Consider the following 57,671-nt stretch of genomic DNA (forward strand, 5'->3'; position numbering starts at 1 on the left):
ATGTTCGCCTTCAACGCCGCCGGATTCATCGCCACCAGAACATTCGGCGCGTCACCCGGCGTGAGGATGTCGTGATCGGCAAAGTGCAGTTGAAAAGAAGAAACGCCCGGCAGGGTTCCTGCGGGCGCGCGGATCTCGGCCGGAAAGTTCGGCAGCGTCGAGAGGTCGTTGCCGAACGAGGCCGTCTCCGCGGTGAAACGGTCACCGGTGAGCTGCATCCCGTCGCCCGAGTCGCCGGCGAAGCGGATGACGACCCGGTCCAGGCGCCGGACTTCCTTGTCGTACACCCCTGTCGTGGCGGGGGCGGTGGTGTGCACGGACATACGTGTGTCGGCTCCTGTCGGTGCTGGTCCGGCGGGTGCGGGCACGTCGGCGGACACGGGATGCGGTGCAGGTCGTACGTCTGCGTCGAGGCTAGGCAGTGCCGGTGGAGGGGCGCTCGGGCCGGGGCTGTCCGATGGGGCAGCGTGTGGCGGACCGGTGGGGTCACTGGGGCTGGTTGCCGTGTTTGCGGGAGGGCTGGGAGACGTGTTTGGTGCGCAGGACGGCGAGGGCGTCGATCAGCCGGATGCGGGTGTCTGCGGGGTCGATGACGTCGTCGACGAGGCCGCGTTCGGCGGCGTAGTAGGGGTGCATGAGCTGGTCCCGGTATTCCTTGATGTGCTGGGTGCGGGCGGCCTCGGGGTCGTCGGCGGCCGCGATGTCGCGGCGGAAGATGACGCCGGCCGCGGCCTCCGCTCCCATGACGGCGATCTCGTTGCCGGGCCAGGCCAGGGAGAGGTCGGAGCCGATGGAGCGGGAGTCCATGACGATGTAGGCGCCGCCGTAGGCCTTGCGCAGGACGAGCTGGATGCGGGGGACGGTGGCGTTGCAGTAGGCGTAGAGGAGTTTCGCGCCGTGTCGGATGATGCCGTGGTGTTCCTGGCCGACGCCGGGCAAAAAGCCGGGGACGTCGACGAGGGTGACGAGGGGGATGTTGAAGGAGTCGCACATCTGAACGAAGCGGGCCGCCTTCTCGCTGCCCTCGATGTCGAGGGCGCCGGCGAGGTGGGCGGGCTGGTTGGCGACGATGCCGACCACGTGGCCGTCCAGGCGGGCCAGCGCGCACAGCACGTTGGGGGCCCACCGTTCGTGGACCTCGAAGTAGTCGCCGTCGTCGACGACTTCGGCGATGACGTGGCGCATGTCGTAGGCGCGGGTGGTGTCGGCGGGCACCAGGTCGCGCAGGGCGGGGGTGCGCCGGCCCGGGTCGTCGGTGCAGGGTTCGGGCGGCGGGAGTTCGCGGTTGTTGGCGGGCAGCATGGAGAGCAGGTAGCGGACGTCGGTGAGGCAGTCGTCCTCGTCGTCGTAGGTGAAGGAGGCGACGCCGGAGAGGGTGGCGTGGGCGTCGGCGCCGCCCAGTTCCTCGTGGCTGACCTGTTCGCCGGTGACACTCTTGACGACGTCGGGGCCGGTGATGAACATCTGGGCGGTGCCGCGCACCATGAACACGAAGTCGGTCAGGGCCGGGGAGTAGGCGGCGCCGCCCGCGCAGGGGCCCATCATGACGCTGATCTGCGGGATGACGCCGGAGTTGCGGACGTTGCGCTGGAAGATGCCGCCGTATCCGGCCAGCGCGGTCACGCCTTCCTGGATGCGGGCTCCGGCGCCGTCGCACAGGCCCACGATCGGGGCGCCCGCGGTGGCGGCCATGTCCATGATCTTGTGGATCTTCTCGGCGTGGGCCTCGCCGAGGGAGCCGGCGAAGATGCGGAAGTCGTGGGCGTAGGCGAAGACGGTGCGTCCGAACACGCGGCCCCAGCCGGTGACCACGCCGTCGGTGTGGGGGCGCCGGTCCTCCAGGCCGAAGCCGCTCGCGCGGTGCCGGCGCAGTCCTTCGACCTCGGTGAAGCGGCCGTCGTCGAAGAGGAGCGCGAGGCGTTCGCGGGCGGTGAGTTTGCCTTTGGCGTGCTGGGCGTCGGTGGCCTTGGTGCCGGGTCCCTCGCGCATGGTCTGCCGCAGGGCCTCGAGTTCGGCGACCGTGCCGCGCCGCTGCCCCGGTGTGTCGTCCAGGGCGGTCATGGGCTCCGCGGGCATGGGTGTCCCCCTCCGGCCGTCGTGGTGAACCGCCGACCAGCGTGCGCCCCGGCGCTCGAGGGCGGTTGGAGTGCCGGGCGATGCGATGCGGTGCCGGGCTGCCCCGACCGTGCGAGGGCCTGCCCGTGTCTGTCTCCGTCGTGCAGGTGAGAGCTCTCGCCAGGATGAACGGTCTGCCTTGGACCGTCTCCACCGTGGTGGTGGGCCTGTGCCGTTTCTCCACCGGGCTGCGAGCGGTCGTCGAGGACGGGTCGGCATGCTCGGCTCTCGTGAGCTCCGATGCGGCCTGGCGTGAGACGTGAGGAGCTCGGACCGCCCGCCGGCGCCCCAACCCCCCGGGAGCGTCGGCGGGCCGGTCCACCGCGGGCCGGACGCGCACGGCCGCCCTGCCGCCGCGGGCGTGGCTGCCGAGGAGGGGCGGGTACGCGGGTGCGGATGATGCGCAGCGCCGAGCGTGTGCAGCGTCTGCCCGGTCCGCCGTGCCTCATCTGCGTACCCGATCCGCTGTTCCCGTATGACGTGCCTGATATGACGTGCTCGATCTGCCGTGCCGGGCCGGGCAGTTGACGGTTCGTTCCCGGCCGGGGACGACCGGCCGGCTCCAGACGAAGGAGACACCGACAGTGGACACCACCTGGTTCCGACGCTTCACCGCCCCGGGCAACGGGCCGCGGCTCGTGTGCTTTCCGCACGCCGGGGGTTCGGCGACGGCGTACCTGCCGCTGGCGCGGACGCTGCCCGCGGACCTCGACGTGGTGTCCGTGCAGTATCCGGGGCGCCAGGACCGCTACCGCGAGGCGCCGTTCACCTCGATCGCCGCGCTCGTCGAGGCGGTGGCCGGGCACCTGGCCGAGGAGCTGGCGAAGGATCCCTCACGGCCGTACGCCCTGTTCGGTCACAGCATGGGCTCGCTCGTCGCGTTCGAGACGGCCCGGCTGCTCGCCGCGCGTGAACTGCCCGCGCCGCAGCGGCTGTTCCTGTCCGGGCGGGGCGCGCCGGGCCCGCGCACCAGTGAGCACTACCAGTTCTTCGACGACGCCGACGTGCTGGCCGAGGTGCGCCGGCTGGGCGGTACCGATCAGGCCATGCTCGACAATGCCGAGGTCATGGAGATGGTGCTGCCGGGGCTGCGGGCCGACTACCGGGCCCTTGGCACCTACACGTGGCGGGAGGGTGAGCCGCTCGCGGCGCCGGTGACGGTCCTGGTCGGGGACAGCGACCCGATGGTGAGTGTCGAGGAGGCCGTGACGTGGCGGGAGCACACCGGGGGCGACTTCGCGCTGAAGGTGTTCTCCGGCGGTCACTTCTATCTCGCCGAGCACCTCGGTGGGATCGCCGCGACCGTGACGGAGGGGCTGCTCGCCGGGACGGGCGCCCGCTGACCCGCCCCGGGACGGACACGCGGACGGACACGCGGACGGACACGTCCGCGTGTCCGTGCCCGCGCTCGTGTCCGGGTCGTGCCGGGCGGTGGCTCGATGTGGCTGGTTGACCCTGACCCGGGGTCAGGGTGAACGCTGATCCCATGACCACTTCCCCCACGGCTTCCTGGTCCGGCATGGTCCCCGTCGACGACACGGCGCTGGCCGTCACCGACTCGCGCGGCCCCGGCCGGGCCGTCGTCTATCTCAACGGCGCCTACGCCGGCAGCCGGCCCTGGCGGCCCGTCATCGCCGAACTCGGAGCCGGCTGGCGGCACATCACCTTCGACGGGCGGGCGCGCGGCCGCTCCCGCAGGTCGGCGGACTACTCCTTCGAGGCGGCCCTGCGCGACGTCGATGCCGTCCTCGGCGCGAGCGGGGTGGACCGGCCGCTGTTGGTCGGCTGGTCCTACGGCGCCTCGCTGGCCGTGCACTGGGCCGAGCGCAACCCCGGCCGCGCCCTGGGTGTCGTGTGCGTGGACGGCGCCGTCCCCTACGGTCTGACGGGCGAGGCGGGCCGGGCGCGGATCCGGGGCCTGTTCCGCCGGATGCGGCTGCTGCTGCCGCTGGTGCGGCCCTTCGGGCTGGCCGCGCGGATGAGTGCCGACCGGCACGCCGACGTCAACATCGAGGCCAACGAGATCACCGCCGCCATCGGACCGGTCCTGGACCGGCTGTCCTGCCCGGTGCGTTTCGTCCTCGCCACCGGCGCGAGCCTGGGTGGGGAGGAGAAGGAGATGGAGGAGATGCGGGCCTCGCTGGACCCGGTCCTCGCCCGCAACCGGGACATCCGGGTGAGCGCGAAGGTCGCGAGCAACCACTCCCGCATTCTGCGCAAGGACTTCCGGGCGGTGGCCGCGGCGGTCCGCGAGACGGCGGCCGCCCTCGATGGCGGGGCGCGCTGAACTCATGGTGTACGGGCTCACGATCGGCCAGGCGGCCGCGTTCGCCGGCGTCACGGTCAAGACGGTGCGCCACTACCACCGGCTCGGTCTGGTCGAGGAACCCGGCCGGGACCGTTCGGGGTATCGGCGGTACGGGTCCGCGCAGATGCTGCGGCTGGTCCAGGTCCGTACGCTGGCCGGCGCGGGTGTGCCGCTCGCCGAGATCACCGAGCTCCTCGACGGGGACCCGCAGCGGTTCGCGACGGCGCTGGAGGATGTCGAGCGCCGCCTCACCGAGCGGATCGAGGAGCTGATCGCACGGCGTGCGGTGCTGCACCGGCTTGCCTGCGGTGACCGGCTGCTGCTGCCCGAGCGGGCCTGCGCGGTGCTGGACCGGCTCGCCGAGCTGGGTGTCGGTGCCGCGTACGTGGCGATCCAGCAGGAGGCCCTGGTGCTGGCGCGGGCTCTGGTGCCGGAGGTGTTCGAAAGTTTTCTGCAGCATCTGGAGCACCAGCTCGCCGATCCGCAGTACGTCGCACTGGTCAGGCGCTGCCAGGACGCCGAGGCGTGGGACCCGGACGATCCGCGGCTCGATGAGCTGGCGTCCGCGCTGGCCGCCAAGGTGCTGGCCCACCGTGAACAGCTGTCGATGCCGGCGGCGTTCCGGGCCAGACCGGACGCCGCCACCCGCTACGGGCTCATCAACCATCACCGGGAGGATCAGGCGCCGGCGGCGGTGCGGCTGACCGAGCTGCTGGAGGCGAACCTGCGGGCGGCCGGTGTCGATGTCCCGCAGCAGTGACCGCCCGGGCGGTCAGTGCCGTCCGGGAAGGGGGCCGGGCGGATCCACTCCGGTCGGCCCCATTTCTTCGGCCCCATTTCTTCGGCCCCGTTGGCCGGGGGCGGCGGCCAGGGCCCGTTCCGTCGGGCGGCGGGCCTCGGTGGGCGGTGCGGGTCAGGGATAGGTGTGGAAGCCGCGGCCGGACTTCTTTCCCAGCAGGCCGCTCTCGACCATGCGCAGCAGCAGGGGCGGCGGGGCGTGGAGGGGTTCCTTGTACTCCTCGTACATGGCCTGGGCGATGGAGACGGTGGTGTCCAGGCCGATCAGGTCGGCCAGGCGCAGCGGTCCCATGGGGTGGGAGCAGCCCTGGGTCATGGCCTGGTCGATGGTGTCGGCGTCGGCGAGGCCGGATTCGAGCAGGCGGACGGCGTTGAGCAGGTAGGGGAAGAGGAGGGCGTTGACGAGGAAGCCGGCGCGGTCCGGGGAGGTGATGGGTTTCTTGCCGAGGGTGTCGCGGACGAAGGTCTGGGCGCGGGCGCTGACCGCGGGGGCGGTGAGGACGGAGTCGATGAGTTCGACGAGCGGCAGGACGGGGACGGGGTTGAAGAAGTGCATGCCCAGGACCTGGGCGGGGCGGCGGGTGGCGGCGGCGAGCCGGGCGATGGGGATGGAGGAGGTGTTGGTCGCCAGGATCGCGTCGGGGTCCTCGACGATCTTGTCGAGGGTGGCGAACAGGTCCTGTTTGAGGGCCTCGTCCTCCTTGACGGCCTCGATCACCAGTCGGCGGTCGGCGAGTTGGCCCAGGTCGCGGGTGAACGACACCCGGGCCAGGGCCGCGTCGCGTTCAGGGGTGGTGAGTTTGCCTTTGGTGACGCCGCGGTCGAGGGAGGCGGTGAGGCGTCCGGGTGCGGTGGTCAGGGAGGATTCGGAGAACACCACGACCGTGACGTCCAGGCCTGCTTTGGCGCACAGTTCGGCGATGCCGGTGCCCATGATGCCGCTGCCGACGACACCGACCCGGTCGATACCGGTGCCGGTACCGCCGCTACTGCCGGTTCTGGTGTCGGTGTGGTGCGTGGTGGTGGTCATACGTGGTTCCCCCAGGTCAGAAGTGATGCTCCGATCGACATGCCGCCGCCGAACCCGGCCAGGAGCACCAGGTGTCCGGGGGTGAGGGCTCCGCTGCGGTTCGCCTCGTCGAGGGCGACGGGCACGGAGGCGCTGCCGACGTTGCCGTAGCGGATCAGGGTGCGGTGGGTCTGTGCGCCGCTCAGGCCGGTGCGTTCGACGACGTCGGTGAGCATGACGCCGTTGGCCTGGTGCGGGACGAAGTGGTCGACGGCGGTGATGTCGACGCCGGCCCTGTCGGCGAGGGCGGTCAGGGCGGGCGGGACGTGTTCGGCGACGAAGTCGCGTACGCCGCGGCCGTCCATCTTGAAGTAGTGGCCGCCCTCGGCGAGGGTCTGCGCGGAGGCGGGGTTGCGGCTGCCGCCGGCTTCGACGCGGATGAGGTGGTGGGCGTCGCCGCGGCTGGACAGGTCGCTCGCGATGATGCCGTACGGCTCGGGGACCGCGCCGACGATGGCGGCTCCGGCGCCGTCGGCGAAGAGGATCGCGGTCCTGCGGTCGGTGAAGTCCAGGATGCGGGAGTAGACGTCCGCGCCGATCACCAGGACGCGGGCTGTGGGGTGTTGGGCGATCAGGCTGTGGGCGAGGGTGAGGGCGTAGACGAAGCCGCTGCACACGACGTTGACGTCGAAGCAGGCCGCGTTCCAGGCGCCCAGGGCGTGCTGGACGAGGTAGGAGGTGGGCGGCTGGGGGAAGTCGCCGGTGGAGGTCGACACGATGATGTAGTCGATCTGACCGGCGTTCAGGGCTGCCTGGTCCAGGGCGCGTTCGGCCGCGACGGTGGCGAGGTCGGAGGTCGCCTCGTGCGGGGCGGCGTAGCGGCGGGAGCGGATCTGGGTCTTGGCCTCGATCCACTGGGCGCTGACGCCGACGCGTTCGGCGATCTCGTCGTTGTTGACCTCGTGCTTGGGCAGGTAGGAGCCGGTGGAGAGGATGCCGATGCCCACGTCAGGTCCCCTCGAAGGGTGTGGGGGTGGCGCGCAGGGGGTTGAGGCGGGCGGCGCCGATCTTCTCGCGCAGTGCGGGGTCGGTGACGCCGAGTCCTTCCTTCGGGGCCAGGCACAGGACGCCGACCTTTCCGGTGTGGCGGTTGAGCTGGACCAGGCGGGCGGCCTCGCCCACCTCGGCGAGCGGGTACACCGTGGACAGGACCGGGGAGAGGTGGCCCAGGCGGAACAGGCGGTTGCATTCGGCCTGTTCCTGGAGGTTGGCGGCGTGGCTGCCGATGACCCGTTTGAGGTTCATCCACAAATACCGGTTGTCGAAGTGGTGGTCGTATCCGGTGCTGGATCCGCAGGTGACGACGGTGCCGCCCTTGCGGACGACGAACACCGAGATGCCGAAGGTGGCGCGGCCGACGTAGTCGAAGACGACGTGCGGGTCCTCGCCGGCCTGGCGGCGGATCTCCCGGCCCAGGCGTTTGCCCAGTTCGATGGTCCGCTCGGGGGTGAGGGCGTCGTCGTCGCCCATGCCGATGTCGGTGCGGTTGATGACGATGTCGCAGCCCAGGCGGCGCAGTACGGCGGCCTTTGCTTCGGAGCTGACGACGCCGACGGCGATGCCGCCCGCGTTCTTGACCATCTGCACGGCGAACGCGCCGAGTCCGCCGGTGGCGCCCCAGATGAGGACGATGTCGCCCTGTTTGATGCGGGCGCCGTTGTCGCCGACGAGCATCCGGTAGGAGGTTGCCGCGGTCAGCAGGACGCCCGCGGACTCCTCCCAGGTCAAGTGGGCCGGTTTGGGCAGGAGTTGGCTTGCGCGGACGACCGCGTAGTGGGCCAGGCCGCCGAAGTTGGTCTCGTATCCCCAGATCCGCTGGTGGGTGCCGAGCATGGCGTCGGCGTGGGTGGCGGGTTCCTGTTCGTCGACCTGGACGCAGGAGGTGACGACGTGGTCGCCGCTCTTCCAGTGCCGTACGCCGGCGCCGGTCTTGACGACGATGCCGGCGGCGTCGGAGCCGACGACCTGGTGGGGCAGGTCGTGGCGGGCGGCGTGGGCGCCCTCGCGGGCGTGCCGCTTGAGGAAGGCGAAGGTGGGGACGGGTTCGAAGGTCGCCGACCAGACGGTGTTGTAGTTGATGGAGCTGGCCATGACGGCGACGACGACCTCGTCCGGGGCGATGTCGGGCATCGGGACGTGGCCGACGTGCAGGGATTTGCGGACGTCCTTGTCCTCGACGCCGTCGAACATGGCGGTGTCGGCGGCCAGGAGGTGGGCGGCCTGGTAGGTGGCGGGCAGTTCGTGTCGTTGGAGCTCGTCCGGGCCGGCCCCGTCCAGCAGGGCCTGGGTCAACGCGTCCATGATTGCCTTTCTGCTCTGCCGTGGTCGCGGGGACGGGTGTGCCGTACGGCAGACGGGTGGGCGCGCCGGGTCCGCGGCGCGGCGGGGGGCGTGCTCACAGGACGGCGCCGTTGCTGGTCCTCCTGCGAAGGCTCGGCCTGCTGGAGCGGGCGAGGTCCTGCCACATGTCGGACAGGCCGGTGACGGTGCGGGCCGCGAACAGGCGGCGGATGGAGACTTCCTGGTTCAGTTCGGCGCGGATCAGGCCGACCAGGCGGATGGCGCGCAGCGAGTTGCCGCCGAGGTCGAAGAAGTCCTCGTCGATGCCGACCCGGTCCAGTTCGAGGACGTCGGCGAACGCGGCGGCCAGGATCTTCTCGGTGTCGTTGCGCGGGGCCTTGTAGGTGTCGTCGTCGGTGGCGGGTTCGGGCAGGGCGGTGCGGTCGATGCGTCCGCCGGGGGTCAGCGGCAGTTGGTCAAGGACCGTGAAGAGGGAGGGCACCAGGGGTTCGGGCAGCCGGGCGGCGGTGAAGCGGCGCAGTTCGTCGGCGCAGACGCTCCGGGAGTCGGCCGGGACCACGTAGGCGAGCAGTTTGGGCTGGCCGGTGGTGTCGGGGCGGACGGTGACGGCCGACTGGGCGAGGGCGGGGTGTTCGGCCAGTGCCTCCTCGATCTCGGCGAGTTCGATGCCGGTGCCGCGCAGTTCGGCCCGCGTGGCGGGGCCGCCGATGTGGGTGATGCGGCCGTCTTCGTCGCGGCGTACGCGGTCCCCGGTGCGGTACATGAGGCTGCCGGGCGGGCCGAGGGGGCAGGGCACGAAGTGGGCGGCGGTGGTGGCGGGGCGGGCGAGGTAGCCGCGGGTCACGCCGGGGCCGGCCACGTACAGCTCTCCGGTGACGCCGGCGGGGACCGGTGCGAGGCCCGGGCCCAGTATGTGCAGGGTGGTGTCGTGGGTCGGGTGGCCGATGGTGCCCGCCGGGGGCAGCGGCTGGTCCGCGCTCACCAGGTGGCGGGCTGCGAAGACGGTGCTCTCGGCGCTGCCGTGGCCGGTGATGATGTTCAGGTGGGGGCAGGCCTCGCGGATGCGGCGCAGGGCGGCGGCGGGTATGCGGTCGCCGCCGGTGATCACGTCGCGCAGGGGGGCGAGGCGCTCGGGGTGCTGGGCGGCGATGGCGGTGAGGCGGGCGGCGGGCAGCCACAGGGTGGTGATGGTGTCGGCGCCCCCGATCCGGGCCAGGGTGTCGTCCTCCCGTTCCCCGGGGGGTGCCACGACCACCCGGGCGCCGTTGAGGAGCGGCGTCCACAGTTCGAGGGCGAGGGCCTCGACGGTGTGCGGGCCGTGCCACAGCACGGTGTGCTCGCCGGTCTGGCGCCAGAGGGGGTCGGCTGCGAAGCGGGCCAGGTTGCGGTGGGTGAGGGCGACGGGTGCGCCGGCCCCGCCGTCGAGTGGGGTGTCCGCGACGGCGAACAGGCCCTGCGGGCGGGCGGGGACCGGGTGGTGCGCCGCCGCGCCGTCGTCGGCGGTGGCCGGGGCGGGGTCGTCGAGGACGATCACGGACAGGTCCGCGACGGCGGGGAGGATGGCGGCGGTCGCCGGGTCGGTGAGCAGGACGCGCGCGAAGGAGCGGGCGGCCTGCGTGGTGAGGTCGCCGGCCGGGAGGGCGGGGTCCAGGGGCAGCCAGGCGGCGCCGGTCTTCGCCACCGCCAGCAGGGCGACGGCCAGGTCCGTCGAGCGGGGCAGGGCGACCGCCACGACCGTCTCGGCCGCCACGGTGCGGGCGATCAGGGTGCGGGCCAGCAGGCCGGAGCGCGCGTCCAGTTCGCGGTAGGTGAGCGTCGTGTCCGCGGCGCTGAGGGCGGCGGCGTCGGGGGTGCGCCCGGCCTGGCGGGCGAAGAGGTCGGTGACCGTCTCCTGCCCCGCCGGCGAACGCACTTCCCGGTCCTGCTCCTGTACCGCGGTGAGGAACTGGTCCTGTCCGGTGGCGCCGCTCACGTCGAGGGATCCGACGCTCTGGTCGCCTGCGGCGACCAGGGCGCGGACGTGGGCGATGAGTTCCTCGCCGATGAAGCGCAGTTCCGGGCGGGTGTAGAGGCTCTCGGGGGCGTCCAGGCGGATGTACAGGTCGCTGTCGGCGCTGCCGTCGGTGTAGACGCCGATGGACAGTTCGTCGAAGGTGCCGGTCGTCGCGCCGAAGTAGCGGGCCGGGCTGTCGCCGAAGTGGAGCTGCTGCACGAACTCGACGACGTTCAGGACGGCGCCGAAGCTGCCGCGGTCGCTCAGGGTGGTGCCGGCGGCGCGCTGGATGTCGGAGTAGTGGCAGGCGGCGTGGTCGAAGATCTCGTACGTCTCGTCGACGAGCGCGTCGGCGATCTCGGTGAAGGTCGCACCCAGCGGCACCTTGGCGCGGACCGGGACCACGTTGACCGCGAGGCCGGGGGTGCGGCTGGCGGCGCCGACGCGGTTGCCGACGGCCAGGGAGAGGAGGAAGTCGGATCGGTCGCAGCGGTGGCGGACGAACACCGCGGCGGCGGCGGTCAGCATCGTGGACATCCAGACGCCCATGGACTGAGCGGTCTCGGTCCAGGTGGCCGCTTCGGCGCGCGGGACGGTGAGGGTGCGGCTGGCCATGCCGATGGCGCCGGCCACCTGCGACCAGCGGTCGGCGCCGCTGACCGGTTCGGCGAGCGCGGCGCGCGTGGTGTCGGACAGGACGGGGCGCGGGAGGCGGGCGGGCGGCGGCGTGTCCTTGAGGTAGTCGCGCCAGAACGCGGTGTCCTCGGTGAACTGCGGGGAGGCGAGATAGCGGTCGGACTCGGCGGTGAAGGAGGCGGTGTCCCACTCGTGTTCGAGCGGCGGGACGCTCCGCCCCCGGGCGAGGGCCGTATAGGCCTCGGCGAGGCGGCGGGAGAGGAGGCCGCCCGCGCCGAAGCCGTCCGATATGAGGTGGTGGTAGGCGATCACCAGGAGGGAGCGGTCGGCGGCGAGTTTCACCACGCCGAGCCGGAACAGCAGGTCGCGTTCCAGGTCGAAGGGCTCGCGCACCAGGTCGGCGAGCGCCTCGCGGGCCGCCTGTTCGGGGTCCGGCTCGGTGCTGAGGTCGAGGAGGAAGGGCCGCCAGTCGCCCAGGTCGCGGGGCACCAGGCGCAGCCCGTCCCCCGCCGTGTCGGTGAAGGTGACGCGCAGCACCTCCGCCTCGCCCATCACGTGCAGGAACGCGGACTCCATGACCGCCGCGTCCAGGTCGCCGTCCACGTCCCACATGGTCAGCGCGTGGTTCGGCGTGTCGGAAGCCATTTCCTGTGCCCGCCACAGCCCCTGGTGCGCAGACGACGCGCCGAACGAAGGCATACAGATCAACCCCTCAGCAAACAGGCCCGAATCGGAGGATTTCGCAGATCACCCCCACTGTCGGGGAAGTGACACAGCCGTTCAATGCACCTGGGTGTCCGGCGGGCGGGGCCGCGGTGGTGCTTGCGGTGTCCCGCCGGCGGGACACCTCCCGCCGGGCACCCAGGTGCCCGGCGGGAGCGGTGGTTCGGTGCGGTCAGCGTGCGGTCAGCAGGGACAGGACGTGGCCGGTGACGCGGCGGGGCGAGGGGTGGCGCAGTACCAGGTTCGCCCGCAGTTTGAGTCCGGTGGAGGCGGTCAGGCGTTTGCTGAGCTCCGCCGAGAGCAGGGAGTCGAAGCCGAGTTCCTTGAACTCCTGGTCGGGGCCCACCGACTGGCTCGAGGCGTGTCCGAGGACGACGGCGACCTTCTCCAGGACGTGGTCCAGCAGGACGGCGCCCGCCTCTTCCTCGGGGAGGGCGGCGAGCCGTTGCGGCAGGGGTACGGGCGGCTCCTCGCCGGGCGGCTGGGGGGCGGTGTCCTGGGCGGCGGCCGTGGTGCGGGTGGAGTCGAGCCAGTACCGCTGGTGCTGGAAGGCGTAGGTGGGCAGGTCCACCCGGTGGCGGGTCTCGAAGAGGGTGGTGAGGTCCACCGGGCCGCCCTGGACGTGGAGTTGGGCCAGGGAGGTGAGGACGGAGGCGACCTCGTCGCGGTTGCGGCGCATCGAGGACAGGACGAGTGCGTCGGGAAGGTCCTCTAGGGTCTCCTGCACCGGGACGGTCAGGACGGGGTGCGGGCTCATCTCGACGAACACACGGAACCCGTCCTCGGCCAACTTTCCTACAGATGTGGAGAATTGGACCTTTTCGCGCAGGTTGTCGTACCAGTAGCCGGCGTTCAGCCGTGCCGTGTCGATGACCTCGCCGTACAGGGTGGAGTAGAAGGGCAGTGTGGACGTCCTCGGGTCCAGGCCGTCGAGCGGGTCCCGCACCTGGTCGCGGACCCGGGTCACGTGGTGGGAGTGGGAGGCGTAGTCGACCGAGATCCTGCGGGCCTGGGTGCCTTCGGCCTTCATCTTCTCGATGAACTCGTCCAGGGCGTCCGGCTCGCCGGACACCACCACGGAGCGGGGCCCGTTGACGACGGCGACACTGACCTGGCCGCTCCAGGGCGCGATCCGTTCCTGGACGGTCTGCTCCGATTCGGCGACCGAGGCCATCGCGCCGTGTCCGATGAGGTCCACCAGCGCCTTGCTGCGCAGCGCCACGATCTTCGCGGCGTCGCGCAGGGACAGGGCGCCGCACACGTGGGCGGCGGCTATCTCGCCCTGGCTGTGGCCGATCACCGCGGCCGGCTCCACGCCCCAGGACCGCCACAGGGCGGCGAGCGACACCATGACGGAGAACAGGGCCGGCTGCAGGACGTCCACCCGGTCCAGTCCCGGTGCGCCGTCGGCGGCGCGCAGCACGTCCAGCAGGGACCAGTCGGTCCACTCGGCGAGGGCTTGCGCGCACGCGTCGAGACTGTGGGCGAAGGCGGGGAAGGTGTCGTAGAGCCGGCGTCCCATGCCCACCCACTGCGAGCCCTGTCCGGGGAAGACGAAGACGGTGCCGCCGGGGGTGCCCGCGCGGCCGCGGACCACGCCGGGGCTGTCCTGGCCCCGGCTCAGGGAGGTGAGTCCGTCGAGGAGTTCGGCGCGGGTGCGGCCCAGGACGACCGCGCGGTGCTCGAAGCGTGAGCGGCTGGACAGCAGAGACCAGCCGACGGCGGCGAGGTCCACGCCGGTGTCGGCGGCGGTGGCGTCGCGCAGTCTGGCCGCCTGCTGTTCGAGGGCCGCCGCGCTCTTGGCGGACACCACCCAGGGCACCAGGCCGCCCACGACTCCCCCGGGCGGGCCGGCCTGTGCGATCTGTTCGCGCGGCGGGGCCGGTTCGCTCCGCTGGTCCTCGGGGGCTTCCTCCAGGATCACGTGCACGTTGGTGCCGCTCACGCCGAACGAGGACACCCCGGCGCGCCGTGGCCCCTGCGCCCGGTCCCATTCCCGTCCCCGGGTGAGCAGTTCGACGCCGCCGGCGGCCCAGTCCACGTGCGGGGAGGGGGCGTCCACGTTCAGGGTCCGGGGCAGGTGGCGGTGGCGGATGGCCAGGACGGCCTTGATGATCGAGGCGACGCCCGCGGCGGCCTGGGCGTGGCCCATGTTCGACTTCAGCGATCCCAGCCACAGGGGCCGGCCCGGCTCGCGGTCCTGGCCGTAGGCGGCCAGCAGGGCGCCCGCCTCGATGGGGTCGCCGAGGACGGTTCCGGTGCCGTGCGCCTCGACCAGGTCGACCTCGCAGGCGCTGACCCGGGCGTTCGCCAGCGCCTTGCGGATGACGTTCTCCTGGGCGCGGCCGTTGGGGGCGGTCAGGCCGTTGCTGGCGCCGTCCTGGTTGACGGCGGAGCCGGCGACGACGGCGAGGACGGGGTGGCCGTTGCGGCGGGCGTCGGACAGTTTCTCCAGCAGGAGCACGCCCACGCCCTCGGCCCAGCCGGTGCCGTCCGCGCCGGCGGCGAAGGACTTGCAGCGGCCGTCGGGGGCCAGGCCCTTCTGGCGGGAGAACTCCACGAACAGTTCGGTCGTCGACATCACCAGGGCGCCGCCCGCCAGCGCCAGGGAGCACTCCCCCGCCCGCAGGGACTGTGCCGCCAGGTGCAGGGCGACCAGGGAGGAGGAGCAGGCGGTGTCCACCGACAGGGCCGGTCCGGTCAGGCCCATCTCGTAGGCGACGCGGCCGGAGGCGACGCTGAGGGTGCTGCCGTGCAGGACGTAGCCCTCCAGGCCGTTCTTCTGCCCTTCCAGGAAGCGGGAGCCGTACTCGGAGGAGCTGACGCCGGTGAACACGCCGACGTCGGTGCCGCGCACGGTGGCGGGGACGATGCCGGCCCGCTCGAAGACCTCCCACGACGTCTCCAGCAGCAGGCGCTGCTGCGGGTCGGTGGCGAGCGCCTCGCGGGGGCTGATGCCGAAGAAGTCCGCGTCGAATCCGGCCACGTCGGAAAGGAAGCCGCCGTGGCGCACGTAGGAGGTGCCGACGGTGTCGGGGTCGGGGTCGTAGACGTCGCGCCAGCCGCGGTCGGTGGGGAACGCGCCGACGACGTCGCGGCCCTCGCGGATCACCTCCCACAGGTCCTCGGGGCTCGACACGTCTCCGGGGTAGCGGCAGGCCATGGCGACCACGGCGATCGGCTCGCCGCGGCCGGCCTTGAGGGCGTCGTTCTCCTGCCGGAGGCGGTCGCGTTCCTCCAGCAGGGTGCGCAGGGCCCGCTGGACCCGGTCGGCGCCGTCCGCTGTGCGCTCTGCGGGGTTGGTGGTCATGTCCGTCATCTCTCGTCCAGGGCCAGGTCGACCAGTGCTTCCAGGTCCAGGTCCGACAGTTCGTCCGTGCCGGGGTCGGGGTCGGCCGGGTGGGGGCCGGTGGCGCTGAGCGGGTCGGCGCAGGCCAGGACCTGGTCCAGGAGGCCTGCTTCGCGCAGGCGGTCGGGTGTGAGGGTGTGCAGGATCTGCCGGATCGTGGCGTCCGCGTCGGCCTGCGGGTCGGGTTCGGGGCGGAGCAGGCCGACGAGGTGGTGGCCCAGTTCGCGGGGGGTGGGGTAGCTGAAGACGAGGGTGGAGGGCAGGCGCAGTCCGGTGGTGGCGGCCAGCCGGTTGCACAGTTCGACGGCGGTCAGGGAGTCGAAGCCGAGCTGGGTGAAGGCCTGGTCGGCGTCGACGGCGGCGCCGGAGGGGTGGGCGAGGACGATGGCGACCTGGTCGCGGACCCAGTCGGTGGCGGCGGCCTGTGCCTGTTCCTCGGGCAGGGCGGTCAGCCGGCCGGTGAGACCGGCCTCGGGCGTGCCGGCCGGGTCGCGGCGGGGGCCGCTGCTCGTGGCCAACTCCCTTAGCAGGAGTGGCAGTTCGTCGGCGGACCGGCGGCGCAGGGCCGCGAGGTCGACGCGGGCGGGGACGAGGACCGCCTTGCCGTTCGCGCGGGCGGCGTCGAAGAGGGCCAGTGCCTCGGTGGTGGGCATCGGGGCGATGCCCATGCGGCGCAGCCGGGAGAGGTCGGCGCGGTGAAGGTCCTCGGTCATGGCGCTGCTCTGTTCCCACCAGCCCCAGCACAGTGAGGTGGTGGGCAGGCCGGCGGCGTGGCGCTGTGCGGCCAGGGCGTCCAGGAAGGCGTTGGCGGCGGCGTAGTTGGCCTGGCCGGCGGTGCCCAGGGTGCCGGCGAGGGCGGAGAAGTGGATGAACGCCGACAGGGGGCGGTCCTGGGTCAGTTCGTGCAGGTTCAGTGCGCCGGCGGCCTTGGCGTCCAGTACGTGGTCCAGGTGCTGGGGGGTCAGGGACTCGACGGTGGCGTCGGCCAGCGCGCCGGCCGCGTGGACGACCGCGGTCAGCGGATGGCGGCCGGGCAGGTCGGTGAGCAGGCCGGCCACGGCGGTGCGGTCGGTGATGTCCAGGGCGACGACATGGACGTCGGCGCCCGCGGCCCGGAGGCCGGCGACCAGGTCGGCGCTGCCGTCGGCGGCGCTGCCGCGGCGGCTCGCCAGGACCAGGCTGCGCACCCCGTGTTCGGCGACGAGGTGGCGGGCCATCAGGGAGCCCACTCCCCCGGTGCCGCCGGTGACCAGGACGGTGCCGCCGCCGAAGCCGCCGCCGACGTCGAGGACCAGCTTGCCGGTGTGGCGGCCCTGGCTCATCTCACGGAAGGCCGCCCGGGCGTCGCGGATGTCGCGCACCGAGACCGGGTTGAGGTGGAGGTGGCCGTCGGTGAAGAGGTCCATGACGGAGCGGAACATGGCGTGGAGCGCGTCGGGGCCGGCCTCGTAGAGGTCGAAGGCCTGGTAGCGGACTCCGGGGTGCTGGGCGGCGACCTGGTGGGGGTCGCGGATGTCGGTCTTGCCCATCTCGGTGAAGTGCCCGCCGTGCGGGAGCAGGGTCAGTGAGGCGTCGACGAAGGCGTGGGCGAGGGAGTTCAGGACGACGTCCACTCCGCGGTCGGCGGAGGTGGTGAGGAACTTGGGTGCGAAGTCGAGGTCGCGGGAGGACGCCAGGTGCTCGTCGTCCAGTCCCAGGGCGCGCAGGGCGGGCCACTTGGCGGGACTCGCGGTCGCGTAGATCTCGGCGCCGATGTGCCGGGCGAGCTGGACGGCGGCCATGCCGACGCCGCCGGCCGCGGCGTGGATGAGGATCCGCTGGCCCCGCTGGAGCGGGTTGACGTGGAAGAGGGCGTGGTAGGCGGTCAGGAAGGTGGAGGGGACGGAGGCCGCCTCGGCGTAGCTCCAGGTGTCGGGGATGAGGGTGAGCAGGCGGTGGTCGGCGAGGGCCACGCGGCCGAAGGCGCCGGGGAAGATGCCGGTGACCCGGTCGCCGGGTGCCAGGCGGGTCACGTCGTCGGCGACGTCCAGGACGATGCCGGCGCCTTCGCTGCCCAGGCCCGCGTCGAGGGCGGTGCGGTCCACCAGGCCGAGCGCGAGGGTGATGTCGCGGAAGTTGAGGCCGGCGGCCTGGACGGCGATACGGACCTGTCCGCTCGTCAGGGGTGCCTCCACCTCGGGGCACGGCACCCAGGTCAGGTTCTCCAGCGTTCCCTTGGTGGGGATGCCCAGGCGGTGGGGTCCGGGGGCCGGGGCTTCGATGCGGTGGGCGGCGGGCGTGGCCTGCGCGAGGCGTGGGAGCAGGAGGGTGCCGGCGCGCAGGGCGAGCTGGTCCTCGCCCAGGGCGAGCGCGTCCGGGACGCGGTCCAGGGACGCCTCGTCGTCGTCGATGTCCAGCAGGCGCAACCGGCCGGGGTGTTCGGTCTGGGCGGAGCGGATCAGGCCCCACACGGACGCGCCGCTCAGGGAGGCGGTGCGCTCCCCCCTGCCGGTGTCCTGGGCGAAGCGGGTGAGGACGAGCAGGGTGGTGGCGGTCAGGGTCTCCTCGGCGAGGAAGCGCTGGATCTGCTCCAGCACGTGCCGGTTGGTGTCCCGGACCGCGGTGAGCGGATCGACGGCCCAGGCGGCGGTGATGTCGTCGGGGCACAGCACGAGGGTCGTCGGCGCCGGGCCGGTGAGCGTCTCGTCCAGGCCGGTGTGCAGGACGGTGTTCTCCTGGCCTGCCGTGAGGCGGGCGGCCAGGCCGTTGGCGGTGCCGATGACGGCCCACCGGTCGTGGCGGGCCGGTGGGGTGAGGGGCCGGGCCCCTTGCGGGGTGCCGGGCCGGGCGGGGTGCCACTGCAGTTCGTAGAGGGGCTGGTGCCGGGTGCCGCGGGCGGCGTGGACCTGTTCGGCGCTCGCCGGGCGGAAGGTGAGGGCCCGGATGCGGGCGAGGGGCAGGCCGTGTTCGTCGGCGACCGTTACTGCGACGACGCCTTCGCCGGCCGGGGAGAGACGGACCTTGACGGTGGGGCCGCACACTCCGGTGAGTTCGGCGCCGGACCAGGAGAAGGGCATCCAGCCCTGCTCGCCGGTCACTTCGATGACGCCGCCGGCGACGACCGCGTGCAGGACGGAGTCGAACAGGGCCGGGTGCAGGGCGAAGCCGTCGCCGGCCGAGGTGTCGCCGGAGACGGGCAGGGTGGCCAGGGCGAACAGGTCCTCGCCGTGGCGCCACACCTCGCGCAGTCCGCGGAAGGTCGGCCCGTAGTCGAAGCCCGCGTCGGCGAGGGAGTCGTAGAGACCGTCCACGGGCAGCGGGGTGGCGCCGGGCGGCGGCCACACGGCCGGCAGACCTGCACCGTCGGTTTCCGGGGTCGCGGGGGTGTGCGGGGCCAGGGTTCCCATCGCGTGACGGGTCCAGCCGCCCGCCGCCGCCCCGGTCCCGGCGCCGTCCGGGCGCGCGTACACGTCCAGGGAGCGGCGGCCCGTCTCGTCGGGGGTGCCGGCGACGAGCCGTATCTGGATCTCGCCGGGGTCGGGAAGGATCAGGGGTACTTCCAGGGAGAGTTCCTCGACGGCGGGGCAGCCGAGGTGTTCTCCCACCGACAGGGCCAGGTCCAGGTAGGCGGTGGCCGGGACGACGGCCGCGCCGAACACGCTGTGGTCGGCCAGCCAGGGGTGGGTGCGCAGGGACCACAGGTCGGTGAAGACGCTCTCGCCGGTCGTGGGGTGGTCCATGACGGCCCCCAGCAGGGGGTGTCGGGGGGCGGCCAGGCCGGCGGAGGCGATGTCGGCGCTCTGGGTGCCGGCCTGGAAGTCCAGCCAGTAACGCTGGTGCTGGAAGGCGTAGGTGGGCAGGTCGACGGTGCGGCGGGTGCCGGACAGGGCGCCGAGGTCGGCCGGGCTGCCGTGCACGTGCAGCTGGGCGAGCAGGGTGATGAGGGCCTGGGGTCCGCCGCGGTCGCGGCGGGCGGCGGACAGTACCAGCGCGTCGTCGATGCCCTGGTGGGCGAAGGCCTCCTGGGTCATGCCGGTGAGGGTGGCTCCCGGGCCCACCTCGACGAAGACGCGTGCGCCGGCCGCGCGGGCGCTCTGGAGCGCGTCGTGGAAGCGGACGGGTGCGCGGACGTGGTCCACCCAGTGGGTGACGGATGCCAGTTCCTCGCCGGTGGCCTCGCGGCCCAGCCTGGTCGAGACGACGGGGATCGCCGTCTCGCCGGGGGTGAGTCCCGCGATGGCCTGCCCGAATTCGGTGAGGACGGGGTCCATGAGCGGGGAGTGGAAGGCGTGCTCGACGGGGAGGAGTTTCGCCGAGGTGCCGGCGGCGACGAGCTGGTCGCGCAGGGCGTGGACCTCCTCGCGCAGGCCCGAGACCACCACCGACTCCGGGCCGTTGACGGCGGCGATGCCGGTCCGCGCGTAGGGGGTGAGCAGGGGGATGGTGCGGGCTTCGGCGGCGCGGACGGCGAGCATGGCGCCGCGTTCGCTCACCGTCTGCATGATCCGTCCGCGGGCGGCCACCAGCCGGGCCGCGTCGGCCAGGGTGAGGGCGCCGGACACGTGCGCGGCGGCGATCTCGCCGACCGAGTGGCCGATCAGGCGGTCCGGGGCCGGGAGATGGGCGGTCAGGAGCCGGTAGAGGCTGACCTGCAGGGCGAACAGGGCCGGCTGCGCGATGTCGGTCCGCTCGCGGCCGGCGGGCTCCTCGGCGAGCAGGACGGACCTCAGGTCGATCGGGAGGTGGGCGTCGAAGTGTGCGCAGACCTCGTCGAGGCTGCGGGCGAAGACGGGGAAGGCGTCGTACAACTGCCGTGCCGCGCCGGCCCAGGGGGAACCCTGGCCGGGGAACATGAAGACGGTGCCGCCGAGTTCACCGGCGACGCCCCGCACCACGGCGGCGGACTCCTCGCCCTGGCTCAACGACGTGAGGGCGTTCAGGAGTTCGTCGCGGGTGCGGCCCAGGACGACCGCGCGGTGCTCGAAGCGTGCGCGGCTCGACGCCAGCGACCAGCCGACGTCGGCGAGGTCCGGGTGCGGGCCGGTGGCGGCGAAGTCGCGCAGTCTGCCGGCCTGGGCGCGCAGCGCCTGCTCCGAGCGGGCCGACACCGTCCACGCCACCAAGTCGCCCGTGAAAGTGGGCTGTTGGGTGTTCGCGTCGGGGTTCGTCCCATCGTTGTCGCTGGGGGTGTCCTGCGCGGCGGGCGCGGGCTGTTCTTCGGGGGCCTGTTCGAGGATGAGGTGGGCGTTGGTGCCGCTCGCGCCGAAGCTGGACACCCCGGCCCGGCGGGGCCGCTGCGGTGTACTGGTCCAGTCGCGGGCCTCGGTGAGCAGCTGTACCGCTCCGGCCGTCCAGTCGACGTGGCGGGAGGGCTGGTCGACGTGCAGGGTGCGGGGCAGCACCCCGTGCCGCATCGCCATGATCATCTTGATGATGCCGCCCACCCCGGCCGCCGCCTGGGTGTGGCCGATGTTCGACTTCAGGGAACCCAGCCACAGCGGGCTGTCCTGCTCCCTGTCCTGGCCGTAGGTGGCCAGGACCGCCTGTGCCTCGATGGGGTCGCCCAGGGTGGTGCCGGTGCCGTGGGCCTCCACCACGTCCACGTCGCTCGCCTGCACCCGGGCGTTGGCCAGGGCCGCGCGGATGACGCGCTGCTGGGCCGGCCCGCTCGGTGCGGTCAGTCCGTTGGAGGCGCCGTCCTGGTTGATCGCGGAGCCGCGGATCACCGCCCAGACACGGCGGCCGTTGCGGCGCGCGTCGGAGAGCCTCTCCAGGACGAGCATGCCGACACCCTCGGAGAAGCCGGTGCCGTCCGCGGCGTCCGCGAACGCCTTGCACCGGCCGTCCTGCGACAGGCCCCGCTGGCGTGACATCTCCCGGAACACCTGCGGCATCGCCATCACGGTGACGCCTCCGGCCAGCGCGAGGCCGCATTCGTCCTGCCGCAGCGACTGCACCGCCTGGTGCACCGCCACCAGCGAGGAGGAACAGGCGGTGTCCGTCGAGACGGCAGGGCCCTGAAGGCCCAGCGCGTAGGACACCCGGCCCGAGGCCACGCTCAGCAGGGAGCCGGTCTGCGCGTAGCCGGCGATGGTCTCGGGGGTGGAGAAGTGGTTGCCGTATCCGAAGTAGGCGAGCCCGGCGAACACGCCGGTGCTGCTGCCGTTCAGGGTCTGCGGGTCGATGCCGGCGCGTTCCAGGGACTCCCAGGAGGTCTCCAGCAGGAGCCGGTGCTGCGGGTCGGCGGCCAGCGCCTCGCGCGGGTTGATCTCGAAGAACTCGGCGTCGAAGTCCCCGGCGTCGTAGAGGAATCCGCCCGAGCGGGTGGAGGAGGTGCCGGCCCGGTCCGGGTCCGGGTCGGCGAGGCCCTGAAGGTCCCAGTTGCGGTCCTCGGGGAAGGCGGACACGACGTCCGCGCCCTGGCGCACCAGGTCCCACAGGGCCTCCGGGGAGGTCGCGCCGCCCGGGAAGCGGCAGGCGACGCCGATGACCGCGATGGGTTCGGCGGCCGCCTCCGTCACCTCCTTCAGCCGCTTGCGGGTCTCGATCAGTTCGATCGATGTCCGCTTGAGGTAGTCGAGGACATCGGCGTTGCTGTCGTTGGTCATCGCTCTCCCCTAGCCGAGCTCTTTGTCCAGCAGGGCGAGAAGGTCTCCCGCCGAGGCCGAACTGATCTGGTCGGCGATGCCGACCGGTGATCCGGCGCCCGCCAGTGAACGGACTCGGCCCTGGAGCTCGCCGAGCAGAGTGGAAATGGTGGTCTGGTCCTGCTGTGCCAGGCGCAGGAACGCGTCCTCCAGCCGGGCACCCAACTCCTCGATCTCCTGGGCCAGATGACCGGCCGCCGACCCGGGTCCGGCGGCGGGTTCGGGGCTGATGCTCCCGGCCAGGAACTGGGCGAGGGCGCCCGGGTTGGGATGGTCGAACACGAGCGTGGCGGGCAGCTTCAGGCCGGTGACCGCGGAGAGTTTGTTGCGCAGTTCCAGCGCCGTGAGCGAGTCGATCCCCAGTTTGCGGAACGTCGCGGCCGGCCCGATCCTCGCGGTGTCCGGGTGGCCCAGGACGGCCGCGGTCTGCGCCCGGACGGTGTCCAGGAGCAGGGCGTGCGCGTCGGCCGGCGAAAGGGGGGCGAGCTGCTCGGCGAGGGTGGTGCCGGCCGGTTCGGTGCCGGCCTGGCCGGACGGCGCCGCCGGTGTGCCGGTCAGTGCGCGCAGCAGCGGCGAGCCCATGGGTGCGGCGGCCGGTGCGCCGGGGGCGGGGCGGTGCAGGCGGGTGGGCACCAGGACCGGGCGGTCCGCGCGCAGTGCCGCGTCGAAGAGGGCGAGTCCCTCGGCCGTCGACATGGGCTGGATGCCCTGGCGCCGCAGGCGGACGATGTCGGCGTCGGCGAGGTCGGCGCTCATCTCGCTGCGCTGGGCCCAAAAGCCCCAGCACAGTGCGGTGGCGGGCAGTCCGGCGGCCGTGCGGGCTTCGGCGAGGGCGTTGAGGAAGGCGTTGGCGGCCGCGTAGTTGGCCTGTCCGGCCGTGCCCAGCACGCTGGCGACGGAGGAGAACAGGACGAACGCGGACAGGTCCAGGTGCCGGGTCATCTCGTGCAGGTGCCAGGCGCCGTGTGTCTTGGGTGCCAGGACCGCGTCCACGCGGTCCTCGGTCAGGGCCTCGACGACGCCGTCATCGAGAACCCCGGCGCAGTGGATCACCGCGGACAGCGGCTGGTCGGCCGGGAGTGCGGCGATCAGTTCGGCGACCGCGGCGCGGCGGGTGACGTCGCAGGCGACGATCTCCACCTGGGCGCCCGCCGCGGCCAGTTCCTTGCGCAGCTGTGCCGCCCCGGGGGCGTCCGGTCCGCGCCTGCTGGTCAGCAGCAGGCGCGACACGCCCTGACGCCGCACGAGGTGGTGGGCCAGCAGCGCGCCCAGGCCGCTGGTGCCGCCGGTGATCAGTACGGTCCCCGACCCGAGCGCGGGTGTGTCCTGCTCGCTGTCGCGGGGATCGCCGGCGGTGGAGGGGTCGTGTACGGGGGCCAGTTGCGGTGTGGTCGCGGCGCCGGCGCGGATCGTGAGCTGGGCCTCTCCGGTGGCGGCGGCCGCCGGGATCAGGGCGTGGGAGGCGGGCAGGCCGTCGGTGTCGACGAGGGTGAAGCGGCCCGGGTTCTCGGTCTGCGCGGTGCGCAGGAATCCCCAGACCGCGGCGGCCACCGGGTCGGCGGGGGCGCCGGGGCCGTCGCCGAACGCGCCGCGGGTCACCACGACCAGGCGGGAGGCGGAGAACCGGTCGTCGGCGAGCCAGTCCTTGGCCCGGCCGAGGACGCGGTGCAGGGCCCGCTCGGTGGCGGCCGGAACCTCCGCGTCGCTGCCGGTGTGGGTCTCCGGGTGGTCGAGGGCGGTGATGACGAGCGGGGGTATCTCCCGTCCGGAGGCGGCGAGTTGGGCTGGCGAGGCGAACACGGTGTCGCCCCGTGCGGGAGGGGCGGCGGGCGGGCTGCCCAGGGCGGCGAGGACCGCGTAGGGGCCGGTGGTGGCCGGGACGGGCAGGGGCGTCCAGTCGATCCGGAAGAGGGCGTCGCGGGTGTCGAAGCCCAGCGCGGTCAGTTGTCCCGCGTCCGCCGGGGCCAGGGTCAGGGCGGCGATGGAGGCGACGGGTGTTCCGTGCTGGTCCGCGATGCTCACCGACAGCGTGTCCGGCCCCGCGGGGGCCAGGCGCACGCGCAGCGGGCCGGGGCGGGCGGCGCTGACGCGCAGGCCCGTCAGGCGCAGCGGCAGCCAGCCCTCGGGGCGGGTGGTGTCGACGAACTCGCCCAGGCCGACGGGCAGGAGCGCCGCGTGGAGCAGGGCGGGGTGGATCCGGAAACCGGTCAGGCCGGCGCCGTCGGGGGCGGGTTCGACCTCGGCGAACAGGGTCTCGCCCCGGCGCCACACCTTGGTCAGGCCGCGCAGCAGGGGTCCGTGGTGGATGCCGAGGGCGGCGAGGCGGGTGTACTCGTCCTCGAAGGGGACGGGGTCGGCGCCTGCGGGCGGCCACACGGCCAGGCTCTCCGGCACAGGACCGGCCGAGGCGCCGGGGGCCGCCGAGGTGTCGGGAGTGGCGGGGGTGGCGGTGCCCACCGCGTTGCGGGTCCAGCGGGTCTCGCCGTCGGCGCGGGAGTGCACGCTCAGGACGCGGTCCGCGTCGATGACGACGCGCAGGTCGCGCTCGGCGGTGCGGGAGAGCACCAGGGGTGTCTCCAGGGTGAGTTCGCCGACGGCGGGGCAGCCGGCCTTGTCCGCCGCCCACGCCGCCAGTTCGGCCAGCACGGTCGCCGGGACCAGGACGGCGCCGTGCACGGTGTGGTCGGCGAGCCAGGGGTGGCGCTCCAGCGACAGGCGTCCGCGGGCCACCACCCCGCCCTGCCCGGTGTCGGCGGGCAGGTCGATCACGGCGTCGAGGAGGGGGTGGTCGGAGGTGCTGAGGGTGGTGGACTCGCCGGGGGTGTCCAGCCAGTAGCGGCGGCGCTGGAAGGCGTAGGTGGGCAGTTCGGCCCCCGGACCGTCCTGGCCGTCCTGGCCGGGGAAGGCGGCCTGCCAGGCCACCGGGGTGCCGGCGACGAAGGCTTCGGCGGCCGACCGGTACAGGCGGGCGAGTCCGCCCTCGCCGCGGCGCAGTGAGCCGACCGCGAAGCCGGTGGCGCCGGGGGTGGTGTCGAGGATCTCCTGGATGTTCATCGTGAGCAGCGGGTGCGGGCTGAGCTCGATGACGGTGCCGGTGGGCTGTTCGGCGGCCAGGCGCCGCATGGCGGCGTGGAAGCGGACGGGTTCGCGCAGGTTGCGGAACCAGTAGGCGCTGTCCAGGGCGGCGGGGTCGATCAGGTCGCCGGTCACCGTGGAGTAGATCGGCACCGTGGTCGGGTGGGGCGTGATGCGGCCCAGGCCGTCGAGGAGCGCGTCGTGGAACTGGTCCATGAGCCGGGAGTGGCCGGGAACGCTGGACTTGACCAGGCGGGCGCGGGCGCCCTGGGCCTCGCAGGCGGCGACCAGTTCCCGTACCGCGGTGCTCTGGCCGGAGACGGTCGTGGAGTTGGGTCCGTTGACCGCGGCGATGCCGACCCGGCCGGTCCACGGCTCCAGCAGTTCCTCCACCCGCTGTTCGGGCAGCAGGATCGCGGCCATGCTGCCCTGTCCGGCGGCGGTGGCCAGCAGCCGGGAGCGCAGGGCGACGATCCTGGCGGCGTCGTCCAGGGTCAGGGCGCCGGCGATGTGGGCGGCGGCGATCTCGCCCTGGGAGTGGCCGATGACCGCGTCGGGTGTCACACCCAGCGAGCGCCACACCTGGGCCAGCGCCACCATCACGGCGAACAGGGCCGGCTGGACGACGTCGATGTCGTCCAGGTCGGCGGCGTCCGGGCCGCCGCACACGGTGTCGATCAGCGGCCAGTCGACATACGGCTCCAGGGCTTTGGCGCAGGCACGCAGCGCCTGGGCGAAGACCGGGGAGGTCTCCCACAGTTCCCGGCCCATCGCGACCCACTGGGCGCCCTGTCCGGGCAGCACGAAGACGGTGCGGCCGGCCGGTGTCGCGACGCCCGACACCAGGGCGGCGGGGCTGTTCTCCTCGCCGGCGGCGACGGCGGCCAGGGCGGCCAGGAGGTCCTGGCGGCCGGTGCCGATCACCACCTGGCGGTGGTCGAAGAGGGAGCGGGTGCTCACCAGGGCGTGTCCGAGGGCGTCGAGCGGCAGACCGGGGGCGGCGGCGACGGCATCGTGCAGCAGCCGGGCCTGGCCGCGCAGGGCCTCCGGGGACTTCGCCGACAGCACCCACGGCAGCACACCGCCCGGGGCCGCGGTGGCCGGCGGGGCGGTGGCGGGCGGGGAGGCGGGCGTGCCGGCGGCCGGTACGGCGTCGGGGGCCTGCCCGGCCGCACCCGCGCCGACACCGACACCGTCACTGTGGCCGTGGCCGTCACTGTGGCCGTGGTTGTCATGGGGTTGTCCGGTGTCGTGCGGGGGCTGTTCGAGGATGAGGTGGGCGTTGGTGCCGCTGATGCCGAAGCTGGACACCCCGGCCCGGAGCGGGCGTTCGGGTGTGCCGGTCCACTCGCGCGCCTCGGTGAGGAGCTGGACCGCTCCTGCCGTCCAGTCGACATGGCTGGAGGGGCGGTCGACGTGCAGGGTGCGGGGCAGCACCCCGTGCCGCATCGCCATGACCATCTTGATGATGCCGCCCACCCCGGCCGCCGCCTGGGTGTGACCGATGTTCGACTTCAGCGACCCCAGCCACAGCGGGCGGTCCGCCTCCCGGTCCTGGCCGTAGGTGGCGAGCAGGGCCTCGGCCTCCATCGGATCGCCCAGCCGGGTGCCGGTGCCGTGCGCCTCCACCGCGTCCACCGCGGCGGCGGGCAGCCCGGCGTCGGCCAGGGCGGCGCGGATGACGCGCCGCTGCGCCAGTTCGCTGGGCGCGGTCAGCCCGTTGGAGGCGCCGTCCTGGTTGACCGCGGAGCCGCGGATCACCGCCCAGATACGGCGGCCGTTGCGCAGGGCGTCGGAGAGTTTCTCCAGAACCAGGACGCCCGCGCCCTCGGAGAAGCCGGTGCCGTCCGCGGCGTCCGCGAACGCCTTGCACCGGCCGTCCTCGGACAGGCCCCGCTGACGGGCGAGTTCCACGAACAGGCCCGGCGTGGGCAGCGTGGAGACCCCGCCCGCCAGGGCCAGCGTGCACTCCCCCGACCGCAGGGACCGTACGGCCTGGTGGACGGCGACGAGCGAGGACGAGCAGGCGGTGTCGGTGGACAGGGCCGGGCCCTCCAGCCCCAGGACGTAGGCCACCCGGCCCGAGGCGACGCTGGTGTAGGTGCCGGCGATCGCGAAACCCTCCACGTCGCCGGCCGCCCCGCCGCCCATCCGCGGGCCGTAGTCGACGGCGTACAGGCCGGTGAACACGCCGGTCGACGAGCCGCGCAGGCCGGCCGGGTCGATGCCCGCCCGCTCCAGCGCCTCCCAGGAGGTCTCCAGCATGAGGCGCTGCTGCGGGTCCATGGCCAGCGCCTCGCGCGGGCTGATCCCGAAGAACGGCGCGTCGAAGTCGGCGAGGCCGGGCAGGAATCCGCCGGTGCGGGTGTACGTCTTTCCGTGCGCCTCGGGGTCCGGGTCGTACAGCGCGTCCAGGTCCCAGCCGCGGTCGCGGGGGAAGTCGCCCATCGCGTCCACGCCGTCGGACACGACGTCCCACAGCCCTTCGGGCGAGGTCACCCCGCCCGGGAAGCGACACCCCACACCCACGACCGCGATGGGCTCGCGTGCGGACTCCTCCAGCTCGCGCACCCGCTCACGCAGGTCCTGCGCGTCGCCGACGGCGCGTCGCAAGTAGGACCGGAGCTTGTCGACATCCTCCACCAGGGCCTCCCCCAACAGTTGCCAATACGAACGGTGTTGCTACACGTATCCGCGCTCGATCAACGCGTACAGATCGTCGTCACTGCCGCTCTGCGGCCCGCCCGGCACGTCCTTGGCCTGCCGCGCCTCCTCGGCCGCCGGCGGCTGCGCGTCCGGCCGCGGGGCGGCGGGCGTCTGCGGTTCCAGGAGGGAGAAGAGGTGGCGGGCGAGCGTGTGCGCGGTGGGGTAGGTGAAGGCGACGGTGGCCGGCAGGCGCAGGCCCACCGCCGCGGCGAGCCGGCTGCGCAGCCCCACCGCCATCGCGGAGTCGAAGCCCAGGGCCTTGAAGGTGTCCTCGGCCCGTCGCGCGATGTCGGCGCCCGTGATCCCCGTGTCCTTGACGCCCAGCAGTGCCGCCGTCTCGGCGCACACCAGGGCCAGTACCGCTGCCTGCGAGGTGAGGTCCGCGGTCCTGGTGTCCGGGCCGGGTGCGGTGGCCGCCGGGGTGTCGGGGCCGTCCGGGCCGTCGGGGGCTGTCAGCCAGTACCGGCGGCGCTGGAAGGGGTAGGTGGGCAGGGCGAGGGTGCGCGGACGGTGGCCGGCGAACGCGGTCCTCCAGTTCACCGGCACACCGCGCACGTGCAGTTCGGCCAGTGAGGCCAGCACCTTGCCGACGCTGCCGTCGCGCCGGTGCAGAGTGCTTGCCAGCAGGGGCGGGGCGGCCAGCGTGTCCGCGGCCTCCTCCATCGCCACCTGGAGTACGGGGTGCGGGCTGACCTCGACGAACACCCCGCCGCGTTCGCGCATCAGGGTGTCGACGACGTCGCCGAAGCGGACCTGCGAGCGCAGGTTGTCGTACCAGTAGGAGCCGTCCAGGGTGCGGGTGTCCAGGGCTGTTCCGGTGACCGTGGAGTGGAAGGTGACCGCCGCTTCGCGCGGTGCGATGCCCGCGGTGTCCGCCAGGAGCCGTTCCCGGATGCGTTCGACGTGGTGGGAGTGGGAGGCGTAGTCGACCTTGACCCGCCGTACCCGGACCCCGTCGGCGGCGGCCGCGGTCGCGAACTCCTCGAGCGCCTCGTCGTCCCCGGAGATAACCACGGACGCGGGCCCGTTGACGGCGGCCGTCGACAGCCGCCCCGGCCACTGCTGCAGCCGCTCCTGGACCCAGGCTCGGGGTGCGGCGACCGCGCTCATCCCGCCGAGTCCGGCCAGTGCTTTCAGCGCCTGGCTGCGCAGGGCGACGATGCGTGCCGCGTCGTCCAGCGTGAGGGCGCCCGAGACGCAGGCGGCGGCGATCTCGCCCTGCGAGTGCCCCACCACGGCGTCGGGGACCACGCCCAGGGAGCGCCACAGTTCGGCCAGCGACACCATCATCGCGAACAGGGCCGGCTGGACGACGTCCACCCGCTCCAGCGAGGCGGCCGACGGCGCGCCGGTCACGACGTCCACCAGCGACCAGTCCACGAAGGGTTCGAGGGCGCGGGCGCACGCGTCGATCGAGCGGGCGAAGGCCTGCGACTGCGTGTAGAGCTGTCCGCCCATGCCGGGCCACTGGGATCCCTGGCCGGGGAAGACGAAGACGACCGGGCCGGTGGCGCCGGTGGCCGTGCCGCGGACCGTGCGGGCCCCGTCGGTGCCCGCGGCGAGCAGGGCGAGGCCCTCCAGTGCTTCCTGGCGGCCCTCGCCCAGGACCACGGCGCGGTGCTCGAACAGCGACCGGGTGCAGAGCAGGGAGTGGCCCACGTCGGCGGCGCTCAGCGAGGGGTCGGCGCTCACGTGGTCGCGCAGGCGGGCCGCCTGTTCGGCGAGGGCCTGGTGCGTGCGGGCGGACAGCAGCCACGGGATGGTCCCGAAGCCGCCGGCCGGGGTCGTGTCCCCTTCGCCGGAGGGGAGTTGGGGCGTGGGGGCGGGGGCCTGTTCGAGGATGACGTGGGCGTTGGTGCCGCCCATGCCGAACGCGGACACTCCGGCGCGGCGCGGCCGGCCGGGTGTGCCCGGCCAGGGCCGCGGGGCGGACAGGACCTCGAAGTCGTCGTGGAAGTCGGGGATGGCGGGGTTGGGGGTGCGGAAGTTGAGGCTGGCCACCAGGTGGCCGCGCTCGACGCACAGTGCCGTCTTGACGAGGCCGGTGATGCCCGCGGCCGGCTCCAGGTGTCCGACGTTGGTCTTCACCGAGCCGATGACCAGGGGGCGGCTGCGGCCGCTCTGTTCGGACACCGTGCGCAGGCCGGCGATCTCGGCGGGGTCGCCGAGCCGGGTGCCGGTGCCGTGGGCCTCGACGTAGTCCACGCTGTCGAAGGCGATGTCCGCGCGGCGCAGGGCGGCGCGGATGGCGGCGGCCTGTCCTTCGGGGCTGGGGTCGGGCATCCGGGTGGAGGCTCCGCCGCTGCTCACGCCCCAGCCGCGGATGACGGCGTGGACGGGGTCGTCGTCGGCTTCGGCGAGGTCGAGGCGTTTGAGGACGACGAACGCGCCGCCCTCGCCGCGGGCGAAGCCGCTGGCCCGTTCGTCGAAGGTGAAGCAGCGGCCGTCGGGTGACAGGGCGCCCAGGTTCGCCAGGCCGAGTCCTGCCTGCGGGTCGACGATCAGGTGCACGCCGCCGGCGATCGCCATGTCGACGGCGCCGCCGGCGATCCGGTCGCACGCGAGGGCCAGCGACACCAGGGAGGAGGACTGGCCGGAGTCCGCGCAAAAGCTCATGCCGCGTACGTCGAACAGGCCGGAGATCCGGTTGGCGATCAGTGCGCCGCTGGAGCCGAGCGCGGCGTAGTGGTCGTCGCTGTCGGCGCCGGACAGGGTGCGCAGCAGTTCGTAGCCGGAGGGTGCGGTGCCGACGACGACGTCGATGTCGCGGCCGGCGAGCGTGGCCGCCGGGATGCGGGCGTCCTCGACGGCCTCCCAGGCCAGTTCGAGTCCCAGGCGCTGGGCGGGGTCCATGGCGGCGGCCTCGGCGGCGCCGGTGGTGAAGAAGTCGGTGTCGAAGCCGTCGACGGCGTCGAAGAACGAGCCCGTGGTGAGGGTGTCGGCGTCCGGGTGGCCGGCAGGGAACGGGCGGGCGTCGGCCGCCCGCTGCGCGGGGAATGTTCCCAGGGTCGACTCGCCCTCGGTCAGCAGGCGCCAGAAGGCGTCCAGGCCGTCGACGCCGGGGAAGCGGCACGACATCCCGATGACGGCGATACCAGTGGCTGCGCCACTCATTGCGAATCCCTTCCGGTTGCCTGGGCACACGGGAGCGCCGGGCCGCGGCGCGCTCATCGCCCGCGGGCGAGCGTGGTGAGCAGTTCCTGCGGCGCGTCCATGAAGTCGTAGTGGCCGCCCTCAAGGACCCGGATCTCGACGGAGTCGGCGTAACTGCGCCAGCCCTGGAGTTCTTCGAGGCTGACGTCGTCGTCCTCGCGCCAGTGCAGGACGACGACGGGGCAGTCGACGCGGGCGGGTTCGGTGCGCCGGTAGGCGCCGGCGGCTGCGTGGTCGCGCAGCAGGACGAACATGCCCATGTCGATCATGTCGGGGCGGGGTTCGATGCCCCGGCCGCGCAGGAACGTCTCCAGTTCGGTGCGCAGTTCGTCCTCGGTCAGGGAGAGCATGCGGTCGCGGGCGGCCTCGTGCGGGGCTCTTTGGCCCGACACGTACAGGCACTGCGGGGTGGGCAGGCCGAGTTCGGCGAGCAGCAGGACGGTCTCGTAGGCGGGCAGGGCGCCCGCGCAGTGTCCGAAGAAGGCGAACGGGGTGTCCAGCAGGGGGGTGAGGGGTTCGACGAGGGAGGCGGCGAGCTGTTCGTAGGTGCCGTAGTGGGGGTGGGCCAGGCGGTTCTCGCGGCCGGGGAACTGCACGGGGCAGACCTCGGTGCCGTCGATGGTGGCCGGCCAGGCGCTGAAGGCGGAGGCTCCGGAGCCGGAGAAGGGGAAGCAGAACAGGCGGGTGGCCGGCCCGCCGGGTACGGGGAGTGCGGGGGGCCGCACGAACCACGGCGAGGGGGCGGTGGCGGGGGCGGCGGTCATGGGGTGGGCCGTTTCTGGGCGGCGATGGGCAGGTGGGTCATGCCGGCGATGAAGTAGGAGCGCAGGTGCTCCGGTTCGCCTGCGAGGTCGAGGGAGGCGAACCGTTGGAGGAGTTCCTCGAAGAAGACGCGCAGGGTCAGGCGGGCCAGCGGTGCGCCGATGCAGAAGTGCGGGCCGAAGCCGAAGGCGACCTGCCGTTTGGCGTTGGGGCGGGTGATGTCGAAGGTGTGCGGGTCGGGGAACTGGGAGGCGTCCCGGTTGGCCGATCCGATCCAGGCGACGACCGCGCCGCCTGCGGGGATGACGCCGCCCGCGATGGGCACGTCGGTGACGGCGTAGCGCATGAAGTTGCAGGCGGCCGAGGTCCAGCGCAGCCCTTCCTCGACCAGGTTGGGGATCATGGTCGGGTCGGCCTGGGCCTTGTCGAACTGTTCGGGGTGTTCGATGAGTGCCTGCACGGTGCCCGAGACGGTGTGCGGGGTCGTCACGTTGGCGCCCAGCAGGATGCTGTAGCCGTCGAGGGCGATCTCCTCGTCGCTCAGCGGTGCTCCGCCGGGGCGGACGCTCATCAGGTGGTGGAGGAGGCTGTCGTCCTGCTCTCCCGAGGCCCGGCGGCGTTTGACCCAGTCGGTGACGTAGGTGACGAGTTCGTGGTGGGCGATGGCCAGGGTGGCGGCTTCGCTGCCCAGCTGGAAGTGCGGGTCCGAAGGTGCGGTGACCATCGCGGTCAGCTGGACGAGTTCGGCCCAGTCCTTGTCCGGGATGCCCAGCAGCGGGCCGGTGACGATCGCGGGGAGGAGCAGGGCGCGCTCGGCGAGGTCGAACACCTCGCCGTCCAGGGCCGGTTCGAGGAAGCGGACCACCGTGCGGCGGATGGAGTCCTCCCAGGACCGGACGGCGCGGGCGGTGAGCTTGGATCCCAGCGGCCTGCGGACCTCGGTGTGGCGGGGCGGGTCGGTGGAGGTCAGCAGCACGCCGGCGGCCACGTCGTCCTGCCCGAGGTGGGTGGGCACGGTGCCGCGTTCCGAGGTGAACTCGCGGTGGTCGCCCAGGACGCGGCACACGTCCTCGTAGCGGGTGAGGGACCAGAACTCCCGTCCATCGGGCAGGACCTGGTGGTGCAGGGGCGCCTCGGCGCGCATCAGGTCCCAGACGGGGTGCGGGTCGCCCACCGTGTAGAGGTCCAGGTCGAACAGGTCGACGGCATCGAGGTCGATGTCGCGCGCGGGACCCGGCGTCAGTCTCATGTCCGGGCCCTCGCCCGCTCGATCAGTTCGGCGACGCGGGCCGGGGTCTGCGCCAGGTAGAAGTCGCGTACGGACAGCTGGATGCCGTAGTCCTGCGCCACCCGTTCGATGATCTTGATTCCGGTCAGTGAGTTGCCGCCGAGGGCGAAGAAGTCGTCGTCCTGCCCCACCTCGGGGCAGTTGAGGAGTTCCCCCCACAGCGCGGCGAGTTCATCCACCAGCGGCACCGGGCCGCCCGAGGGCGCGTCCTGTCGTCGTGCGATCTCGTCCTGTCCACCTCGCGGGTGGATCACCTGCGGCGCCGATTCCATGGCCAGTGTTTCCTTCCTCCGCCGATCGGGAGTGCCCGCTCGCGTCCTGCGCGGCCCGCCATCTGACGAGCCGTCACTTTCTGCGTGGCCGCGGGGGTCGGGTGTGCTGTCCCGCCGGCGAGACACGTTCGCCGCATGGCCGACTGGAGTGTCACCCGCCGCCGGCCCCCACCACACCCGTCCCGACATCGCCCCGGTGGGGGCCGGCCGGTGGGGTTGAGGGTGGACGGGCGGGCCTGCACGCTGCCGCACCGCACGGCCCCCTCCCCTCCCCCGCCTCCTCCCCCGCCCCCGAGGGGGATGTCCCGAGGGGGATGTCCCGCCTTGAGGGTGTCCCGCCGGCGGGACGGCACAAGTGCGCCCGTACCGCGCCCTGCCAGGGCGCACAGCCGCGTTGACCGGCCAGTGGTGGGGACGTGAACGTGAGGGCGAGGCAAGGACGTTGAAGGCCCAGCCGAACGAGGGGGAACGACGTGGCAGACACCGGCATGGACGCCGAGGTGGTGATCGCGGGCGCCGGGCCGACGGGCCTGATGCTCGCCTGCGAGCTGCGGCTGGCGGGCGTCGACGTGATGGTCCTGGAACGGCTCGCCGACCGTACGGGCGAGTCACGGGCCGGCGGGATCCACTCGCGCACCCTGGAGGTGCTGGACCAGCGCGGCGTCCTGGACCGGTTCCTGGCGGCCGGCGAACTGCAGCCGGTGGGCCACTTCTCCGGCCTCTACCTGGACTTCGAGGAGTCCGAGTCCCGCCACCCCTACCCGCTGATGATCCTGCAGTCCGCGATCGAACGGCTGCTGGAGGAGTGGGCGGGCGAACTGGGCGTGCGCTTCCGCCGGTCGGCCGAGGTCGTCGGACTGCGTCAGGACGAGGACGGCGTGAGCGTCGAGGTGGGCCCGGCCGGCTCCTCGCGCGAGACGCTGCGCGCCCGCTACCTGGTGGGCTGCGACGGCGGCCGCAGCGCCGTGCGCAAGCTGGCGGGCATCGGCTTCCCCGGCACCGAGGCGACGATGACGGCGCTGATCGGCGACGTCGAACTGCCGGGCCTGCCCGAGGACTACGTGTGGATCCGGCGCTGCGCGAGCGGCGACTTCTCGGCGATCGCCTTCGAGCCCGGCTGGTACCGGGTGATCACCTCGGAGTACGACCGGGTCGCCGACCGCGACGAGGCGCCCACCTTCGAGCAGCTGCGGGACTCGCTGGTACGGCTCGCGGGCACCGACTACGGCATGCACAGCCCGCGGTGGATCTCCCGGTTCAACGACGCCGCCCGCCAGGCCGACCGCTACCGCCAGGGCCGGGTGCTGCTCGCCGGGGACGCCGCGCACATCCACTTCCCCGCCGGCGGCCAGGGCCTGAACATGGGCGTGCAGGACGCGGTCAACCTGGGGTGGAAGCTGGCCTCGGTGGTGCGCGGCCGGGCGCCGGAGAGCCTGCTGGACAGCTATCACGCCGAGCGTCACCCGGTCGCGGAGCGGGTGCTGAACAACACCCGGGCGCAGTCGGCGCTGGCCCGCCCCGGCCCCCAGTCGGACGCGCTGCGCGAGGTGTTCGGCTCGCTGATGGTCTTCGACGACGTCAACCGGCATCTGCGGCACATGCTCACGGCGCTGGACATCCGCTACCCGGCCGACGACGGGCACCTGCTGTCGGGCCGCCGGGTCCCCGACGCCGACCTCAAAACAGCGGACGGCATCACCGGGGTCAGCGAACTGCTGCACGCCGGCCGGCCCGTCCTGCTCGATCTGGGCGCGGGCGCGGAGGTGACGGCGGCGGCCGCCGGCTGGGCCGATCGCGTCGACGTCGTCGAGGCGGTCAGCGAGGACGACCACTGGTTCGTGCCCGCAGCCGGCGAGATCCCCGCCCCCGCCGCCCTGCTGATCCGCCCCGACGGCCACGTCGCCTGGGCCACCACCGCCGGCCGCCCCGACCTCGCCGCCCTGCGCAGGGCGCTCACCACCTGGTTCGGGCCGGGCCTGCCCGGCTGAGGACGAATCATTGGTGTTGAGCCTGGGGGCACGCTCTTTGACTGTGCAGGCCAACGAGGGCTGCATTGCCCAGCGTCACGGCAAGGGGCGTCTTCGCCAGACTGTCGCCTCTCCCCGCACTGCGTCAGCAGCCACAATGGAGGCATGGCAGCCGGCACACCATCCGCATCCCCATCGCACCTGCCGAGAGCAGATGCGGATGACCTTGCGCTCTACCGAGAGAAGTTCCGCCGACGCCTGCCGGCGGAATTGAGAGACCTCCATGGCCCCACCAAGGGCACGGTGACACTCCCCTTGCACGTGGCGTGGTCCGGGATGACCTCCTACGACCTCGACAAGCCTCGCCAGCGGATGGGGCTCTACCGCACAGTCCTGCACGAGGGCCTGTGTGAAGACCTGGAGTGCTACCTCCATCGAGACCTCCTGCTGGAGCTTTGGCCGACCTTGCGCCGCTTGGTGGGTTCAAGCGTTCGAACAGCGTGGGAGGACGCGTTTCCTGCGCTTTTGCGAGAGACCGCCGCATGACAGTGGACATGCCGGAGCTGCACGCCCGACTACTGGCTGACGTGATCACGATCGGGGCTCCCTACCCACTGGTACTCACCGGCGGCTATGCCGTGCGGGCGCATCGGCTCGTCAAATCGGCCCAGCCAGGACCTTGACGTCGCCACCGAGAATCCAGCGCCCATGACCGGACGAGCACTGGTTCGTGCCCGCAGCCGGTGAGATCCCCGCCCCAACCCGGCCGTCCTGACCCTGCTGGAACGCTTCGGCTCGCCGGCCCAGATCCGCCAGGCCGGACGCCGCAAGGTCACCAACCTGCTGCGTCCCAAGGCGCCTCGGATGGCGGCCCGGCTGACCGAGGACATTTTCACCGCGCTCGACGAACAGACGGTCATTGTCCCGGGAACCGCGGCGGCCGCGCTGATCGTTCCGAGCCTGGCCCGGTCCCTGACAGCCGTGCTCGACCAACGTCGCCTACTGGAGAAACGGCTCGACGAGCTGCTGGAGGAACACCCTCTTCCGCGGTCCTGACGTCGATGCCGGGCGTCGGCGTCACCAGCCCACAGGCCGCTCAACTCACATCAGCATCCTTTGCCGTCCACCCACGCCGAGACCTGCGCGGCACTCCGACGGACAGCTTCTTCCGGGTCCCGGGCGAGCTGCCCACAGATCGCTGCAACGCCCAGCACACCGTCCGGCCCCACAAGCGCATCATGCACCCCGGTCTGCAGCCAGTCAGCCTGCTGATCGTCAGCCTCCGCAACCGCGAGAGCGATGAGCCTTACGGCGGCCACCGTCCCCACCCGGACCAGCGCCTCCGCCGTCTGCCGGATCACCGCCGTGTCCCCGACGTCCAGCAACAATCCCACCAACGCCTCCGCAGCCTCAGGCACATCAGCAAAGGAAGCAAGGTCACGCCCGGCACGAACACGTTGCGGCCACGAAGGAGACGACGCCTCAGCCAAGGCAGCCCCCAACCCACTCATCATCTCCAACACGACCAGACGATCACATGTCCCAGACCCATGCTGCCCACCCGCTTGACCAGAGACATAGAGGCACCCCCCGTCACTCTCACGACGAGGATGACGGCTGCTCGGCACTGGAGGCGAAGGCCAATGTGAGCCGGCAGCCCAGTGCCGAGGCGATGCGTTCCAGGAGTGCCAGCGTGGGCTGGCCACGGCCGGACTCGATGCGTGAGATGGCAGCCTGTCCGGTCCCTGCGAGCTCGGCCAGGCGTGCCTGTGACATGCCCCGACGTCCACGCCAGTACCGCACCAGCTCACCTGTGTCGTTCATGGTCAGGAGTCCGCGCCGTAGCGCGGCAGAGCCGCGGTGTCGATCGTCCAGTCACCGATGGCGATGACGTCCCCGAAGCCGTAGTGCTGCCTGTTCTCGTATGCGGGCACGCCGATACGGCGCGTGGGCGCCCAGTGGTGGACTGCGGTGCCGTCCCGGGGATCGACGATCAGGTAGTGCGGCACGCCCATGGCCGGATAGTCCCGCAGTTTGGCCTCGTAGTCGTTGCCCGGATTCGAGGGCGAGACGATCTCGATCACCAGGTGAGTACGGCGAGGATCGATGGCGTCGCCCTGCGCCGTGGCCTCTTCCTCGTCGACCACGACGAGGTCGGGGACCCGCAGCACCCCGAGCCCCGCGTCCTCCATGTCGGTCTCGGCCATGAGAACGAGCTCCGCCCCGAGCTGGGGCTCCAGTTTGGTGCGCAGGCGGTGTGCGACCAACTGGTGGCGCTTCTTCGGGCTCATCATCATCAAAAGCTGGCCGTGACTGATCTCCGGCCAAGCCAACGGTTCGGGCTTGTCGAAGGTCTCACGGAACTCACGCAGATGACGATAGACATCCTGTTCGGTCACACTCCCACCGTACATGACGAAATCGTCATAGCCCCGATGGCGTTCGGGCTCTTCAGGACACCGCAGGATCCGGCAACGGGGAGGGCCACAGCCTGTGTGCCCGACCGTTCGGCTCCGCCCTCTCTGTGATCCCGGCGCAGCGTGCCTGGACCTCCGTCCGGGCACGCTCACACCGGAAGCCGTTCGCTCAGAATCTCCCCTCGCTGGCGGACCGGGCCGCGATGACGTCCAGGATCTCGCGGCCGTGGTCGACGAGGTACATGTGGTCGCCGGGGAACTCCGCGTAGGTGAAGCCGGCGGTGGTGGCGTCCTGCCACTGGCGGGCTTCGGCCGCGGTGACCAGTCCGTCCCGGGCGCCGCGCAGGGAGCAGATCGGCACCGGGAGAGGGGCGTCGGTGGAGGGGACGTAGTTCTCGTGCATCTCGCAGTCGGCCTGCAGGACCGGCAGGATCAGCTCCCGCATCTCCGGATGGTCCAGGGCCTCGTGCCGAAAGCCCGCGAACTCCTCGACGCGGGCGAGGAACTCCTCGTCGGGCAGGCCCGTCGCGCGGCGTTCGCGCTGGGTCCAGGGGCCCGGTGAGCCGCTGACGACCAGGCGCTCGACGTGCACGCCGCGGTGGGTGAGCAGGTGGGCGAGTTCGTAGGCGAGGACCGCGCCCAGGCTGTGTCCGAACAGCACGGTGGTGGTGCCTTCGCCGAGGTCGGCGACGATGTCGTCGATGGATCCCTTGGCCGCCTCGACGACGTTGCGGTACGGCGTGTCCAGGATCCGCCGTTCCCTGCCGGGCAGTTCGACCGAGGTGATGCGCCACCGGCCGGCGGACAGTTCCCGCCAGGGATGGAAGAACGAGGGTCCTGCTCCCGCGAACGGCACGCACAGCAGCGTGGCCTGCTCGGGGTCTTCCTGTGGTGTCCGGGGTCCGCTCACCGCGGCCCACCCCCATCCGTTCGGTGTGATCGTGCATCGGGCCGGTGCCGGGCACCGGGCGGCCGGCCGGTCATGCCAGCCTGTCGCGGGCGATCTCGAAGAACTCGGCGACCGGCGCCGGCATGTGCATCTCGTGGTGCGTGGCGTTCATGGTGTGCACGTCCAGGGTGCCCAGGACGTAGGGCCGCCACAGGTGGGCGTAGGAGGTGTCCTCCTGGGCCGCGTTGAAATACAGCACGTCGCCGCGGTAGGCGGGCGAGGTGAAGTCCATCATCAGGGCGGCGTTGTTGGCGAGGACGTCCGCCATGGTGTCCAGGAAGCCCTGCCGGCCGCCCAGGCGGATGTACTGGGTGAAGTCGTCCTCGAGTTCGGCCCGGTAGTCGGCCGAGTCCTTGCCGGCGTGGACCTCGCGGAATCCGTGGCCGCCGGGCTGGGCGTCCAGGATCGCCACCAGGGCGACCTGGTGGCCGAGCCGGTCCAGGGCGTCGGCGACGGCCTGGACGACCGTGCCGCCGTAGGACCAGCCGATGAGGTTGAAGGGGCCTTCGGGCTGGGTGTCGAGGATCTGGGTGACGTAGTCGTCGATCATCTCCTTCGCGGAGGAGGCGAGGGTGTCCACGCCGTCGGAGCCGCGGGACTGCAGGGCGTAGGCGGGCCGGTCCTGCAGGTGTGTCACGAAGCTGTAGTAGGCCCAGCCCAGGCCGCCGCCGCCGTGGAAGAACCACACCGGCTTCTTTCCGGTGCCGGGGTCGCTGTTCAGGGGCAGTACGACGGCGAAGGAGTCGGCGTCGTCGGCGGGGACACCGCCGGCGAGCATCAGCGCGGCCAGTTCGGCGACCGTGGGGTACTTGATGATCGTCCTGATGGGGATGTCGATGCCGAACTCGCCGCGGACGCGGACGCTGAGCCGGGTGGCCAGCAGCGAGTGCCCGCCGAGCGCGAAGAACCCGTCGCCGACCCCGACGTCCTCCCGGCCGAGCAGCTCACCGAACAGGGCGCACAGCCGCTCCTCGTAGGAGTTGCGCGGTCCGCCGCCGGCCGCGGTCGCGGCGGTGTCCTCGGCGGGCAGGGCGCGCCGGTCGAGTTTGCCGTTGGCGGTGAGCGGGATGTGCTCCAGCGTGATCAGGGTGGCGGGCACCATGTAGTCGGGCAGGCGTTCGCTCAGGTGGCCGGCGAGGGCGGCGGTGTCCGGTACGGCGCCGGGTTCGGGGACGACGTAGCCGACGAGGCGTTTGTCGCCGTCGCCGTTCTCGCGGACCAGGACGGCGGCCTCGGCGACGGCGGGGTGGGCGGCCAGGGCGTGTTCGATCTCGCCGAGCTCGATGCGGAAACCGCGGATCTTCACCTGGGAGTCGGCGCGTCCGACGTACTCCAGCTGTCCGTGCCGGCTGAGGCGGACGAGGTCGCCGCTGCGGTACATGCGCTCGCCGGGCGCCCCGAAGGGGCAGGCGACGAAGCGGGCGGCGGTCAGGGCGGGGCGGCCGTGGTAGCCGCGGGCCAGGCCGTAGCCGGCGACGTACAGTTCGCCGGTCACCCCGGCGGGCACCGGTTTGAGGTTGTGGTCCAGGACGTGGGCGCCGAGGCCTGGGATCGCCGGGCCGATGACGCTGGCGCGGTAGCGGGCGGCGGCGTGCTCGTCGAGGTCGATGCGGGTGACGTGCACGGTGGTCTCGGTGATGCCGTACATGTTCACCAGGACCGGCGCGTTGTCCGCGTGGCGTTCGTACCAGTCGGTGAGGCGGTTCAGGTCCAGGGCCTCGCCGCCGAACACCACGTAGCGCAGGGCCAGTTCGCGGCCCGGTGCCTGGGCGTCGGCCTGGATGAGCTGGTAGAAGGCGGAGGGGGTCTGGTTGAGGACGGTGACCTGTTCGCGGGCCAGGAGCGCGAGGAAGTCCTCCGGGGAGCGGGAGACGTCGTAGGGGACGACGACCAGGCGGCCGCCGTGCAGCAGCGGGCCCCACAGTTCCCACACGGAGAAGTCGAAGGCGTAGGAGTGGAAGAGGGTCCACACGTCGTCGGCGCCGAAGGCGAAGTCCTTCGCGGCGGTGAAGAGTCCGACGACGTTGCGGTGCGCGATGAGGACGCCCTTGGGGCGACCGGTCGAGCCGGAGGTGTAGATCACGTACGCGGGGTGGTCGGGGCGCAGCGGGCCGCGGCGTTCGGCGTCGGTGAGGTCGCTGTCGTCGCTGCCGGCCGTGGTGAGGGGGTCGGGCCCGTCGAGGTGCAGGCGGGGCAGGTGGGGGGCGAGGTCCTGGGCGGCGGTGGTGGCGGTGGTGGTGAGCAGCAGGACGGGTGCGGCGTCCTGGATCAGGTAGGCGATGCGGTCGGCCGGGGAGTCGGGGTCGATGGGCAGGTAGGCGCCGCCGGCCTTGAGGACGGCGAGGATCGCGACGACGAGGTCGGCGGAGCGTTCCAGGCAGATGCCGACCAGGGATTCGGGGCCCACGCCCTGGGTGACGAGGTGGCGGGCGAGGCGGTTGGCGCGGGCGTTGGCCTGGCCGTAGGTGAGGGTGGTGTCCTGGCAGACCACCGCGACGCTGTCGGTGTGGCGGGCCGCCTGGTGTTCGAAGAGGTCGACCAGGGTGGTGTCCGCGATCGGGGCGCCCGCGGTGGTGGCGTCGGTGAGGCGCTGGTGTTCGCGGGCGCTGAGGACGTCGATGTCGCTGACGCGCAGTGCCGGGTCGGCGGCGAACTGCTCCAGGACGCGGGTGAGGCGGGCGGAGATCTCCTGGGCCGTCTCGCGGTCGAACAGGTCGGTCGCGTACTGCAGGTCGCCGCGCAGCGCTCCGGCCTCGTCCATGGTGAGGAAGAAGGTGAGGTCGACCATGGCGGTCTCGGGGATGGCCTGCTCGAAGCGGACGTCGAGGCCGTCGAGTTCGAAGCCGGGCTTCTCATAGCTCTGCCAGGAGAAGATCACCTGGAAGAGCGGCTGGTAGGCGGCGGAGCGTTCGGGGTTGATGGCCTCGACGATCGCGTCGAAGGGCACGTCCTGGTGCTCGTAGGCGGCCAGCGCCTTGTCGCGTACCTGGGCCAGCAGGCTGGTGAAGGCGGGGTCCTCGGACAGGTCGGCGCGCAGGACCTGGGTGTTGACGAAGCAGCCGATCAGGTCGGCCAGGGCTTCGTCGGTGCGGCCGGCGATCGGGGAGCCGATCGTGATGTCGTCGCCGCCGCCGAGTTTGCCGAGCAGGACCGCCAGGGCGGCCTGCAGGAGCATCGACATGCTGGTGCCGCGCTCCTTGGCGAGCCTGTGCAGGACGCCCGTCGTGGCGGCGTCGACGTGCAGGGCGACGGTGTCGCCGTGCGAGCCGGCCTCGGCGGGCCGGGGCCGGTCCAGCGGCAGGTTCAGCGGCTGCGGCACGCCGGCGAGTTCCTTGCGCCAGTACTCGACCTGGGCCGCGGCGAGACTGCCCGCGTCCGCCGGGTCGCCCAGGACCTCGCGCTGCCACAGCGCGTAGTCCTTGTACTGCACGGGCAGCGGCTCCCAGTGGGGTGCGCGGCCCTGGGTGCGGGCGGTGTAGGCGGCGAACAGGTCGCGCATCATCGGGGCGCTGGAGCTGCCGTCGGAGGCGATGTGGTGGATGACCAGGACCAGGACGTGTTCGGTCGGCGAGCAGCACAGGATGTCGGCGCGCCAGGGGAGTTCGGCGGTCAGCTCGAAGCGGTGGGCGACGGCCTTCTCGATGGCCGCGGGCACGTCGGCGGGCGGTATGTCGCGCACCCGTACCTGCCCTGCGGTGTCCGCCGCGGCGAGGAGCCGTGAGCAGGGTTCGCCGGCGTCGTCCAGGACGTACAGGGTGCGCAGGATCTCGTGCCGTTCGGCCACGTCGCGCAGGGCGGCGGTGAGGGCGTCCCGGTCGAGGGGGCCGGTCAGTCTGAACGCCGCCGAGATGTTGTAGGTCGCCGCTCCGCCCTCCAGTTGGTGCAGGAGCCACATGCGGCGTTGGGCGTATGACAGCGGGATCATCGGGTTACTCCTTTGCGAACATCTGGCGCAGGCTGGGGCGGCGGGGGGCGGCCGATTCCTGTGACCACGTGGCGAGCGCGGCCACGGTCTGCAGGTCGAAGATCGTGCGGATGGGTATTTCGATGCCTGCCTCGGCGCGGGCGCGGGCGATGAGGCGGGTGGCGAGCAGGGAGTGTCCGCCGCGTTCGAAGAAGCCGTCGTCGATGCCGACCCGGTCCAGGCCGAGGACTTCGGCGAACAGGGCGGCGAGGGTTTCCTCGCGGGGGGTGCGGGGGGCCCGGTAGGGGGCGCCGGTGTACTCCGGTTCGGGCAGGGCGGAGCGGTCGAGTTTGCCGTTGGGCATCAGCGGGAGCCGCTCCAGCAGGACGATGGCGGAGGGCACCATGTAGTCGGGCAGTCGCTCGGCGGCGTAGCGGCGGATCTCCTGGGCGGAGGTCTCCCTGTCGGGCACCGCGTAGCCGATCAGGCGGGTGGCGGTGCCGGTGCCGTGGGTGATGACGGCGGCCTGGGCGAGGTGCGGGTGGGCGGTCAGGACGGCCTCGACCTCGCCGGGTTCGAGGCGGTGGCCGCGTACCTTGACCTGGGCGTCGCCGCGGCCCGCGTACTCCAGGCGGCCCTCGCCGGTGAAGCGGGCCAGGTCGCCGGTGCGGTACATGCGGGCGCCGGGCGCGCCGTGGGGGTCGGGGACGAAGCGGGCGGCGGTCAGGGCGGGGCGGTCGTGGTAGCCGCGGCCGATGGCCCCGCCGACGTACAGTTCGCCGACCGTGCCGGGCGGGACCGGGATGAGGCCGGGGCCCAGGACGTAGGCGCGCATGTTGGCGAGCGGGGTGCCCAGCGGGGCGCTGCCCCCGCCGGTGTCCTGGGGGGTGTCGTCGGCGGTGTGGGTGGTGGCGTAGAACGTCTCGCTCTGCCCGTAGGCGTTGACGACGCGGACGCCGGGGAAGGCCTGGCGGGTGCGTTCGATCAGGGCGGTGGGCAGGGCTTCGCCGGCGAAGACGACGCTTTCCACCTGGGTGCGGCCACTGATCTGGTCGAGGAGTTCGGCGAAGGCGGAGGGCACGGTGGAGATGACGCTGCCGCTCCACTGCTTGCGTTCGCCCAGGACGAGGACGTCGCGGACCAGTTCGACGGTGCCGCCGGTGGCGAGGGTGGTGAAGATCTCGAACGCCGACACGTCGAAGTTGACGGATGCTCCCGCCAGGAGCCGCTTGCCCGGTTCGAGGCCCAGCCGGTCGGCGAGGTGCAGCACGCCGTTGACGACGCCCGCGTGGGTGATGGCGACACCCTTGGGCCGGCCGGTGGAGCCGGAGGTGTACATCACGTACGCCAACTGCTGTGCGTGCACGACCTGTTGGGTCGGCGTGTCGGGGTGGACGGCCGGATCGAGGGTGTCGATCAGGACGGTGGGGGCCTCATGGTCGGGCAGGAGGGCGGCGGTGGCGGTGTCGGTGAGGACGAGGGCGGGGCGGGCGTCGGTGAGGATGGCGGCGAGGCGCTGTCCGGGGTATTTGGGGTCGAGCGGCAGATAGGCGCCGCCCGCCTTCAGGACGGCGATCAGGGCGATGACCAGGTCCGCGGTGCGGGGCAGCGACAGGGCGACGAGTGATTCCGCTCCCACGCCCTGTGCGGCCAGGTGGTGGGCGAGGCGGTCGGCGCGGCTGTTGAGTTCCTGGTAGGTGAGCGTGGTGTCGTCGGCGACGAGGGCGTCCTCGTGCGGGGTGCGGGCGGCCTGCTGCTCGATCAGGGCGCCGATCGTGGTGTCGGGGGTCGGGGCGGCGGTGTCGTTGAAGTCGACGAGCAGGCGCGCGCGTTCGTCCGGGGTCAGGATGTCGAGGCGGTCGGCGGGCAGGTCGGGGCTGTCCGCGAGCCGGGCCAGGACGCGCACCAGGCGGGCCGCGTAGTCCTTGACGGTGTCCCGGTCGAAGACGGCGCGCGCGTACTGCAGGGTGAGTTGGAGGTGGGGTTCGACCAGCGCCATCAGGGTGAGCGGGTAGTTGGTGCCGGTGGCGTGGCGCAGGCCGGTGACGGTGAGCGAGCCGGTGGCGTCGCCGGCCGCGCTCAGGCCCTGTTCGTCGACGGGGTAGGACTCGAAGACGACGAGGGTGTCGAAGAGGGCGGGCAGGCCGGTGGGCTGCTGGATGTCGGTGAGGCCCACGTGGTGGTGGTCGGACAGGGCGGCCTGGCGGCTCTGCAGGGCGCTCAGGAGGGCGGTGAGGGTGTCGCCGGGGGCGTGCGCGACGCGGACCGGCAGGGTGTTGATGAACATGCCGACCATCGACTCGACGCCGGCGACCTGGGCCGGGCGGCCGGAGACGGTGGCGCCGAACACCACGTCCTGGCGGCCGGTGAGGTGGCCGATGAGCAGTGCCCAGGCGCCTTGGAGCAGGGTGTTGGGGGTGACGCCCAGGGCGGTGGCGCACCGGCCCAGCTCGTGCGCCAGCTCGGGCGGGAGCGGGACGTCGACCTCGTCGAGGCCCTGGTCTCCCGTGTCGCCGGCGCCGGGGGCCAGCAGGGTCGGCTCGGTGAGGCCGTCGAGTTCGCCGGCCCAGGCCCGCGCCGACTCCTGCTCGTCCTGGCGGGCGCGCCAGGACAGGAAGTCGCCGAAGTCGCGGGGTGCGGGCAGGGCGGCCGGCTCGCCGCCGGACGCGTACAGGAGCAGGAGGTCCTGCAGGAGCAGGGGGGTGGACCAGCCGTCGAACAGGGCGTGGTGGGCGGTCAGTACCAGTTCGGCGCGGCCGGGTTGCAGGTCGACGAGGGTGATCCGCAGCAGGGGCGGTGTGGTGATGTCGAAGGGGGCGGCCCGGTCCTGGCCGAGGAAGTCCTCGAACGCCGCGGTGCGTTCGGTGAGGGGGTGGGCGGTGAGGTCGAGGTGCTGCCAGGGCAGGGGCACCGTCGTGGGGATCACCTGGAGCGGCTCGCCGTCGGCGCGCTCCACGAACGCGGCGCGCAGGCCGGTGTGGCGGTCCAGGAGGGCCTGTGCGGCCCGGCGCATCCGCTGCGGGTCGACGTCGCCGCTGAGGTGGAACACCAGTTGCATGCGGTAGGCGTCGAAGGTGGACGTTGCGGCGAGCAGGGTGTGGAAGAGCATTCCGGACTGGGCCGGGGTCACCGGCCACACCTGGTCCAGCGGGCCGAAGCGGTGCTCCCAGGTGTCGATCTCCCGCTGGCTCACCTCGGCCAGGGGTACGTCGCCGGGGGTGAGGCCGCCGGCGCCGTCGGTGGTGGCGTGGCGGGCCAGGGCGGTCAGTGCCTGCACCCACAGGTCGGCGAGTTCGCTGACCTCCGCGCGGGTCAGGACGCCGGTGGCGAAGCCGAAGTAGGCGCTCAGTTCGTCGCCCTCGTCGGTGGCGGCGGTCACCGCGTTGATCTCCAGGGCGGACAGGACGGGCATGTCCGCGTCGGGGGCGGCGATCAGGTCCTGGTGGCTGGTGTCGGGGGTGAAGCCCAGGCCCCGCAAGTGTTCGGGGAGGTCGGCGGCGGAGGCGCGGCCCAGGTAGTTGAAGCCGATCTGCGGCTGTGGCAGGGCGGCGAGCGTGCTGCCGGCCTGGGCGTTGAGGTGGCGCAGCAGGCCGTAGCCCAGGCCGTTGTCCCCTGCGGCCCGCAGTTGTTCCTTGACGGCCTTGAGTGCTGATCCGGCGGCCGGGCCGCCGGCGAAGGCGTCCGCGAGGTCGAGGTCCTGCAGGTCCAGGCGCACCGGGTACATGGCGGTGAACCAGCCGATGGTGCCGGTCAGGTCGGCTCCGGGGACGAGGTGTTCTTCGCGGCCGTGGCCTTCGAGGCGCACCAGTGTCGGGGATGCGGGGGTGTCGCGGGTGGCGCGCCGGCGGGCGAGGGCGAGGGCGAGGCCGGTGAGCAGGGCGTCGTCGGCGCCGCCGCGGTACAGGGCGGGCAGGGTGGTCAGCAGGGTGTGGGTGATGTCGGCGGGTATGCGGACGCGGACGGTGTCGGTGGTGGCGGCGGTGTCGGTGGCGGGGTCGGTGCGGCGGCTTCCCAGGGGTGGTTCGCCGTCGCGGAGGGTCTCCTGCCAGTGGGCCAGTTCCGTTTCCCGCTGGGGGGTGTTGGCCGTCTCGGCCAGGGCGTGGGCCCAGCGGCGCAGGGAGGTGGAGGCGGGTGCGGGGCGGGGTTCGAGGCCGTCGCGGACCCGCTGCCAGGCGTCGGCCAGGTCGGGGAGCAGGATGCGCCAGGACACGCCGTCGACGACGAGGTGGTGCAGCACGATGAGGAGCCGGCCGGGCCGGGTGTCGTCGGTGAGGTGCACGAACTGGGCCATCACGCCGGCGTCGGGGTCCAGGCGGCCTGCGGCGGCGTCGAGTTCGCCCTGCACGGTCGCGGGATCGTAGGGGATCCGGTGGAGCAGGTCGGCGGCGTCGATGCTGCCGGGCGGTTGCATGCGCAGGCCGGGCTGGAGGCGCACGAGGCGGGAGCGCAGGACGTCGTGCCGGTCCAGCAGGGCCTGCAGGGTGGCGGTGAGCCGTGCGGGGGTGATGCCGTCGGGCAGGGTCAGCAGGGCGGACATGCAGAACCGGCCGATGCCCCCGCCCAGGGCCAGGACGTGGGCGGCGGTCGGGGTCAGCGGGGCCCAGCCCACGCCGGCGCCGGGCAGTTCGGCCAGGACCGGCCGCTCCTGCACACCGCGGGCCTGGTTCAGTTCGGCGAGCCGGGCGATGGTGCGGTGCTCGAAGATGTCGCGGGTGCTGACCCGCACGCCGCGGGTGGTGGCCCGGGCGACGACCTGGATGGAGCGGATGCTGTCGCCGCCGCTGGTGAAGAAGTCGTCGTCGATGCCGACCTGCCGGCTGCCCAGGACGTCGGCGTACACCTCGGCCAGGACGTGTTCGGTGGGGGTGCGCGGTGCGCGGTGTGCGGCGGTGGTGAAGCGGGGTGCGGGCAGTGCGGAGCGGTCCAGTTTGCCGCTCGCGGTCAGCGGGAGGTGCTCGAGGACGACGAGGGCGGCGGGCACCATGTAGTCCGGCAGGTGACGTGCGGCGAAGCGCCGCAGGTCGGCCTCGGTGATCGGGGCGGGCGGGGCGGCGCCTTCGGTGGTGGCCGGGGGTGCGACGTGGGCGACCAGGCGGGGGCTGCCGGTCGCGTCCTGGTGGACGGTGACCACGGCCTGGCCGATGGCGGGGTGCCGGGCCAGGACACTCTCGATCTCGGTGGGTTCGATGCGGATGCCGTTGATCTTCACCTGGGTGTCGGCGCGTCCCGCGTAGACGAGGTGGCCCTCGCGGTCGAAGCGGGCCAGGTCGCCGGTGCGGTACATGCGGGTGCCGGGCGGGCCGTGGGGGTCGGGGACGAAGCGTTGTGCGGTCGCGGCCGCGTTGTGGTGGTAGCCGCGGGCGAGGTGTCCGGCGATGTGCAGTTCGCCGATCACGCCGGGCGGGACGGGGGTGAGGTCGGGTCCCAGGATGTGGGCGCGCATGTTGGCCAGGGGCGTGCCGATGGGCAGTGCGCCGGTGGGTGCGGGCTCCTCTTGGAGGGTGTGGGTGGTGGCGTAGAAGCTTTCGGTCTGGCCGTAGGCGTTGACGATTTGTACGCCGGGCAGCACGGCGCGGACCTTTTCCACCAGGCCTTTGGAGAGTGCTTCGCCGGCGAGGACGACGGTGTCCACGGTGAGGTGGAGGCTGCCGGGGTGGTGGGTGATGTGGTCCAGGAGGGCGGAGAACACGGCGGGTACGGCGCTGATGGTGCTGCCCGACCATGCGTCGCGTTCGGCGAGTTCAAGGACGTCGCGGACGATCTCGACGCTCGCGCCGGTGGTGAGGGCGGTGAAGATCTCGAACACGGAGACGTCGAAGTTCACCGAGGTCGCGGCGAGCATCCGCCCTCCCGCCTCGACGCCGGTGATGGAGCGCAGGTCGGCCACGCCGTTGACGACGCCGGCGTGGGTGACGGCGACGCCCTTGGGGGTGCCGGTCGAGCCGGAGGTGAACATCACGTAGGCCAGGTGGTCCGGCCGCACGGCCGTGTCGGGACCGGCGGGGGCCGAGCTGTCGAGGTCGAGGTCGTCGAGGTGCAGGACGGGTGCGGCGCCGGGGAGGAGGCCGGCCGCGATGGCACGGTCGGTGAGCAGGAGGGCCGGGCGGGCGGCGGTGAGCAGGAGGTTGGTGCGGGCGGCCGGGTGCTGGGGGTCGACGGGCAGATAGGCGCCGCCGGCCTTGAGGACGGCCAGGAGGGCGACGACGAGGTCCGCGGTGCGGGGCAGGGCGACGGCGACCAGCACGTCGGGGCCCACCCCGTGCCCGCTCAGCCGGGCGGCGAGGCGGCCGGCGCGCTCCTGCAACTGCCGGTAGGTCAGGGTGGTGGTGCCGCAGACGACGGCGGTGGCGTCGGGGGTACGGGCGCTCTGCGCGGCGAGGAGTTCGGGCAGCGTCGCCGTGGCCGGGGCTGTGGTGGTGTCGTTGAGGCGTGCCTGGTCCTCGCGTTCGGTGTCGGTGCGCACGTCGAGGGCGGCGAGGGGGGCGCGGGGGTCGGCGACCACGTGGCGCAGGACGCGCACGAAGCGGTCGGCGATGGCGGCGGCCGTGGCGTGGTCGAAGAGTTCGCCGGCGTATTCCAGGCGGCCGTAGGCGCCGCCGTCGGCGTCGGGGACGACGTTGAAGAACAGGTCGAACTTGGCGGCCTTGGTGTCGGCGGCGAGCGGGGTGGCGTTCAGGCCGGGCAGATGGATCTGCGGCCACACGAACTGCCAGGCCAGCATGGTCTGGAACAGCGGCTGGTAGGAGGTGGCGCGGTCGTGGCCGAGGAGTTCCACCAGGCGTTCGAAGGGCATGTCCTGGTTGTCGTAGGCGGCGAGCGCCTTCTCCCGTACCTGTTCGAGCAGGTCGGCGAAGGTGGGGGCGGTGGACAGGTCGGCGCGCAGGACCCAGGTGTTGACGAAGAAGCCGATGAGGTCGTCGAGTTGTTCGTCGGCGCGGCCCTCGATGGGGCTGCCGATCGTCACGTCCGCTCCCCCGCCGAGTTTGTGCAGGAGCAGGGTGAGGGCGGCCTGGGCTGCCATGGGGGCGGTGGCTCCGTGGTCGGCGGCCAGTTTCCCGAGCCCGGTGAGGAGTTCGGGCTCCAGGGTGAAGGAGACGTGGCCGCCGTGGTGGCCGGGCATGGTGGGGCGGGGCCGGTCCAGCGGCAGCTGCACGGGCTGGACCACGCCGTCCAGTTCGCGCTGCCAGTAGTCGATCTGTGCCGCGGCGACGGACTCCGGGTCGTCCTCGTCGCCGAGCAGCTGGCGCTGCCACAGCGTGTAGTCCTTGTACTGCACCGCCAGCGGTGTCCAGGCCGGTGCGTGGCCCTGGCGGCGGGCGGTGTAGGCGGTGACCAGGTCCCCCAGGAACGGGGCCATGGAGGCGCCGTCCACCGCGATGTGGTGGAAGACGAACGCGACGACGTGTTCCTGGGGGGCCAGCCGGAAGACGGTGGTGCGCAGCGGGAGTTCGGTGTCCAGGTGGAAGCCGCGGCGCAGGACCTCCTCCAGTGCGCCGTCCAGATCCTGGGGGGTGGTGTCGGTGATGTGGAAGGGCAGGACGGCTTCGGCGGGGGGCAGGATCTGCTGGCGGGGTGTGCCCTCGGCGTCCTCGACGATCAGGGTGCGCAGGGTCTCGTGCCGGGTGGCGACGTCGGTGACGGCGGCGGACAGTGCGGCGGTGTCGAGCGGCCCCTCCAGCCGCAGCGCGAAGGGGATGTTGTAGGTCGCGGAGGGGCCCTCCAGTCGGTGGAGGAACCACAGCCGGCGTTGGGCGAACGACAGCGGGATCATCGGCTACTCCTGCACAGTCATCTGGCGCAGCTGGGGGCGGCTCGCCCGGCGGGGGCGGTTCTGGTCGGGGGCGGTGAGTTCCTCGATGCGCAGGGCCAGTTGGGCGACGGTCGGGTTGCGGAAGACCATCGTGACCTTGGAGTCGATGGCGAACTCCTTGCGGATGCGGCCGCTGAGGCGGGTGGCGAGCAGGGAGTGGCCGCCGCAGGCGAAGAAGTCGTCGTCGACGCCGATCTGTTCGCGGCCCAGGAGGTCGGCGAACAGCCGGACGAGGGTTTTCTCGCGCTCGTTGGCGGGGGCCCGTCCGCTCGCCGCTTCGCCGTGGCCGGGTGCGGGCAGCGCACCGCGGTCGAGTTTTCCGCTCGGTGAGGTGGGCAGGGCGGCGAGCGGCACGATGGCGGCCGGGACCATGTACTCGGGCAGGCGTTCGCGCAGCAGAGCCATCAGGGCCGGGACGTCCAGGGCGGTGGGGTCGGCCTTGCCGGCGGGAACGGCGTAGGCGACGAGGCGTTGGTCGCCCTCGCGGTCCTCGCGGACGATCGCGACGGCCTGGGCCACGGCGGGGTGGTCGGCAAGGACGTGCTCGATCTCCCCGAGCTCGATGCGGAATCCGCGGATCTTTACCTGGAAGTCGGTGCGTCCGATGTAGTGCAGGCGGCCGTCCTCGCCCCAGCGCACCAGGTCGCCGGTGCGGTACATGCGGGTGCCGGGCGGGCCGAAGGGGCAGGCCACGAAGCGGCCGGCGGTCAGGTCGGGGCGGCCTTGGTAGCCGCGGGCCAGGCCGTCGCCGGCGATGTACAGCTCGCCCGGCACGCCGCGCGGGGCGGCGTCAAGGCGGGCGGTAAGGACGTAGAGCCGGGTGTTGCCGATGGGGGTTCCGATCGGGGGGACGCCGGTGTCGGGGCCGATGTGGGCGCTGGTCGACCAGATCGTCGTCTCGGTGGGGCCGTAGACGTTGGCGACGTCTGCGGCCTGGGCGGCCAGGGCGCCTGCGAGTCGGGGCGGCAGGGCCTCGCCGCCGACCAGGATGCGCAGGCCGCGGGCGCCGTCGGGTTCCTCCATGAGCAGGATCTGCCAGAACGCCGGGGTGGCCTGGACGACGGTGACGTGGTGGTCGCGCATCGTCTTCAGGACGGCCGCGGGCTGGGCGACGGTGTCCTTGCCGGCGAGGACGACGGCCGCTCCGGAGATGAGCGGGAGGTACAGCTCGAGGCCGGCGATGTCGAAGGAGACCGTGGTCACGGCGAGGAGCCGGTCGGCGGGGGTGAGCGGGAAGCGGCGGGCCATGGTGGCCAGGAAGTTCGCCAGCCCGCGGTGGGTGACGGAGACGCCCTTGGGTTTTCCGGTCGAGCCGGAGGTGTAGATGACGTAGGCGCTCTGGTCGGGGTGGACGGCTGTGCCCAGGGGGGTCGCCGGTTGGGCCGTCAGGTCGGCGCGGGCGAGGGTGTCGGCGTCCAGGACGAGGGCGGGGCGGGAGTCCTGGAGGATGTGGGCGATGCGTGAGGCCGGGTGGTCGGGGTCGACGGGCACGTAGGTGGCGCCGCTCTTCAGGACGGCCAGCAGGGCGACGACGAGGTCGGCGCGCCGCGGCAGCCGGACGGCGACCAGTGCTTCGGGTCCCACGCCTTGGCCGGTCAGCCAGTGCGCGAGACGGTTGGTGTGTTCCTCGAGTTCGCGGTAGGTCAGCGACCGGTCCTCGGCGGCGACCGCCAGGGCGTCGGGGGTGGCCTCGGCGTGCCGGCGCACGGTGTCCACCAGGCCCGGCTCCAGGGTGGGTTCGGCGGTGTCGTTGATCTCGTCGAGCAGCCAGTGGCGTTCGCTCTCGCCGAGGACGTCGACGGCGTCGAGGCGGGTGTGCGGGTCGGCCAGGAGCTGGTCCAGGACCCGTACGAGGCGGGCGGCGATCTCCTCGGCGGCGGGCCGGTCGTAGAGGTTGTTCTGGTAGTCCAGGGACAGCCGCAGGTAGGGGTCGGCGGAGTTGAGGGTCAGCGGGTAGTGGGAGCCGGCGAACGGGCGGATCTTGTCGATGGTGAAGCCCGCGGAGGTGTTCGCGTCGACGATGCCCTCGCGGTCGATGGGGTAGTTCTCGAAGACGATGAGGGTGTCGAACAGGGCGGGCAGGGCGATGTCGCGCTGGATGTCGGCGAGTCCGTAGTGGTGGTGGTCCAGCAGGGCGGTCTGGCGGTCCTGGAGGTCGGTGATGGCCTCGCCCATGCTGCGTTCGGGCAGGCAGCGCACCCGGGTGGGCAGGGTGTTGATGAACAGGCCGACCATCTCCTCGGAGCCGGGCAGGTCGGCGGGGCGGCCGTTGACGGCGGCGCCGAACACCACGTCCTGCCGGCCGGTCAGCTGGGAGAGCAGGATCGCCCACGCGCCCTGCAGGAGGGTGTTGAGGGTGACGCCGAGCTGGGCCGCGCGGCGGGCGAGTTCACGGCCCTTGTCGATCGACAGGGGCACCTCGACGCGGCCCAGGGCCGAGGACGTGCCCTTGAGGGCGGCGTTGGGGGCCACCAGGGTCGGCTGGTCGAAGCCCTCCAGCTCTTCCTTCCAGCGCTCGGCGGAGGCCTGCTGGTCCTGCGCGGACAGCCAGGTCAGGTAGTCGCCGTAGCTGCGGGCCGCGGGGAGGTCCTCCGTACTGGAGTACAGGCGGACCAGGTCGGTGATCACCATCGGTGAGGACCAGCCGTCGAAGAGGGTGTGGTGTGCGGTGACGATGAGTTTCGCCTGCTTCGGTCCACAGGTGAGCAGGGCGAGGCGGATCAGCGGGGGCCGGGTGGGGTCGAGCTGGTCGGCCCGGTCGGCGGCCAGCGCCTCGTCCAGAGCGGTGTCCTGTGCGGCGGGGTCCTGTCCGCTCAGGTCGTGGTGGTGCCAGGGCAGGGTGACGTGGTCGGCGACGACCTGGACGGGCTCGCCGCTGTCGGCGGCCAGGAACGCGGAGCGCAGGTTGGGGTGGCGGTCCAGGAGTGCCTGGCCGGCGGCCCGCATGCGGGCCGGGTCGACGTGTCCGCTCAGGTGCAGCACGAACTGCATGTGGTAGACGTCGAAGGAGCCGTCGGCCAGCGCTGCCTGGAACTGGATGCCGGACTGTCCCGGGGCCTGCGGCCACACCTCGCTGAGCGGGCCGTACGTCTGCTCCCAGGCCTCGATCTCGTCCTGGCCGACCGTCACGAGGGGGGCGTCGGAGGGGGTCAGTCCGCCGGCGTCGTGGCGCTGTGCGTGTGCGGCCATGCCGTGCAGCACCCGCACCCACAGGTCGGCGAGTTCGGTGGTCCGCTCGCGGGTGAGGACTCCGGTGGGGAACATGAACGCGGCCTGCAGCCGGGTGCCCTGGGGGGTGTCGGTTGCCAGGGAGTTGACCTCCAGGGCGGACAGGGCGGGCAGGTCCGGGTCGGGTTGCGGGATCAGGTCGGCGGACCAGGAGGCGGGCCCCCATCCGTCGGCGCGCAGGTGTTCGGGCACGTCGGAGGCGGAGATCCGGCCGAGGTAGTTGAACCCGATCTGCGGGGCGCGGTGTTCGGCGAGCTGGCCGGCGGTCTCCGGGTTGAGGTGGCGCAGCAGTCCGTAGCCCAGGCCCTTGTCGGGGACGGTGCGCAGTTGTTCCTTGACCCGTTTGATCGCCTGTCCGGCGGCCGGGCCGCCGGCGAGGGCGTCGGCCATGTCCAGGCCGCTCACGTCGACGCGGGCCGGGTACATGCTGGTGAACCAGCCGATGGTGCGGGACAGGTCGGCGCCGGGGACGACGTGGTCCTCGCGGCCGTGGCCCTCCATGCGGACCAGGGTGGAGCCGTCGGTGCCGCTCCAGTGGCCCACGGCCAGGGCGAGGGCGGCGAGCAGGACGTCGGTGCCGGTGGAGTTGAACGCGGCGGGCAGGGTGGTCAGGACCGCTTCGGTGACGTCGGCGGGCAGGTCGATGCGTACGGTGTCCAGGGTGGACATCACGTCGACGGCCGGGTCGAAGGGGCGGCTGCCCAGCGGGGGGTTGGGGGCTTCGAGCAGGTCGCGCCAGTAGTCGAGTTCCTTCTCGCGCTGCGGGGAGAGGGCCTCGTCGTTCAGGGCTGCGGCCCAGCGGCGGGCGGAGGTGCCCACGGCGGGCAGGTCGGGTGTGCCGCCGCAGCGGACCTGCTGCCAGGCCTCGGCGAGGTCGGACATGAGGATGCGCCAGGAGACGCCGTCGACGACCAGGTGGTGCAGGACCACCAGGAGACGGCCCGTTCCGGTGGCGGGGGCGAACCACACGAAGTCGGCCATGGTGCCGGCGGTGGGGTTCAGGCGGGCGACGGCGTCGTCCAGTTCCTGCTTGGCCGCCCGGAGCAGGTCCGGCTCCTCCCAGCGGCCGTCGCAGGTGACGCGGCGGATCAGGTCCCGGGCGCGGAGCGTGCCGGGTGCTCGCACGAGCAGGGCGGGTTCGCCGGCGTCGCGCACCAGGCGGGCGCGCAGCAGGTCGTGGCGGTTAAGGACGGCGTCCAGGGTGGCGGCCAGGGTGTCCGCGTCGATGGTCTCGGGCAGGTCCAGGGCCATCGCCATGGCGAAGCGGTCGGTGCCGCCGCCGTGTTCGAAGACGTGCCGGGCGACCGGGGGCAGCGGGAGGGTGCCGATGCCGCCGCCGTCGAGTTCGGCCAGGACGGGTGCCTGCTCGCGGCGGGCGGAGGCCACTTCGGCGAGGCGGGCCGCGGTGCGGCATTCGAAGATCTCGCGGGTGGTGAGGTGCAGGCCGCGGGCGCGGGCGCGGGCCACCACCTGGATGGAGCGCAGGCTGTCCCCGCCGACGGCGAAGAAGTCGTCGTCGATGCCGATGCGTTCCACGCCCAGGACGTCGGCGTAGGCGGCGGCGATGACGGTCTCGGCCTCGGTGCGCGGCCGGCGGTAGGTCTCGCCCTGGAACTCCGGTTCGGGCAGTGCGGTGCGGTCGAGTTTGCCGGTCGGCCCGAGCGGCAGGCGGCCCAGTGCGACGAACGCGGAGGGCACCATGTAGTCGGGCAGGCGTGCGGCGACGAACTTGCGCAGTTCGGCGGCCGAGGCGCCGGACTGCACGTCGACGTCGCCGATGCCGCCCGCGCCGTCGTCGCCGACGGCGCCTTCACCGGTGTGCACCACGTAGGCGACGAGTTGGCGGCCGCCGGAGGGCACCGTGCGGCTGATGACGACGGCCTCGCTGATCCCGGGGTGCTCGGTGATGGCGGCTTCGACCTCGGCGGTCTCGATGCGAAATCCGCGGACCTTGACCTGGCCGTCGCCGCGGCCCACGCACTCCAGCCGGCCGGCGGTGTTCCAGCGGGCCAGGTCGCCGGTGCGGTACATGCGCTCGCCGGCGGGGCCGTAGGGGTCGGCGACGAAGCGGTCGGCGGTCAGCGCGGGCCGGCCGTGGTAGCCGCGGCCCAGGCAGCTCCCGGCGACGTACAGTTCGCCGATCACCCCGCGTGGTGCGGGGGCGAGGCCCGGGCCCAGGACGTAGGCGCGCATCGAGGCCAGCGGGGTACCGATCGGGGTGACGTCGCCGTCCGGGAGGTCGTCGGTGGCGGGGAGGGTGAAGGTGGTGGCGTAGAAACTCTCGCTCTGCCCGTAGGAGTTGACGATGTTCACGCCGGGCAGCGCTTCGCGGACCTGGCGTACCAGGCGGGCGGGCAGGACGTCGCCGGCGAAGACGACGGTGTGCACGTCGGGGGCCTTGTCCAGGTGGCCGAGGAGTTCGCCCAGGACGGAGGGGACGGCGCTGATGACGTGGCCGTCCCAGTGGTCGCGTTCGGCCAGTGCCAGCGCGCTGGGCACGAGTTCGGCGGTGGCGCCGGTGCTCAGGGCGCTGAGCAGTTCGAAGACGGAGACGTCGAAGTTGACGGAGGTTCCGGCGAGGATGCGGTGGCCGGGGGCGGCGCCCACGGTGCGGGCCAGTTCGCGGATGCCGTCGACGACGCCCCGGTGGGTGATCGCGGCGCCCTTGGGCTTGCCGGTGGAGCCGGAGGTGTACATGACGTAGGCGAGGTTGCCGGGGGCCGGCGCCGTGCTGCCCGCGGCTAGGGCCTTGGCCGTCTGGGGGGTGGTCCACAGGGTGGGGTCGTCGAGGTGGAGGGCCTCGACGGTGTTGGGCGGCATGTCCTGCCAGGTGGCGGTGTCGGTGACCGCGAAGCGCGGGGCGGCTTCGTCCAGGACCGTCCGGGCGCGGGCGCTGAGGTACTGCGGGTCCATCGGTACGTAGCCGGCACCGGACTTGAGGATGCCGAGCAGGCCGGCGACGAGGTCCTCGGTGCGGGGCAGGGCGAGCAGGACGAGGTCTTCGGGGCCGGCGCCGCGGCGGGTGAGTTCCCCGGCGATGCGGGCGGCCCGTTCGTCGAGTTGGCGGTAGGTCAGGGTGCGGCCCTCGCACACGATCGCCGGGGCGTCGGGGGTGCGCTCCACCTGGGCCCGGAACAGGTCGGGGACCGTCTGCCCGGATCCCTGCCCGGCAGCGGCGTCCGGGGCGGTGAGGGGCAGGAGCAGGCCGCGTTCGGTGTCGTCCAGGACGTCGATGCTGCTGACGCCGCGTTCCGTGTCGGCCGTCAAACGGCCCAGGACGCGCACGAAGCGGGCGGCGATGGCCTGGACGGTGTCCTGGTCGAAGAGGTCGGTGGCGTACTCCAGGCGCACCCCGGCGCCGCCCGAGCTGTCCGGGATCATGTTGAAGAACAGGTCGAACTTGGCGGTGCCGGTCTCCAGCGTCTGCGACTGGACGTCCAGGCCGGCGAAGTGCAGGTCGCCCAGCGGCTCCTGCCAGGCGAGCATCACCTGGAAGAAGGGGTGGTAGGCGGTGGAGCGGTCGGGGTTGAGGCGCTCCACGAGCCGCTCGAAGGGCATGTCCTGGTTGTCGTAGGCGGCCAGCGCCCTCTCGCGTACGCGGTGCAGCAGCTGGAGGAAGGTCGGGTTGCCGGAGAGGTCGACGCGCAGGACCCAGGTGTTGACGAAGAAGCCGACGAGGTCGCGCAGGTCCTCGTCGGTGCGGCCGGCGATCGGCGCGCCGAGGGGGATGTCGTCGCCGCAGCCGAGGTGGTGCAGGAGCACGGCGAGCGCCGACTGCATGACCATGGAGACGGTGATGTCCTGCTCGGCGGCGAGTTTCTCCACGGCGCGCAGCAGGCCGGGTTCGACGGGGAACTCGACCAGGTCGCCGCGTGAGCTGACCGCCCGCGGGCGGGGGTGGTCGGTGGGCAGCGCCAGCGGCTGGGCGAGGTCGGCCAGCGCCTCGCGCCAGTAGGCCAGTTGGCGGGCGGCGAGGCTGTCGGGGTCGGACTCCTGGCCCAGCACGTCCTGCTGCCACAGGGTGTAGTCCGCGTACTGCACCGGCAGCGGCTCCCAGCGCGGGGCGCTGTTCTGGCGGCGGGCCGTGTAGGCGGTGGTGAGGTCGCGCAGCAGGGGGCCCAGGGATTCGCCGTCCAGGGCGATGTGGTGGACGACCAGGACCAGGGTGTGGTCGTGGGGTGCGCAGCGCAGCAGGACGGCCCGGATGGGCACGTCGGTGGCC

Annotated in this window: 21 protein-coding genes and 5 pseudogenes (1 of these 26 running past the window's edge); 6 read left to right on the forward strand and 20 right to left on the reverse strand. The window is 72.8% G+C overall.

Features of this window, described 5'->3' with window-relative positions:
• Window positions 1-323 (reverse strand): annotated as a pseudogene (locus ACIRQH_RS38810) (2-oxoglutarate ferredoxin oxidoreductase subunit alpha); the annotation flags it as partial.
• Between the two features lie 163 nt (window positions 324-486).
• Entirely contained in the window at window positions 487-2,061 is a 1,575-nt protein-coding gene (locus ACIRQH_RS38815) for an acyl-CoA carboxylase subunit beta (protein WP_404230210.1), read from the reverse strand.
• Between the two features lie 638 nt (window positions 2,062-2,699).
• Between ACIRQH_RS38815 and ACIRQH_RS38820 the strand changes: the two genes are divergently transcribed.
• From ACIRQH_RS38820 to ACIRQH_RS38830, 3 genes are all read left to right on the forward strand, one after another.
• Window positions 2,700-3,458, forward strand: coding sequence for a thioesterase II family protein (locus tag ACIRQH_RS38820; protein WP_404230083.1), 759 nt, complete (start codon window positions 2,700-2,702; stop codon window positions 3,456-3,458).
• Window positions 3,459-3,601: 143 nt separating this feature from the next.
• Complete coding sequence (locus tag ACIRQH_RS38825) at window positions 3,602-4,402, forward strand: alpha/beta fold hydrolase (protein ID WP_404230086.1); 801 nt, start codon at window positions 3,602-3,604, stop codon at window positions 4,400-4,402.
• A complete protein-coding gene (locus tag ACIRQH_RS38830) occupies window positions 4,386-5,183 on the forward strand; it encodes a MerR family transcriptional regulator (RefSeq protein ID WP_404230089.1) in 798 nt (265 codons plus the stop codon). The genes ACIRQH_RS38825 and ACIRQH_RS38830 overlap by 17 nt, the downstream gene beginning before the upstream one ends.
• A gap of 153 nt (window positions 5,184-5,336) precedes the next feature.
• Here the strand turns inward: ACIRQH_RS38830 and ACIRQH_RS38835 are convergent, their stop codons facing one another.
• The 11 genes and pseudogenes from ACIRQH_RS38835 to ACIRQH_RS38885 all read right to left on the reverse strand — a co-directional run bounded on the left by ACIRQH_RS38835 (window position 5,337) and on the right by ACIRQH_RS38885 (window position 33,174).
• A complete protein-coding gene (locus ACIRQH_RS38835; RefSeq protein ID WP_404230092.1) occupies window positions 5,337-6,251 on the reverse strand; it encodes a 3-hydroxybutyryl-CoA dehydrogenase in 915 nt (304 codons plus the stop codon).
• Entirely contained in the window at window positions 6,248-7,237 is a 990-nt protein-coding gene (locus ACIRQH_RS38840) for a 3-oxoacyl-ACP synthase III family protein (protein ID WP_404230095.1), read from the reverse strand. The genes ACIRQH_RS38835 and ACIRQH_RS38840 overlap by 4 nt, the downstream gene beginning before the upstream one ends.
• 1 nt (window position 7,238) lies before the next feature.
• Complete coding sequence (gene ccrA, locus ACIRQH_RS38845; protein ID WP_404230097.1) at window positions 7,239-8,591, reverse strand: crotonyl-CoA carboxylase/reductase; 1,353 nt, start codon at window positions 8,589-8,591, stop codon at window positions 7,239-7,241.
• Between the two features lie 94 nt (window positions 8,592-8,685).
• Window positions 8,686-11,919 carry an AMP-binding protein gene (locus tag ACIRQH_RS38850; protein WP_404230100.1) on the reverse strand — a complete coding sequence of 1,078 codons (3,234 nt, stop codon included), beginning with the start codon at window positions 11,917-11,919 and terminating at the stop codon, window positions 8,686-8,688.
• 196 nt (window positions 11,920-12,115) lie between these two features.
• Window positions 12,116-16,036 (reverse strand): annotated as a pseudogene (locus tag ACIRQH_RS38855) (acyltransferase domain-containing protein); the annotation flags it as partial.
• Between the two features lie 41 nt (window positions 16,037-16,077).
• Window positions 16,078-21,879 (reverse strand): annotated as a pseudogene (locus ACIRQH_RS38860) (SDR family NAD(P)-dependent oxidoreductase); the annotation flags it as partial.
• 9 nt (window positions 21,880-21,888) lie between these two features.
• Window positions 21,889-27,591, reverse strand: a pseudogene (locus ACIRQH_RS38865) (SDR family NAD(P)-dependent oxidoreductase); the annotation flags it as partial.
• An 84-nt stretch (window positions 27,592-27,675) separates the two neighbouring features.
• Window positions 27,676-30,813 (reverse strand): type I polyketide synthase, encoded by a 3,138-nt coding sequence (locus ACIRQH_RS38870; RefSeq protein ID WP_404230103.1) that lies wholly within the window; start codon window positions 30,811-30,813, stop codon window positions 27,676-27,678.
• Between the two features lie 53 nt (window positions 30,814-30,866).
• Window positions 30,867-31,616, reverse strand: a complete 750-nt coding sequence (locus tag ACIRQH_RS38875; protein ID WP_404230105.1) for a thioesterase II family protein — start codon at window positions 31,614-31,616, stop codon at window positions 30,867-30,869.
• Window positions 31,613-32,863, reverse strand: a complete 1,251-nt coding sequence (locus ACIRQH_RS38880) for a cytochrome P450 (RefSeq protein WP_404230108.1) — start codon at window positions 32,861-32,863, stop codon at window positions 31,613-31,615. Before ACIRQH_RS38880 ends, ACIRQH_RS38875 begins: the two co-directional genes overlap by 4 nt.
• The gene (locus tag ACIRQH_RS38885; RefSeq protein WP_404230110.1) at window positions 32,860-33,174 is read right to left on the reverse strand and encodes a phosphopantetheine-binding protein; all 315 of its coding nucleotides are present in this window, start codon (window positions 33,172-33,174) and stop codon (window positions 32,860-32,862) included. The genes ACIRQH_RS38880 and ACIRQH_RS38885 overlap by 4 nt, the downstream gene beginning before the upstream one ends.
• 473 nt (window positions 33,175-33,647) lie before the next feature.
• On the opposite strand from ACIRQH_RS38885, the gene ACIRQH_RS38890 reads away from it, so the two are divergent.
• The 3 genes and pseudogenes from ACIRQH_RS38890 to ACIRQH_RS38900 all read left to right on the forward strand — a co-directional run.
• Window positions 33,648-35,162: an FAD-dependent monooxygenase gene (locus tag ACIRQH_RS38890; RefSeq protein WP_404230113.1), complete on the forward strand. Its 1,515-nt coding sequence runs from the start codon at window positions 33,648-33,650 to the stop codon at window positions 35,160-35,162.
• A 144-nt stretch (window positions 35,163-35,306) separates the two neighbouring features.
• Window positions 35,307-35,687 carry a hypothetical protein gene (locus ACIRQH_RS38895; protein WP_404230115.1) on the forward strand — a complete coding sequence of 127 codons (381 nt, stop codon included), beginning with the start codon at window positions 35,307-35,309 and terminating at the stop codon, window positions 35,685-35,687.
• Between the two features lie 219 nt (window positions 35,688-35,906).
• Window positions 35,907-36,247, forward strand: a pseudogene (locus ACIRQH_RS38900) (IS110 family transposase); the annotation flags it as partial.
• Here ACIRQH_RS38900 and ACIRQH_RS38905 read toward each other — a convergent pair.
• The 7 genes from ACIRQH_RS38905 to ACIRQH_RS38935 all read right to left on the reverse strand — a co-directional run.
• Window positions 36,248-36,655 carry a hypothetical protein gene (locus tag ACIRQH_RS38905; protein WP_388879199.1) on the reverse strand — a complete coding sequence of 136 codons (408 nt, stop codon included), beginning with the start codon at window positions 36,653-36,655 and terminating at the stop codon, window positions 36,248-36,250.
• An 85-nt stretch (window positions 36,656-36,740) separates the two neighbouring features.
• Window positions 36,741-36,965, reverse strand: coding sequence for a helix-turn-helix transcriptional regulator (locus tag ACIRQH_RS38910; protein WP_356004116.1), 225 nt, complete (start codon window positions 36,963-36,965; stop codon window positions 36,741-36,743).
• Between the two features lie 2 nt (window positions 36,966-36,967).
• Window positions 36,968-37,540 carry a Uma2 family endonuclease gene (locus tag ACIRQH_RS38915; protein WP_388879155.1) on the reverse strand — a complete coding sequence of 191 codons (573 nt, stop codon included), beginning with the start codon at window positions 37,538-37,540 and terminating at the stop codon, window positions 36,968-36,970.
• A gap of 187 nt (window positions 37,541-37,727) precedes the next feature.
• Complete coding sequence (locus tag ACIRQH_RS38920) at window positions 37,728-38,468, reverse strand: thioesterase II family protein (protein WP_404230118.1); 741 nt, start codon at window positions 38,466-38,468, stop codon at window positions 37,728-37,730.
• Between the two features lie 70 nt (window positions 38,469-38,538).
• Window positions 38,539-42,432, reverse strand: a complete 3,894-nt coding sequence (locus ACIRQH_RS38925) for an amino acid adenylation domain-containing protein (protein ID WP_404230121.1) — start codon at window positions 42,430-42,432, stop codon at window positions 38,539-38,541.
• A 4-nt stretch (window positions 42,433-42,436) separates the two neighbouring features.
• Window positions 42,437-50,182 (reverse strand): amino acid adenylation domain-containing protein, encoded by a 7,746-nt coding sequence (locus tag ACIRQH_RS38930; protein WP_404230124.1) that lies wholly within the window; start codon window positions 50,180-50,182, stop codon window positions 42,437-42,439.
• Between the two features lie 3 nt (window positions 50,183-50,185).
• Window positions 50,186-57,671, reverse strand: the 3' portion of a protein-coding gene (locus tag ACIRQH_RS38935) for an amino acid adenylation domain-containing protein (RefSeq protein WP_404230127.1). 317 nt of this gene lie beyond the right edge of the window; the window shows 7,486 of its 7,803 coding nt (coding positions 318-7,803); its start codon lies beyond the right edge, outside the window; it ends in the stop codon at window positions 50,186-50,188.

The sequence above is a fragment of the Streptomyces sp. NPDC102279 genome (assembly GCF_044766365.1).
GTDB lineage: Bacteria > Actinomycetota > Actinomycetes > Streptomycetales > Streptomycetaceae > Streptomyces.

What these genes read in the sequence shown, in the direction of transcription:
- ACIRQH_RS38815 (WP_404230210.1), bottom strand. Translation starts at nt 2,061, where the DNA reads ATGACCGCCCTGGACGACACACCGGGGCAGCGGCGCGGCACGGTCGCC.
- ACIRQH_RS38825 (WP_404230086.1), top strand. Translation starts at nt 3,602, where the DNA reads ATGACCACTTCCCCCACGGCTTCCTGGTCCGGCATGGTCCCCGTCGAC.
- ACIRQH_RS38830 (WP_404230089.1), top strand. Translation starts at nt 4,386, where the DNA reads ATGGCGGGGCGCGCTGAACTCATGGTGTACGGGCTCACGATCGGCCAG.
- ACIRQH_RS38835 (WP_404230092.1), bottom strand. Translation starts at nt 6,251, where the DNA reads ATGACCACCACCACGCACCACACCGACACCAGAACCGGCAGTAGCGGC.
- ccrA (WP_404230097.1), bottom strand. Translation starts at nt 8,591, where the DNA reads ATGGACGCGTTGACCCAGGCCCTGCTGGACGGGGCCGGCCCGGACGAG.
- ACIRQH_RS38850 (WP_404230100.1), bottom strand. Translation starts at nt 11,919, where the DNA reads ATGCCTTCGTTCGGCGCGTCGTCTGCGCACCAGGGGCTGTGGCGGGCA.
- ACIRQH_RS38870 (WP_404230103.1), bottom strand. Translation starts at nt 30,813, where the DNA reads ATGAGTGGCGCAGCCACTGGTATCGCCGTCATCGGGATGTCGTGCCGC.
- ACIRQH_RS38875 (WP_404230105.1), bottom strand. Translation starts at nt 31,616, where the DNA reads ATGACCGCCGCCCCCGCCACCGCCCCCTCGCCGTGGTTCGTGCGGCCC.
- ACIRQH_RS38880 (WP_404230108.1), bottom strand. Translation starts at nt 32,863, where the DNA reads ATGAGACTGACGCCGGGTCCCGCGCGCGACATCGACCTCGATGCCGTC.
- ACIRQH_RS38885 (WP_404230110.1), bottom strand. Translation starts at nt 33,174, where the DNA reads ATGGAATCGGCGCCGCAGGTGATCCACCCGCGAGGTGGACAGGACGAG.
- ACIRQH_RS38895 (WP_404230115.1), top strand. Translation starts at nt 35,307, where the DNA reads ATGGCAGCCGGCACACCATCCGCATCCCCATCGCACCTGCCGAGAGCA.
- ACIRQH_RS38905 (WP_388879199.1), bottom strand. Translation starts at nt 36,655, where the DNA reads ATGATGAGTGGGTTGGGGGCTGCCTTGGCTGAGGCGTCGTCTCCTTCG.
- ACIRQH_RS38910 (WP_356004116.1), bottom strand. Translation starts at nt 36,965, where the DNA reads ATGAACGACACAGGTGAGCTGGTGCGGTACTGGCGTGGACGTCGGGGC.
- ACIRQH_RS38925 (WP_404230121.1), bottom strand. Translation starts at nt 42,432, where the DNA reads ATGATCCCGCTGTCATACGCCCAACGCCGCATGTGGCTCCTGCACCAA.
- ACIRQH_RS38930 (WP_404230124.1), bottom strand. Translation starts at nt 50,182, where the DNA reads ATGATCCCGCTGTCGTTCGCCCAACGCCGGCTGTGGTTCCTCCACCGA.